This window comes from Synechococcus sp. BO 8801 (genome assembly GCF_002252675.1).
Taxonomy (GTDB): domain Bacteria; phylum Cyanobacteriota; class Cyanobacteriia; order PCC-6307; family Cyanobiaceae; genus Cyanobium.
The window spans coordinates 1-46,227 of sequence record NZ_NQKY01000008.1; the positions used below are offsets into that span (position 1 = coordinate 1).

Consider the following 46,227-nt stretch of genomic DNA (forward strand, 5'->3'; position numbering starts at 1 on the left):
ACCGCCAGGGGCGGTGAGGGCCCGGGCCATGGCCACCGCCACGGCGCCGTTGTGGCGCTGCAGGTCCCCCGCCAGGCCCAGGCGGGGCCCGCCGTCGGCCACGGCGGGCAGGGGTTCGAGCCACTGCAGGCTGGAGCCGCAACGCAGCGCTTCAGCCTCCAGTACCCGGCGGGCCTCGGGCTCCTGGGCGCAGCTGAAGGCCCGGCAGCCCGCGCCCATCACGGCGGCCTTCTCGGCGGCGATGGCGGCCAGGGTGTCGCCCAGGTGCTCGCGGTGGTCGAGGCCGATGGCCCCGAAGCCGATCACCGGCCGGCGCGGGTGGACGGTGGTGGCATCCAGCCGTCCCCCCAGGCCCACCTCCAGCACCGCCAGATCCACCCGCTCGCGGGCGAAGTGCTCGAAGGCCGCGGCCGTGATCAGCTCGAAGGGGGTGAGCCGGTGCTGGCGGGCCAGGGGCTGCCAGCGGGCCAGGTCGTCCCGCAGGGTGGTGGGCGTGATCCAGGCGTCATCCACCTGGATGCGCTCGCACCAGCTCACCAGGTGGGGGGAGCGGTAGGTGCCGACGTGCACGCCGGCGGCCCGCAGGATCGCGTGCAGGAAGGTGCAGATCGAGCCCTTGCCGTTGGTGCCGGCCACCTGGGCGGCGGCGAAGCGCCGCTCCGGGTGGCCCCCGCCGGCCAGGGCGCCGGCCAGCCGCTCCAGGCCCAGGTCGACGCCGCGGCGGGCGAAGGGTTCAAGCAGGTCGCCCAGGTCGACCGGGGGGGGCAGCGGGGACGGCACGGACAGGAACGGATCAGGGCAGGCTGTGGAGAGCCTTCTCCAGGCGCTTCACCGCCTTGCGCAGCTGGCGGGGCTTGACCACCAGCGGCGGCACGAACCGGACCACCCCGGGCCCGGCCGGCACCAGCAGCAGGCCTTCGGCCATGGCTGCCTTGACGATCTCCGCAGCCGTGGGCCCGCCCTCGCGCAGCACCAGGCCCCGCAGCAGACCCCAGCCGCGCTCGCCGGCCAGCCGCTCGGGGTGGCGGGTCACCAGCTCCTGGAGCAGGGACTGGAGCAGGGCTCCGTTGGCGCTCACCTTCTCCAGCAGTCCCCGGCGTTCGATCTCCTCGATCACCGTGAGGCCGGCGCGGCAGGCGAAGGGGTTGCCGCCGAAGGTGCTGGCGTGGTCGCCGGGGCGGAAGTGGTCGGCCGCGGCCTTCACCGCCAGGGCGCCAATGGGGATGCCGCCACCGAGGCCCTTGGCCATGGTCAGGGCATCGGGCTCGACCCCGAGCTGTTCGTAGCCCCACCAGCGGCCGCTGCGGCCGACACCGATCTGCACCTCGTCGAAGATGAGCAGGATGCGGTGGGCATCGCAGAGCTCCCGCACCCGCCGGAAGAAGGCCGGATCGCCGGGGTTGACGCCGCCCTCGCCCTGGATCGGTTCGAGCAGCACGGCCGCCACCCGGGGCCCCTCGGCTTCACAGGAGGCGAGCAGCGCTTCGAAGGCGGCCGTGTCGTTGTAGGGGAAGTAGCGGAAGCCCGACACCATGGGCTCGAAGCCCTGGTGGTACTTGGGCTGGCCCGTTGCGGTCACCGCCGCCAGGGTGCGGCCGTGGAAGCTGGCCTCGGCGGTAAGGATCAGCGGATCGGCGATGCCGCGCACCTGGTGGCCGTGCTTGCGGGCCAGCTTGATGGCAGCCTCGTTGGCCTCGGCGCCGGAATTGCAGAAGAAGACCCGGTCGGTGCAGCTGCGGGCGGTGATGGCCGCGGCCAGGGCCTCCTGCTCCGGAATCCGGTAGAGGTTGGAGATGTGCTGGAGACGGCCCAGCTGCCGGCAGAGCCGCCGCTGCAGCACCGGATCGCTGTGGCCCAGGGTGCAGACGGCGATGCCGGCCACCATGTCGAGATAGCGCCGTCCCTGGTCATCCCAGAGCCAGACGCCACGGCCCCGCGTCAGAGACAGGGGATAGCGCCCGTAGGTGTCCATCACCGGCTGGATGGGAGCGGTGGGACTCGAACCCACATGCCCGAAGGCGCTCGATTTTGAGTCGAGTCCGTCTACCAATTCCGGCACGCTCCCGAAGGGAGGACTCTAGGCGGCGGGGGTGGGCAGCCTGCGGATCGAGGCGCCGGCGGCGTTGAGCTTGCCCTCCAGATCGGCGTAGCCCCGGTCGAGGTATTCCAGGCCCCGCACGGTGGTGATGCCATCGGCGGCAAGGCCGGCGAGCACCATGGCGGCGGAGGCGCGCAGGTCGGTGCCGTGGACGGGGGCGCCACTGAGGCGGGCCACCCCCTCGACGCAGGCGGTGTTGCCCTGCATGCGGATCGAGGCGCCCATGCGCTGCAGCTCGGCCACGTGCTGGAGACGGTTCTCGAAGATGTTCTCGACCACCATGCTGGTGCCTTCGGCGGTGGCCAGCAGGGCCATGAACGGGGCCTGCAGGTCGGTGGGGAAGCCGGGGAAGGGCTGGGTGCGCAGATCCACGGCCCGCACCTTGCTGGCCGTGAGGATCAGGCCCTGGCCGTCGGCCTCGATGCGGCAGCCCGCCTCCTCGAGCTTGGTGATCACGGCACCGAGGTGCTCGGGCAGGGCGGGGAACACCCGCAGCCGGGAGCGGGTGATGGCGCCCGCCAGCAGGAAGGTGCCCGCCTCGATGCGGTCGGGGATGACGGCGTAGTCGGCCCCGTGCAGACGGTCCACCCCGACGATGGTGATGGTGGGGGTGCCGGCGCCGCGCACCTTGGCCCCCATGGCCAGCAGCAGCCGGGCCAGGTCGATCACCTCCGGCTCCTGGGCGGCGTTGTCGATGACCGTTTCGCCGTCGGCGAGGGCCGCCGCCATCATCAGGGTCTCGGTGGCGCCGACGCTGGGGCAGTCGAGGTGGATATGGCCGCCGGTGAGGCGGCGCTGGCGGCCCGGCACCACGGCGGTGACCACACCGTGCTCGATGGTGACCTGGGCGCCGAGGGCCTTGAGCCCCTTGACGTGCTCCACCACGGGCCGGGTGCCGATCTGGCAGCCGCCGGGCAGGGGCACCTGGGCCATCCCCATGCGGGCCAGGAGGGGGCCGATGCAGAAGAAGCTGGCCCGCAGGCTGTTGACCAGCTCATAGGGCGGGGCGGCGGTGGTGATGTGGTCGCCGTGGAGGACGATCGCGTCGCCACCGCGCTGCACCCGCACCCCGAGGGCGGAGAGGATCTCCCCCATGGCCGTGATGTCGGTCAGGGGAGGCACGTTGCTGAGCCGCAGCGCGTCCTCGGTGAGCAGGCAGGCGGCCATCAGCACCAGGGCTGAATTCTTGGCGCCGCTGACCCTGATTTCCCCTTCCAGACGCCGTCCACCACTGATCTCCAGCCTGGTGCCGGCGATGGCCTTGACAGGCATGGGGGATACGGTCATGGACAGGAGTCCTGGTATCAATTTCGGGGGCATCTTGACAACGAATGATCCCGTCGTCTAGGGGGTCGCCGCTCAAACTGTCTTGCCACCCGCTTGCCGCCAGGGTCCGGAGGGGTGGGTCGCCGGTGATGATTTATGCTCCGTTCAGCGCCGCGGCTTCCGTGGCGGCTAAACGCCCGCGGATGTGGCGGAATTGGTAGACGCGCTAGTTTCAGGTACTAGTGGCAGCAATGTCGTGGGAGTTCAAGTCTCCCCATCCGCATCATTATTTTATGATTGTCCTCAAGATCACCAACGCCTCCGACGTCGTCGCCGCGAACATCGGCCGGTTTCTGGAGCGTCTGACTCCGGACGAGTACGACCAGAACAAGGTGGAGGACATCGTGATCGATCGCCTCGTGGCGAACCTCAAGGCGGAGGGCATCCGTGGTGAGGTGGCGGCCTTCAAGGGGCTCGATCTCAGCGACGACGACCTGGTCATCCACGATCACCTCAAGCTCCGGCGCCGCAAGACGATCTGACATCCCCGGGTTCCTCCCCTGATCAGCGCGGGCTGCCGCCGGGCAGCGAGCCGATCCGCAGCGTCCGCAATCCCCTCGTCCAGGCCCTGCGGCGCCTGCACCGGCCCAGCGGCCGCAAGGAGCAGGGGCTGATCCTGCTGGAGGGGACCCATCTTCTGCAGGAGGCCCTGGGGCTGGGTCTGCGGCCTCGGCAGCTGCTGGCCACGACCGACTGGCTGGAGCGCCATGGTGCTCTGCTGGAGCGGTTGCCGGATCCGGGCCGGCTGCGGATCGCCAGCCCCGAGGTTCTGGCCGCCGCCGCCACCACCGGCCACCCCGACGGGGTGCTGCTGACCCTGGCGGCCGACGACCTGCCCGCCCCGGCGGCAACGCCGCCCGATTTCGTCCTGGTCCTCGACAGGCTCCAGGATCCGGGCAACCTGGGCACCCTGCTGCGCACGGCGCTGGCGGCGGGGGTCGAGCAGGTATGGCTGGCGGAGGGGGCCGACCCGATGCAGCCCAAGGTGCTGCGCGCCTCCAGCGGCGCGGCCCTGGCCCTGCCGATCGAGCGGATGGCGGCCACCGATCTTCCTGGCCGCCTGGCCGCGGCCCGGGAGCGGGGCATGCAGCTGGTGGCGGCGGTGGTGCCCGAGGCGGCTGTCGCCGCCCAGCCCTACTGGGAGCTGGACTGGGGCCGCCCCACGGCCCTGCTGCTGGGCAACGAGGGGGCGGGGCTGGCCCCGGAACTGGCCGAGCTGGCCGACCGGCGGGTGACGATCCCCCACAGCCCGGCGGTGGAGTCGCTGAATGTGGCGGCCGCGGCCGCTTTGCTGCTGCTGGAGCGCCCCCGCCAGGCCCACGGCCGGCCCGGGGCCTGACAGGGGAGAATGCCGCTACCCATGCAGCCCCGTCCGGTGACCGCAGCACCCGCCTCCCCTCCCTCCGGGTTCGATTTCGACGTGATCGTGATCGGTGCCGGTTATGGCGGTTTCGATGCGGCCAAGCACGGCGCCGACCACGGCCTGAAGGTGGCGATCGTGGAATCCCGTGACATGGGCGGCACCTGCGTCAACCGGGGCTGCGTTCCCTCCAAGGCCCTGCTGGCGGCCAGCGGCCGGGTGCGGGAGCTCGGCGACGCCGAGCACCTCAAGGGGTTCGGCATCCATGCGGCGCCGGTGCGCTTCGAGCGCCAGAAGATCGCCGACCACGCCGCCCAGCTGGTGGCCACGATCCGCACCAACCTCACCAAGACCCTGGAGCGGGCCGGCGCCACGATCCTGCGGGGCAAGGGGCGCCTCGACGGGCCCCAGCGGGTGGCGGTGCGCGAGGCCAGCGGCGTGGAGCGGGTGTATGCGGCCCGGGAGGTGATCATCGCCACCGGCTCCGATCCCTTCGTGCCGCCCGGCATCGAGACCGACGGCCGCACCGTGTTCACCAGCGATGAGGCCATCAACCTGGAGTGGCTGCCCCGCTGGATCACGATCATCGGCAGCGGCTACATCGGCCTGGAATTCGCCGACGTCTATACGGCCCTGGGCTGTGAGGTCACGATGATCGAGGCCCTCGACCGGGTGATGCCCACCTTTGATCCGGACATCGCCAAGATCGCCGCCCGCCATCTGATCGACGGCCGCGACATCGACGCCCGCTCCGGCGTGCTGGCCAGCAAGATCACCCCCGGCTGCCCCGTGAAGATCGAACTGGTGGACATGGCCACCCGCGAACCGGTGGAGACCCTGGAGGTGGATGCGGTGCTGGTGGCCACCGGCCGGGTGCCGGTGAGCAAGGACCTCAACCTGGCCAGCATGGGGGTGGAGACCAACCGGGGCTTCATCCCCGTCGACGATGGCCTGCGGGTGCTGGCGAGTGGCGCGCCGGTGCCCCACCTGTGGGCCGTCGGTGATGTGACCGGAAAAATGATGCTGGCCCACACGGCCGCCGCCCAGGGCACGGTGGCGATCGAGAACATCCTCGGCCACGCCCGCCGCATCGATTACCGCTCGATCCCCGCCGCCACCTTCACCCACCCGGAGATCAGTTCGGTGGGGCTCTCGGAAGCCGACGCCAAGGAGCTGGCCGCCGCCGAGGGCTTCGAGCTGGGAGCTGTGCGCAGCTATTTCAAGGCCAACTCCAAGGCCCTGGCCGAACTGGAGAGCGACGGCCTGCTGAAGCTGCTGTTCCGCAAGGACACCGGCGAGGTGCTGGGGGCCCACATCTACGGCCTCCATGCCGCCGACCTGATCCAGGAGATCGCCAACGCGGTGGCCCGGCGCCAGGGGGTGCGGCAGCTGGCCAGCGAGGTACACACCCACCCCACGCTGAGCGAGGTGGTGGAAGTGGCCTACAAGCAGGCCGCCGCCAGCCTGGCCACGGCGGTGGGTGCCTGAGATGGAGATCCGTCGCCGGCCCCCCAACCCCTCGGTGCGGGTGGCCCACCTGGAATTCGGCACCCCCCATCCCGAGGAGAGCCCCCGCCACATCCTCGAGGAGATCGTCTGGGAAAAGGACAGGGAAGTGACGGCCGCCCGGGAACGGGTGAGCCTGGAGTCCCTCAAGCAGCAGGTGGCCGACCTGCCCCCCACCCGGGATTTTCTGGCGGCCCTGCGGGCCAGCTGCCGCAAACCGGCGGTGATTGCCGAGATCAAGAAGGCCAGCCCCAGCAAGGGGGTGATCCGGGAGGACTTCGACCCCGTCGCCATCGCCCGGGGCTACCGGGACGGCGGGGCCAGCTGCCTCTCAGTGCTCACCGACAAGCGCTTCTTCCAGGGGGGCTTCGAGGTGCTGGTGGCGGTGCGGGAGGCGGTGGAACTGCCCCTGATCTGCAAGGACTTCATCCTCACGCCCTACCAGCTGTTCCAGGCCCGGGCCGCCGGGGCCGATGCGGCCCTGCTGATCGCGGCGATCCTCACCGACCAGGATCTGGCCTATCTGCTCAAGGTGGCCCGGGGCCTGGGGCTGGCGGTGCTGGTGGAGGTGCACGACGCGGCCGAGATGGAGCGGGTGCTGCAACTGGAGGGTGTGAACCTGATCGGCATCAACAACCGCGATCTGGCCAGCTTCACGGTGGATCTGGCCACTACCGAACAACTGATGGAACGCTTCGGCGAGCAGGTGCGTGCCCGCGGTGCCCTGCTGGTGAGCGAATCGGGCCTGTTCAACCGGGAGGATCTGGATCGGGCCGTCGGCGCCGGCGCCGACGCGGTGCTGGTGGGGGAGGCGCTGATGCGCCAGGACGACGTGACGGCGGCCCTGGAGACCCTGATCGGGGGCTGAGGTCCTCAGGGCCGCGGGTGGCGGGGGGCGCTCAGCCCTTCTCCAGGATGGCCCGGGCCGCATCCAGCTGGGCGCGGGCTTCCGGGCTCACCTCGGGATAACGCAGGTGCAGGGAATCGAGGGTTTCGATGATCGCGGCCGCCACGGCGATGCGGGTGAACCACTTGTTGTCGGCGGGCACCACATACCAGGGGGCGTGACGGCTGGCGGTATGCCGGATGGTTTCGTTGTAGGCGTCCATGTAGTCATCCCAGAAGGCCCGTTCCTTGATGTCGTTGGCGGAGAACTTCCAGTTCTTCTCGGGGCGGTCGAGGCGCTTGAGGAAGCGCTTGCGCTGCTCCTTCCTGGAGACGTTCAAGAAGAACTTCCGGACGATGATGCCATTGTTGCTGAGGTAGGTTTCGTAGTTCCTGATGTCCTGAAAACGCTCGTCCCAGATGCTCTTGGTGATGCGCTCCGCCGGAAGCGTCTGTCGGGCCAGCATCTCCGGATGCACCCGGACCACCAGCGTTTCTTCGTAATAGCTGCGGTTGAAGATGCCGATCCGGCCCCGTTCAGGCAGGGCATTGTTGGATCGCCACAGGAAATCATGATCCAGATCCACCGATGAAGGCGCCTTGAAGGAGGTCACCTGGCATCCCTGGGGATTGACCCCGCTCATCACATGCTTGATGGTGCCGTCTTTGCCCGCCGCATCCATCGCCTGGAAGATCAGCAGCAGGGCGTAGCGATCCTGGGCATAGAGAAGATCCTGGAAGTGTGCCAGCATCTGTACGCCCATGGAGAGTGCCTCCTGGGCGCGGGGTTTGTCTTCCTGATCCAGATGCAACGTATCGCCGGGATCAAAGTTCTTGAGATGGAAATCCTTCCCATCCTCAATCCGGAAGGGCCTGGCGAATGTTCTGGCGCGCTCGAGGAAGTCCTGTTTCTCCATTCCCTTCTCTCCTTGCCTCGTTTCCAGTGTTAAGTCGTCTGCATGCGGTCCCAGATCCGGTCGCCATCATTCGTAAACCATTCGCGGACCGTTCACATCCCATCCGCAAACAGACAGCGATCTGCCAGGTCCGATCCTTCACCCTAGCCACGGTGTGTGGGGTCGTCAGCCGTGAAGAACAAACCTTATCCCGATGGTTTTTCAGGGTCGCTGATTACACTGAAGGCGGAGAACAGACCGGCGTTCTGACGGCCCTTTCCCTGATTCTTCGGTCGATCGCCAATGCCCGCCTCCCTGGTCAGTTATTCGAAGATTCTGGAGATCGTCGGCGATATTCTCCGGGTCGAGGTGCCGGCCGACGCCACCCACCGCGAAGGGGCGCCCCGGTTCAACGATCTGGCCGTGGTGCAGAACCGCAATGGCACTTCCTCCCTGGCCCAGGTGATCGCCCTGAAGCAGGATTCCGTGTCGCTGCAGGTGTTCCGCGGCACCAAGGGGGTGGCCACCGACTCGGCGGTGCATTTCCTCGGCCATCCGATGCAGGCCACCTACTCCGGCAACATCCTCGGGCGGGTGTTTCGGGGCACCGGTGAGCCGATCGATGGGGGGCCTGGCCTTGAGGAGGATCCCAAGGTCCCGATCGGAGGTCCATCCGTCAACCCGATGTGCCGGATTCTGGCCTCCAAGATGATCCGCACCAACGTGCCGATGATCGACGTATTCAACTGTCTGGTGGAGAGCCAGAAGATTCCGATCTTTTCGGTGTCGGGGGAGCCTTTCAACGCCTTTCTGGCCCGCATCGGGATCCAGGCCGACGCCGATGTGGTCGTGTTCGGCGGCCTGGGGCTGATCTTCGACGATTACTACGCCTTCCGGAAAACCTTCGAGGATGCCGGCGTCTTCGCCCGTACGGTGATGTTCGTCAACCTGGCCTCCGATCCGATCGTTGAGCGTCTGCTGATTCCGGACATGGCCCTGGCGGTGGCCGAACGGTTCGCCGTGGAAGAGGGCAAGCGGGTCCTGGTGCTGCTCACCGACATGACCTCCTTCGCCGATGCCCTCAAGGAGATCAGCATCGCCATGGATCAGGTCCCGGCCAACCGGGGCTATCCGGGTGATCTCTATTCCCAACTGGCCCGCCGTTACGAGAAAGCGGCCGACTATGCCAAGGGCGGATCGGTGACCCTGCTCACGGTCACCACCATGCCCGGGGATGACATCACCCACCCCGTGCCCGACAACACGGGTTACATCACCGAAGGGCAGTTCTATCTGCATGACGGCGTCCTCGATCCTTTCGGCTCCCTGTCCCGGCTCAAGCAGAACGTGATCGGCAAGGTCACCCGCGAGGACCACAACCAGATCATGAACACCTGCATCCGCCTCTACTCGGGGGCACGGGATGCGGAGCAGAAGCAGGCCATGGCGTTCGAGCTGTCCGAGTACGACCAGCGGCTGATCCGATTCGGAGGGCTGTTCAAGGCCAGGTTCATGGACATCAACGTGGATATCCCCCTGGAGGAGGCCCTGGACCTGGCCTGGACCACCCTGGCCGAGTGCTTCCAGGCCAGTGAACTTTTGATGAAGCAGGACCTGCTGGACAAGTACTTCCCAGGCAACAGGCCGACGCCCCCTCCCACCGCGTAAGTCCCATGGCCAGGCTCTCGCTCACCAAGGCTTCGCTGACCAAGGAGAAGTCCCTGCTGCGGACCTTTCAGGACGTCCTGCCGTCCCTGGACATGAAGCGCCGCCAGATCGGCGCGGAACGGGAGAAGGCCCGCCGCCTGCTGGCCGAGGCCCTGGCGAAGGCGGCGGCGCTCGAGCCGGACGTGGCAGCCCGGCTGCCGATGGTCGCCAACACGGCGATCGATCTCTCCAATCTGGTGACCATCGCCGCGCTGGAGATCGGCGAAGAGAACCTGATGGGTACCCGGCTGCCGGTCCTCCAGAGCCTTTCGTTCAAGGTCAGCCCCTATGGCCTGCTCACCAAGCCGTTCTGGGTCGACGCGCTGGTGGTTGTTCTCCAGCAGGCCATGGAGCAGACGATTCGCATCCAGGTGGCCCATCGCCGCGTCGAACGTCTTGAGCGGGCCGAGCGGATCGTGACACAGCGCTATAACTTGTTTGACAAGGTGCTGATTCCAAGGGCCAAAAAGACGATTCGCAACATCTCAATTTATCTGGCGGATGCGGAACGGGCGGGTGTGGTCAATTCCAAGATTGCCAAACGCAAGAAGGAGCGCCAGACACCATGACGATCGTTGCCCTGGCCAAGGTTTCTGTCTTCGGTCTTGCGGCCCAGAAGCAGGTGGTGCTGGAAGGATTGCAGGCCCTTGGATGTCTGCATCTGATTGATCTGGGACCAACGGCGGCCCCGGCTGATTTCACCTCGTCCCAACCGGCCGTTGAGGCCCGCGAAGCCCTGCGCTACCTGATGGATGTGCGCCAGCGCCGCTACCCGTTGAAGGTGGATTCCACGTTCCGGCTCGATGCCGTGGTGGCGAAGGCACTGGAGAACCGCTCCCGCAAGCGGGCTGCCGAGGACAGAATTCTTGTCCTGCGCCACCATCTCGCCGAACTGGCCCCGTGGGGGAACTTCCGGCTGCCCGAACTGGCGGACCTCGGCGGCCAGCGGCTGTGGTTCTATCGGGTCCCCCATGGCAAGCTCGCGGCCTTCCAGCAGGCGCTCGATGGGCTGGCACTGCCGTGGCAGCGGGTCCACGCCAGCCCCCGGCACGGTTATGTCGTGCTCATCGCCGAACAGGAGCCCGACCAGAACCTCCTGCCGGTGAGGCGGGCCCATGTGGGTTCCGAGTCTCCCGAGGCGTTGAGGGCCGAACTGGACCAGGCCCATGTCGCTCTCGATGACATTGAAGCGGAGCATGTGGCCCTCAGCCGCTGGATCTTCCTGCTCTCCAGGCACCTGGTCCGGGCCGATGAACAGGTGGCCCTGGGTCAGGCCGGCCAGAAGACCGCTGATCTGGGCCATGTCTTTCAGGTGCAGGGCTGGATACCGCGCCAGGACCTTCCCCGGCTCACCTGCTTCGCCGAGGGGATGGGGCTGGCCACCTGGGCGGAAAGTCCGACCTCAGACGACTCCCCTCCCACCTTGATGACGAATCCGGATGTGCTGGCGGGCGGCGAAGATCTCGTCACGTTCTACGAAACACCGGGGTATCGCGACTGGGATCCGTCGGTGGTGGTGTTCTTCTCCTTCGCCATCTTCTTCGCCATGATTCTGGCGGATGCGGGCTATGCCCTGGTGCTGGGTGTGCTGCTTGCCGTTTTCTGGAAAGGCATGGGGTCCAGGCCATCCTCGCGTCGCTTCCGTGTCCTGGCGGCGGTCGGGCTGCTGTTCTCGTTGCTCTACGGAATGCTGGCCGGGAGTTATTTCGGAGCGGCTCCCCCGCCCGACTCTCTTCTGGCCCACCTCCATGTGCTGAACCTGGACGACTTCGACACGATGATGAAGGTCTCGCTCGTGGTGGGCGCTTTGCATCTGATCCTGGCCAATGGAATCGTGGCGGTCCGTGGTGGTTCCATCGCTGAGCGGGCCAAGCCCATCGGCTGGATCGCGATCATTCTTGCGGGCCTCAGTCTCTACCTGGGGGCGGGCACGCCTGTGGGCCGGGATCTGGGCCTGGGCCTCGGCAGCGGCGGGCTGCTCACCATTCTGTTGCTGAGCAGCGAGCGGCCCCTGGATTCCTTCGGTTCTGTGCTGCTGCGATTGTTTGATGGGCTGTCCTCACTGGCGGAACTCTCCAAACTTTTCGGCGACGTGATGAGTTACCTGCGGTTGTTTGCCCTAGGCTTGGCCAGTGCCTCTCTGGCCCTGACGTTCAATCAGCTGGCGGCTGAAGTTTATCGCTCTGATGTGCCCCTTGGGGTCGTCATTGCGCTGCTGATCCTGCTTCTGGGTCATGGCATCAATCTGTTGCTTGCCATCATCAGCGGCTTCGTCCACGGTCTGCGGCTCAACTTCATCGAGTTCTTCAACTGGAGCCTTGACGAGGAAGGCTACCCCTTCGCACCCTTCAGTAAAAAGGAGACGGCCTTATGAACAACGACACATCCATTCTGGTCCTTGGCTGGATCGGTATCTATGCGCCGGTTGCGTTGGCGGCGATCGGTGCCTCCATCGGTTGCACCACGGCAGGGCAGGCGGCGATCGGCGCCATGATGGAGGTCAGCAGCGGCTACGGACGTTTCGTCGGTCTGTCGGCGCTGCCTTCATCGATGTCGATCTACGGCATCGTCGTGATGTTCATCCTCAACCGACCGGTGACTCCGGCCAATTCCGGTGGCCTTTTCGGCATCGGCCTGCTGTCGGGTCTGGCGTTCCTGATGGCGGCGATCTACCAGGGACTGTGCTGCGCTTCCGCCATTTCCGGGTCCAAGGCCAAGCCCGAGATCTTCGGCCTGTCCCTGGCGCCGGCCGCCATCGTGGAGGGCTTCGCCGTCTTTGCCTTCGTCTTCGCCCTGGTGGCGGCCGGGGGCATTCCCAAATAGGGCCTCTGCGGCGCCTCTCTGGCGCTGGCGCCTGGGTTCCTTTCCTTTCTCCGCTCTCCTTTCCCTTCTCCGTTCTTCCTCCCCAGCCGGGCAGTTCCCATGGCCAACCCGAAGAAGCTCCGGCATGACACGCCCCTGGCGGTGGCCTCCGGCGTGGAAGACCTGATCACGCGCCTGCGGGACCAGGGCGTCGAGCAGGGCCGCACGGAGGCCGACGCCCTGTTGAAGGAGGCCCAGGCCAAGGCCGCAGCCCTGCTGGCCCAGGCGGAGGAGCAGGCCCGGCAGATCGTCGATCGGGCCAGGACCGAGGCCGCCTCCCTCCAGACCGCGGGGCAGCAGGCCCTGGAACTGGCTTTCCGCGACGCCAACCTGGCCCTCAAGGCCCAGCTCAGTGACCGCTTCACCGGTGAGGTGCGCCAGCTCGTCGGGGAGGAGCAGGAGAAGCAGGAGATCCTGGAGCGGATGATCCTGGAGATCGTCGGCACGCTCCGCCCGGAAGCCGACCAATCCCAGCAGGTGGAGGTGCTGCTGCCTCGGCGGATCGCCGGCCTGGCCGAACTCAGCCAGCATCCCGAGGAGCTGGAGCAGGGCATCCTCAGCCGCTTCGTGCGCCTCACCGCCCGGGGCCTGCTGCGGGAGGGGGTCAGCTTCGGCGTTTCGAAGGGCCCCCAGGCCGGACTGAAGCTGAAGCTGGTCGACCGGGATGTGGTGCTGGATCTGACCGATGCGGCGATCGCCCAGACCCTGCTGGCCCACCTGCAGCCCCGGTTCCGGGCCCTGCTGGAGGGGGTGGTGAAGTGAGCGCCCGATGAAGTACGTCGTCCTGATGGCCAGCCTGCCGCCCCTGGGGTCGCTGTTTGAAGCCGCGACGCCACCGATTTCCAGGCTCAAGCTGGAACACCGCCTGGGACTGCTGGAGTCCCCTGATCGCCACACCCTCGAGCAGATCGCCAATCTGATCGCCTGGTCGTCCCAGCCCCTGGAGCGCAGTGATGCGGCGTTCATCCAGGAGGCCCATGGCTTCCTGACCTCCAACCGCAACCCCACCCTGCGGAGCCTGGTGACGCAGCGCCTGGACATGCGCACGATCGTGGCGGCCCTGCGCCGCCGTCGCCACGGCGAAGCCCAGCCGCCCAGCGGTGAGATCTGGGGGTTCGGTGAATGGGTGGGAATGATCGAGCGCAACTGGAGTGCCCCGGCATTCCAAATGGAGGCGATCTTTCCCTGGCTCAGGCAGGCTCACGACCTGTTGGAGAAGGACGACCTGATCGGCTTTGAGAAGTTGCAGTTCTCCGTCGTCTGGGCGATGTTGAATCGCCTTGCCGCGGGCCATGAGTTTGATTTTGAAGCCTTGATCATCTATCTGGCGCGCTGGAGTCTGGTCAGCCGTTGGTCATGCTACAAAGGAGAAGCGGCCGTCGCCCGTTTTCGTGAGCTGGTGGATGCGGGGCTCGGAAATCACAAAGAACTCTTTTCAGGTGCATCTCAATGAACAGCAGCATTGAGTCTCTCCCTGACTACAACCCTGCCAGCGTTGTGGCCGTTCAGGATGATCTCGTCACGATCCAGATGGCCGAGGCCAAGCCACGGCCCCTGCTCAAGAATGAGGTGATCTATATCTGCCTGCAGAACCGTGGTGGCGAACGCCAGGAAAAGCTGAAGGCTGAGGTGCTGCGGGTGCGGGGCCGCCTGGCCGATGCCCAGGTGTTCGAGAGCACCAAGGGGGTCGGCATCGGCGATCCGGTCGAGCAGACGGGCGAGCAGCTCTCCGTCACCCTTGGCCCCGGTCTGCTGGGCCAAGTCTATGACGGGCTGCAGAATCCGCTGGCCCAGCTCGCCGCCGGCTACGGCACGTTTCTGCCCCGGGGGGCTGAAGTCTCGCCGCTGGACACCGAGAGGAAGTGGTCGTTCCAGCCGGCGGCCCGGATCGGGGACACCCTCCATGCCGGGGATGGGATCGGCACCGTCCAGGAAGGCCGGTTCACCCACAAGATCATGGTTCCCTTCGACCAGCAGGGGACCGTCACCCTGGACTGGATCCAACAGGGAAGTTTCACGATCGACACCGCCGTGGCCCGGATCACCGAGGCCTCCGGGGCGACGCGGTCGCTGACGCTGACGCAGCCGTGGCCGGTGCGCCGCCCCCTGCCCCAGGCGCTGCTGGAGGCCCACCGCTGCGAGCGGCTCTACCCCCAGGAGCCGATGATCACCACCCAGCGGATCATCGACACGTTTCTGCCCATCGCCCGGGGCGGCACCGGCTGCATTCCGGGGCCCTTCGGCGCCGGCAAGACCGTGCTCCAGAACCTGATTTCGCGCCACTCCGATGTGGACATCGTGCTGGTGGTGGCCTGCGGGGAGCGTGCTGGAGAAGTGGTGGAAACGATCACCGAATTCCCCAAACTTTCCGATCCAAAAACCGGCGGTTCGCTGATGGACCGCACCATCATCATCTGCAACACCTCCTCGATGCCGGTGGCGGCCAGGGAGGCCTCCATCTACACCGGACTCACCCTGGGTGAGTACTACCGCCAGATGGGCTACAACGTGCTGCTGATCGCCGATTCCACCTCCCGCTGGGCCCAGGCGATGCGGGAAACCTCCGGACGTCTGGAGGAGATTCCTGGTGAGGAGGCGTTTCCCGCCTATCTCGATTCCTCGATCAAGAGTGTCTACGAGCGGGCCGGCATCATCCGCACCAACGACGGCTCCGTCGGCAGCCTCACCATGATCGGAACGGTGTCGCCGGCGGGGGGCAACTTCGAGGAGCCGGTCACCCAGTGCACCCTGGGAACGGTGAAGGCCTTCCTGGGGCTGAGTGCGGAGCGGGCCTACAAGCGTTTCTATCCGGCCGTCGACATCCTGCTCTCCTGGTCGCGCTATTTCCAGCAGCTCGAGGGCTGGTTCTCCCAGCATCTCTCCCCGGACTGGGTGGGGCGCGTCGCCGCGATGAACGCCCTGCTCAAGGAGGGCGACCGGGTCAGCCAGATGATCCAGGTGACGGGGGAAGAGGGGGTGAGTCTGGAGGATTTCGTCGTCTTCCAGAAGGCCCAGTTCCTCGACATGGTGTACCTCCAGCAGGATGCCTTCGATGCCGTCGACTCCACCACGCCCCTGGAGCGCCAGAAGACCTCCTTCGACCTGGTCTTCGACCTGCTGCACCGTGACCGCGCCTTCCCCGACAAGACAGCCGCCCGGGACCACTACACCCGGCTCACGGGTCTGTACCGCAACCTGAACTACGCCGCCACCGGCTCCCCCACCTACGCCGGCTATCTGCAGCAGATCCAGGCCCTCGCCGCTCTGCCCGCAGTGGCGGCCGCTCAGCCCGGGGAGGCTGCCGTCCCGGCTGGTCCATCAGCCTGAGCCGGGCCCCGGCGTGAAGCCTTGAGGGTCAGGGGCCAGTGGATGCGCCGCCCCAGCGCCGTCTCCCCCCAGGCGGCCGCCAGGGCCGGACGTAACCGCTCCAGGGGATCGTGGCCCAGGGCGGCCCGATAGCGGGCGCTGGCCGACCAGCTGGAGCAGTAGCCGAGCAACTGCTCCAGGGTCCAGGTGGCTTCCATGGCGAAGGGCGGGGTCTCCAGGCTCTCGAAGGGCAGCACCAGGTCGCGGTAGCCGCTCTCCACCAGCGCCTTCTCGGGGGGCCAGTAGGGACCGACGATGTCGGCGTAGAAGTGCTGCAGGAGCGCATCGGGCCCTTCCCCCTCCAGCTCGGGGATGCCGTAGCTCCAGACGGCCAGCACGCCGCCGGGGCGCAGCACCCGCTCCACCTCACTGAAGAACCGGGGCCGATCGAACCAGTGCGCCGCCTGGGCCACGGTGACCAGATCGAGGCTGTCCGCCTCCAGGCCGGAGTTCTCCGCCTCCGCCAGCCGGTAGTGCACACCGGGATGGGGACGGGCGGCGGCCAGCTGGGAGGCGCTGGCATCGGTGGCCACCACCTCGGTGAAGTGGGCGGCCAGGCCGATGGCGGCCTGGCCCGTTCCGGTGGCGCAGTCCCAGGCCCGCTGGCGGGCGGGGGTCATCCCGGCCAGCCAGGCGAACAGGGGCGCCGGATAGGTGGGCCGGTAGTGGGCGTAGGCCCCGGCCACCGAGCCGAAGTGATCGGTGAAGCCCCCGCTCATGCCACCCCCCGGCGATGCCGCCTCGCCAGCAGCAGGCAGCCCACCAGGGCGGTGACGGTGCTGGCCGCCAGCAGGACCAGCACCCGTCCGGATCCGACCGGCCCGGCCGCGCCGAATCCCAGCCGCACGAGGCTGCCGGCGAGTCCGGTTCCCCCCAGCGCCAGCCCTGCCCCCAGCCCGCTCCGTCCCATCGGCAGGACCGTCAGGGAGGTGGCCGTCAGGCTGGTGACCACGAGGCTGTGGAGCACCCCGAGCAGGGCGAGCTGCGGCAGGCCGGGCCCCCGGGGCAGCAGGAGGCCCACCACCAGGACCCCGGCCAGCAGCAGGATCCCCCCCGCCAGGGAGGGCAGCCGCCCCCATCGGCCCACGGCCCGGGCGGTGAGCGGCGCGCCGATTGCCGAGCACAGCAGCAGCACCGATCCCGGGCCCCAGGTTTCCGGTCCGGGCGCAGCCGATCGGGCCAGGCGGGGGAGCAGGTCGAGCAGGATCTGGCCCAGGCCACCCACCGCCAGGGCGAGGCCCAGCAGCAGGGCGGCCTGGACCAGGTCGGCGGGGCCGAGGGGGGTGGCGAGCCGTTGGCGGCCGCCGGGGCCCTGGCCGTTGCGGAAGCTCAGGGAGGCAGATGACCGGCCCGACCGCAGCACCGTCAGGCCCAGGGCCAGCACCAGAGCGCCCAACAGGAAGGTGGCAGCGGGGCCCAGCCGCAGGGCCAGGCGGGCCAGGTCGCCGGAGAAGGCACCGATCAGCCCCTGGCTCACGGTCAGAACCGCCACGGCCAGCGGCAGGGAGCGCAGCGGAACCGCTTCGTTCAGCTGGGCCAGATTGGGACTGGAGGCCCACTGCACGGCCACCACCCAGAGCACCATCAGCCACGGCAGGCCTGGGCTGAACCAGGGGGATCCCTGCTGGAGCAGGCCCGCCGTGGTGAGGAAGATCAGGCCGGCCAAGGTCACCGCCACGGTGATCGGCAGCAGCCGGCCGCGGGCCTGGTCGCCGTGGCGATCGGAGAGGGCCCCGCTGAGCGGTTCGACCACCAGGCCGAGGAAGCCGCCCAGCAGGGCGAAGACCGCCAGCAGGTCGGTGAAGCCGAAGCGCTGCAGCAGCACGGGCTGGTAGGTGCTGTAGACGATCCACCCCAGCTGCAGGCAGGCCTGCAGGGCCACCACACCCCCGACGAGGCCCCAGGGGATCGGGGGAGCCTCAGGCCGGGCCGAAGCCCCGGGCTTGAATGGCTGCACAGGTGTCAACAGCAAGGCCGTCTGCGCCCATACCTAGCGGCAGTGGAGGCGGACGGCCGCGGGCGTCAACGCCTGCCTGATGCGACGCCCTGCTTGAGGCGACGGGCGACGGACTTCAGATCCTGCATCAGGCAGGAGATCCTGGTCTTCGTTGTCAAGGCGATGGGGTCGTCATAGCCCAGGGCCTCGCGCAATCTGTGCAGCGACTGTGACTGCGTGGCTTCCCGAAAGATCGCTGTGGTGAAGGGGTGGCGCTTCATGAGCCGTGGGCGTTCGGCTTTGCGGCCACTGGCCCCGGAGCCCATCTCAGCGCGTGAAATCTGGATCGGATGTTCCGCCGCTTCCAGGCGGGATGCGGCGGCGTCGCCAAGTACAGAGGAACGGATCCGATCCCTTTCGCGCTGCTCATGCAGGGCGAGGGTCTCGATGTGCAGGTTGATGAGGGGGTGGCTGTGGTTGCTCCACGCCAGCCAGCTGTTGAAGTAAAAGTCTGCGTAGTCATCGAGGCGCTCAAAGGCGTTCGCCATCGAAGAGAAGGAGCGGCGCATGGCGAGCCATGTGTCGAAAGGGTCGCGATGGGTGAAAAAGCAGGTATGGGGAATCTGGCGGTCGTCAAGCATCTCCACCAGGCTTGGTGCGGCTGAGCCATCAGGGAAATGCCGGAATCTCCAGCCCTCGCCAAAGGTGTGGTCGCGGATCATCAGGACGGAAGCCTCCTGATGGGCGAGGAAGCTGTCGACGAGCAGATCAAGCCGTCGTTTGTACTCCTGGAGGGCCTCTTCCCTGGTGAACAGCTCCAGGGCTCGAACCCGATGCAAGGGATCTTCTGGGAAATAGGTTGTCGGTGAGTTGTAGGAGTAAGGGTTGGTTTCGCCGGTGAGCCAGGCGTTCCCATCCAGGACTTTGGCGATGTAGTGAAAGAGGTAGGTGCCTGCGGAACAGGGAAGATTGGCGACCAGGACAATTCGTTTGTCCATGCTCTCTTTCTGATGGCTCGCGATCATAGGCCGCAAAAAGCCCCCGCTGGTGGGCGGGGGCTGGGAAGGGTTCGGATGGGGAAGCGGCTCAGACCTTGCGGCTGTAGAACTCCACCACCAGCAGTTCGTTGATTTCGAGGGCGACCCATTCGCGCTCGATGCGGCCGCCCACCTTGGCGGTCATCTTGGCCTTGTCGAACTCGAGGTGGGGCGGGATGTTGGCCAGGCCGGGGAAGGCCAGATTGGCTTCGGCCAGGGCCTTGCTGCACTTGCGCTCGCGGATGGCGACCACGTCGCCGGCCCTGCACTGGTAGCTGGGGATGTCCACCACACGGCCGTTCACGGTGACGTGGCCATGGTTCACCAGCTGGCGGGCACCGGGAACGGTGGGGCCGAGGCCGAGGCGGAAACAGATGTTGTCGAGTCGGTTCTCGAGCAGCTTGAGCAGGTTGGTTCCGGTGGAACCCTCCTGGGCACGGGCTTTCTTCACGTAGCGCACCAGCTGACGTTCGGAAATGCCGTAGTTGAAACGCAGTTTCTGCTTTTCTTCGAGACGGATCGCGTATTCGGAGCGCTTGCGACGGGCTTGGCCGTGCTGACCGGGGGGATAAGACCGTTTGGCGGCCTTACGGGTGAGACCGGGAAGGTCCCCCAAGCGCCGCGTGATCCTCAGGCGAGGGCCGCGGTAGCGAGACATAAGGGAAGGTGACGGAGGTGGATGGTGCGGCCCTGGGGCCGGACGGCGTGGTTCACGCTTGCGGCATGCTGGGGAAACCCGGATGCCCGCGCGTGCTGCGCCAACCACCCACCCTAGGCGGCGACGGTCCCGGCCTCCTCCAGGGCGCCCTACCGGCCCCTCCGGCCGCCCCCCTCTCCGCCGCCGTGGCCGCCGTGCTGCTGGCCCTGATCGGCGCCTACCGGCGCTGGATCTCGCCCCTGCTCGGCCCCCGCTGCCGCTTCATCCCCAGCTGCAGCGCCTACGGGCTGGAGGCGATCGGCCGCCACGGGCCCTGGCGCGGCGGCTGGCTGACCGTGAAGCGCGTCTGCCGCTGCCATCCCTTCACCCCCTGCGGCTGCGACCCGGTTCCGGACTGATGCAGGAGCTGCTGCTGTTCACGCGCCAGGGTTGCTGCCTGTGCGAAGGCCTCGAGGAGAAGCTGGGGGCCCTGGACCCCCCCCAGCCCCTGCAGCTGATCGACGTGGACACCGATCCGGCCCTGCAGGGGCGCTATGGGCTGGCGGTGCCCGTGCTGGCGGTGGCGGCCGGTGCCGACGGCCCCCTGCGGGAGCTTCCCCGGGTATCCCCCCGGCTGGCGGGAGCCCAGCTGCAGGCCTGGCTGATCAAGCAGGGGGTCCGCTGAGGGCCACGCTATGACAGGCGCCAGCTCCGTCCCGCCGGACGCCGCCGGCGCCGCCATGTCCCCGCTGCTTCAGCCGCTCCTGCATCAGGTGGGCCTGCCGCCGCTGCCCGACCCCACCGGCGCCCTGGCCCAGGCGGTGGTCAGCGGCGTCAGCTGCGATTCCCGCCGCGTCGGCCCCGGCACCCTGTTCGTGGGCCTGCCCGGCACGGCGGTGGATGGCGGCAGCTTCTGGCCCGAGGTGCTGGCCGCCGGTGCGGTGGCGGCGGTGATCGGGCCGGCGGCGGCCGCTGTCCAGCCCCCGGCCCCCGGCGATCCGGTGCTGGTGGTGGAGCCGCCTCTGGCCCTCTGGGCCGGTCGGCTGGCGGCGGAATTCTGGGGCCAGCCCAGCCGGCGTCTGGCCCTGATCGGTGTCACCGGCACGAACGGCAAGACCACCACCACCTACCTGATCGAGCATCTGGCGGCGGCGGCGGGCCACCCGTCCGCCCTGTTCGGCACCCTGCAGAACCGCTGGCCGGGCTACAGCGCCACAGCCACCCACACCACCGCCTTCGCCGATCTGCTGCAGGCCGATCTGGCCCAGGCCGTGGCGGCCGGCAGCAGCATCGCCGCCATGGAGGTGAGCTCCCACGCCCTCGATCAGCGGCGGGTGGCCGGCTGCCGCTTCGCCGGGGCGGTGTTCACCAACCTCACCCAGGACCACCTCGACTATCATCCGTCGATGGAGGCCTACTTCGAGGCCAAGGCGCAGCTGTTCGCCTCGGATCTGCTCGACGGGGGCGCCGTGGTCAACGTCGATGACCCCTGGGGGGCCCGCCTGGCCGAGCGGCTCGGGACGGCCGACCGGGGATCCGGCGCCGGCCCCTGCTGGCGCAGTTCCCTGGAGGATCCGGCGGTGGAACTGCACATCAGTGATCTGGTGATGGGCGCCGACGGGGTGAGCGGCCGCCTGCACAGCCCGCTGGGGGAGGGGACCTTCCGCTCGCCCCTGGTGGGACGCTTCAACCTGATGAACCTGCTGGAGGCGGTGGGGGCCCTGCTGCAGCAGGGTCTGGCCCTGCCGCCGCTGCTCGACGGCCTGGCCAGCTTCCGGGGTGTGCCGGGACGCATGGAGCGGGTCGGCGGGCCGGCGGGGGTGCCCCTGCCGTCGGTGCTGGTGGATTACGCCCACACCCCCGACGGCCTCGCCAATGCCCTGGCGGCCTGCCGGCCCTTCAGCCAGGGGCGACTGATCTGCGTGTTCGGCTGCGGCGGTGACCGGGACCGCACCAAGCGGCCCCTGATGGCGGCGATCGCCGCCCGCCTGGCCGACGCGGTGGTGGTGACCTCGGACAACCCCCGCACCGAGGACCCCCAGCGGATTCTCGATGACGTGGTGGCGGGGATCCCAGCCGGCACCGACCTGGTGGTGGAAGGGGACCGGGCCGCGGCGATCGCCGCCGCCATCGCCGCGGCGGCGCCGGAGGACCTGGTGCTGATCGCCGGCAAGGGCCATGAGGACTACCAGATCCTCGGCACCACCAAGGTGCATTTCGATGATCGGGAGGAGGCCGCCAGGGCCCTGATGGCCCGCGCCGGCGGCTGAGCCGGGGGGACGGCGGGGGATAGTGAGGCGTCCTCAGGCCATTCCCCGCCATGTCTGCTCCCGTTCCGATGCCGAAGCGGTTCCTGGCGGAACTGCTCGGCACCTTCTGGCTCGTGTTCGGCGGCTGCGGCAGTGCGGTCCTGGCGGCCGTGTTCCCCTACGGCCAGGGGGACACCAATCCGCTGGGTCTGGGATTCGTCGGGGTGGCGCTGGCCTTCGGCCTGACCCTGCTGACGATGGCCTACGCCATCGGCCATGTCTCTGGGTGCCATATCAATCCGGCGGTGAGCTTCGGCCTCTGGGCCAGCGGCCGCTTCCCCAGCTCGGCCCTGTTGCCCTATGTCGTCGCCCAGGTGCTCGGCGGTGTCCTGGCCGGCGGGCTCCTCTACGGCATCGCCAGCGGCCGCAAGGGGTTTGAGCTGATCGGCAGCAACCCCCTCGCCACCAACGGCTTCGGTGCCCATTCCCCGGGGGGCTACGGCTTCTGGGCGGCCCTGATCATCGAGGTGCTGCTGACCTTCTTCTTCCTGCTGGTGATCCTGGGCGCCACCCACCGGGACGCGATCAAGGACTTCGCCGGGGTCCCGATCGGCCTGTCACTGGTGCTCATCCACCTGATCAGCATTCCCGTCACCAACACGTCGGTGAATCCGGCCCGCAGCACCGGCGTGGCCCTCTGGGTGGGGGGTGAGGCCATCGGTCAGCTGTGGCTGTTCTGGGTCGCCCCGATCGTGGGCGCGCTCCTGGCGGGCTGGGTGCAGCGCCATCTGCTGGAGGCGGGGGAGCACTGATCGGCATCCGCTTCCCGGCGCCCTCGCCTCGGCGTCCTCCCCCCGGCCGTCGGCATGGACCCTGTCAGGAAAAGGGGATCGATGGTGTGGGGGGATGTCGGAAGATTTCCGGAGGAATCACTGCCGCTCTGCAACGGCGTTGATACCTTGATCCGGAATTGAGCGCCGTCTCTGGTCTGATGCCGACAAACCTGGCTCTGGTGGCGAGTGTCGTCATCCCCTTTCTGTTCAAGTTCGCCGGTGCCGTTGCCCTCTGGATTGCCGGTGGCTGGTGCATCAGGTTTGCCCTTCGCATCCTCAAGAGAGGGCTGTCCGCCGGCACCCTTGACCCCACGGTCATCGGCTATCTGATCAACATTCTGGGAGCGGTCCTCCGGGTCATCCTGGTGGTCGCGATCCTGGGCTTCTTCGGCATCCAGACCGCCAGTTTCGCCGCCCTTCTGGCCGGTGCCGGTGTGGCCATCGGCGCCGCCTGGAGCGGCATGCTGAGCAACTTCGCGGCAGGGGTGTTCCTGCAGGTCTTCCGTCCGTTCAGTGTCGGCGACTTCATCACCGCCGGCGGCGTGACAGGAACTGTGGAGGAGATCGGCATGTTCGTCACCACCATCCAGGCGTTGGATTGCGTACGCAACATTGTCCCCAACGGCAAGCTGTTCTCCGACACCATCCAGAACTTCTCCTCCCACCCCTACCGGAGGGTCGATCTGGTCGCCCAGCTCGACAACAGCGCCGACGTGGGCAAGGCCATCGCCTTGCTGAAGGAAGGGATCAAGGCCGTTCCCAACCAGGATCCCAACACCCCGGCCGACATCGAAGTGCTCGAGTTCAGCGAGCGGGGCCCCCGGCTGGCAGTGCGTCCCTACACCCACACCGACCACTACTGGCAGGTTTACTTCGATACCAACCGCATGATCGTGGAGGTCCTTGGCAAACATGGATTCCCGGTGCCGCGGATCCCTGTCGGCATGGCCCAGGGCGGGAACTGAGTTCCCACGCCCGGGACTCTCCAGAGCTGAACTTCCGTAGGGCCGCCTTTCAGCCCACCGAAAGCTGAGTCAGCTGGGCCAGCAGCCGCTCCACCTCGTCAGCGGTGCTGACCAGGTGGGTGCAGGCCCGCACGCAGCGGGGGGATTCCAGGGTTCGCAGCCAGGTACCCCGATCCCCCAGCCGCTTCACGACGGCGGCCGGATCCAGGGGTTCTCCCCCGGGTTCGGCCATCGTGAAGCTCACCAGCCCCGCCGGCGGGGGCACCGCCAGCAGGGTGCGGACCCCGCCAATCCGCTGCAGGCCTTCCCACAGCTGGCGGCTGCGCTCCCGGATTGCACCCAGTCGCACGTCGGCATCGCCTTCGGCCTCCAGCAGCTTCAACGAGCTGTCCAGCCCGGCGAACAGGGGGGTGCAGGAGGTGGCCACCTCGAAGCGGCGGGCGTCCCGGTGGTAGCCGCCGGCGCCGGGGCCGTCGTGCTCCAGGGTGCGCCAGCCGATGAGGGTGGGGCTGCTCGCCTCCAGCAGCCGCTCGGAGACCGCCACCGCCCCGAGCCCTTCCGGGCCGCAGCACCACTTGTGGCCGGTGCAGGCATAGATGTCGGCGGCGGCGGCCGCCTCAGCCACCGGAAGGCTCCCCAGGGACTGGGCCGCATCCACCAGCAGCCAGGGGTGGCGGGGATGGCCGGCCAGCTGGGCCGCCACCGCCGCGATCGGCATCGTCTGGCCGGTGTTCCAGAGCAGGTGGGAGAGCACCACCAGCCGCGTGCGGGGGGTGAGGGCCGCCTCCAGCCGCTCGCCCACCGCCGCGGCTGTGGCGGCGGCGTCACCGGTGAGATCGGCCACCGCCAGGGAGGTGATCCGCAGCCGGTGGCGCCGGGCCAGCTCCTCGAGGGCAGCCACCACCCCGTAGTGCTCGGCATCGCCGACCAGCAGCTCATCCCCCGGCTCCCAGGGCAGGCCCCAGAGGGGCAGCACGCACCCCGAGGTGACGTTCTCGGTGAAGGCCACCCGCTCCGGCACCACGCCGAACCAGGCCGCCAGCCGCTGCCGCAGCCCCGCCACCGTGCGGTTCACGTAGGGCCAGACGCTGTCGCTGAAGGGGCCCAGCTCCTGGATGGTGGCGAAGGCCTCGCTGATCGCCGCCAGCGATGGGGAGGGCAGGGGGCCCTGGCCGCCGTAGTTGAAGTAGGTCTTGTTGGCCAGTGCGGGCATCAGGGCCCGCAGGGGCATGGCGGTCTCGGCGGGCAAGGGCAGGGGTGGAGGCGCCGGTGAAGCATGGCAGTGGACGCTTCACGCTGGAAGCTCCAGCGAACCCATCGGAGGCTCACCCTTGGGCTGCTTGTCGGCCTTCCAACGCCCGGCGATCGACTTCTCAACGTTGAAAAATTCAACGCTGAATTGATTTACGCAGAAAGGTTCAACGCTGACAGCTCCAGAGGAAACAATCAGCGGAACGATTCAGCCCGGAGAGACTTCCGTTCTTCGTCTCAGTTGCTGGAGATCACCTGGCCCACCACCACGGCTGCCACGGCCGAGAACAGGGTGATGCCGAGGGCCGTCAGGGGGCTCTGGCCCTGGGCCACCGCCAGGGTGGTGATCACGCCGGCACCGAGGCTGGCCACGGCGAGCTGGGAGGTGAGTTCGCTGCCGGAGCGGGGGCTGGGGCTCGGGGTCACGGCGGCTTCGTCACGATTGATGGCCTGACGCTACGGGCGATGAATCGTTCATCACCGCCAGCACGGCGAAGCTGTTACCAGGCGTGGTTGTTCTTCATGAAGCCGTTACATCGGGCCCCATCGATGCATTGAAAGTCTTCCACTTTCGTGGTGATTCGCCTCAGGAAGCCCGCCCGGCCCCTGAGGCCGGCCGTGCCCGGCCGCTGCTGGCCCAGCTGCGCAGGGCCTCCAGCTGCTCCCGGGCCGTGCGCGAGAGGGGCACCACCTGGCTGGCCGCCGCGATCAGGTCGGCTTCCCCGAGCTCGCGGCCCTCGCCGAAGGCCAGGTGCATGGCCTCGATCACGGTCTGCTCCAGTTCGGCGCCGGAGAAGTCGGCGGTGCGGTCCACCAGCACCTCCAGGGGGATGGCATGGCGGGGCCGCCGCCGCCGCAGCTGAAGATCCAGGATCGCCCGGCGCTCCTCCGCATCGGGCAGCTCCAGCAGGAAGATCTCGTCGAAGCGGCCCTTGCGCAGCAGTTCCGCCGGCAGCCGCTCCACGGCGTTGGCGGTGGCCACCACGAACACGGCGCTGCTCTTCTCCGCCATCCAGGTGAGCAGGCTGGCCAGCACGCGCTGGCTGGTGCCGCCGTCGCTGCGGCCGTCGCCACCGCCGAAGCCCTTGTCGATCTCGTCGATCCAGAGCACACAGGGGGCCATGGCCTCGGCCCGCTGGATCATCTCCCGGGTGCGGGCCTCGCTGGCCCCCACCAGGCCGGCGAACAGGCGGCCCACGTCGAGCCGCAGCAGGGGCATGGCCCAGCTGTGGGCGATCGCCTTGGCGGTGAGCGACTTGCCGGTGCCCTGGGGGCCGATCAGCAGCACTCCCCGGGGCAGGGGCAGGCCGTAGCGCTGGGCCTCCTCGCTGAAGGCTCGGTGGCGCTGCTCCAGCCAGTGCTTCAGGGTTTCCAGTCCGCCGATGTCGGCCGGGGTGGCTTCGGTGGGGCAGTACTCCAGCAGTTCGCTGCGGGCGATGGCCTGGCGCTTCTCCTCCAGCACCTCCGCCAGGTCCTCGATGCCCAGCTGCCCCCGCCGGGCCAGGGCCCGGGCCGCCAGCTGGCGCACCCGCTGCTCGCTCAGCCCGTGGCAGGCGGCGGTGAGCTGCTCGAGCACCCCAGGCTCCAGCGGCTGGCCGCTGGCCTCGGCGATGGCCCGCAGCAGGCGGCCGATCTCCCCGGCCTCGGGCAGGGGCAGCTCCAGCAGGGTGACGCTGTCCTCCAGCTCCCGCGGCAGCTGCCATTCCGGGGCGCTGATCACCAGGGTGTGGGGCACCTGGCGCAGGCCCGCGGCCAGGTTGCGCAGGCGCCGGCAGACGCCGGGATCGTCGGCGTAGCGGTGGAAGTCCTTGAGCAGCAGGATCGCCCCCTGCTCGGCCGGCAGCCCGTCGAGGGCGCCGAGGGCCGCCATCGGCTGCCGCACCGCCTGCCCCTCCAGGCCCGGGGAACCGCTCAGCCCGCCGATGAAGTCCCAGCGCAGCAGGGTGCGGCCCCCCAGGCGCTGGGCGGCCCGCTCCAGCAGACCCTCCACCCGCTCCTCTTCGAGGCTGCGGATCCAGAGGATCGGCGTGCGGGAGCGGATCAGAAGATCCAGCTGATCGCCCAGGTCGTGGACCATGGCTCAGCGCAGGGAGCGGAGCGCCGCCCAGCGGGGGTCACCGTCCCCATCGCCGTCGGCGTCGGCGCTGGGCAGCGGCGGGCCGGGGCAGTCGGGGCCGCAGCGGTTCACCAGGGGCAGCTGCAGGCTGAGCTGCTCGAACAGCCAGCGCTCCGGATCGAAGCTGCTCCCCGGATCGAGGCACTCCACCGGATCCTCGGCCGCGAACACCACCTCCTCCTCTTCGGGGCCGGCCACGGCGATCTCCAGCAGCTCCCGGGCCGTGGCGGCCAGGGCGTGGTTGTAGGTCTGCAGGCAGCGGTCGCAGCAGAGGGTGACGATCGTCTCGGCCGTGCCCTCCACCTCCAGCACCGTGCCGTGGTGAAGGGCCCGCACCCGGCCGCGCACGGGGGTGAGGCTGGCCAGGCCAGCGATGGCCTGGTCGACCGGCCAGGTGCGGCCCTCGCCCAGCAGCCGCAACTCCTGCAGGGGCAGCGGCTGCAGCCGGGTCATTTCTTGGTCTTGGGTTCGAAGGGCAGGCGGCCGCCAGCGCTGCCGCCGCCGGCCGTGGCGGTGGCCGGCTGCTGGGCGAGCTGCTTGTCGAGGATCGCCTGCAGGTTGTCGGGCAGGGCCTCACGGGTGAGCAGGAAGGTCTGGACGCCCTGGAACACGTTGGCGACCACCATGTAGAGCAGCACCCCCGCGGGCAGCGGGAAGAACAGGAACATGGCCGTGATCATCACCGGCGTGATCTTGTTGGCCGTCGCCTGCTGGGGGTTGGCGGGCATGCCCATGCCCGAGAGCAGCTGGGAGGCGAACAGGGTGGCGCCGAAGGCCCCCACCAGGATGGCGATGTCCCAGTTGACGGCGCCATCGGTGTAGAAGCCCACCTGCCCCAGGGCCTTGATGAACAGGAAGCCGCTGCGGGCCGCCAGGCCGGGGATGCGGGCCTCGACGGTGGCGTCGCCGGGGGCCAGGGCCGTGATCCTGCCCTGGTCATCCACCTTCACCACGCTCTCGCCCTTGGTCACCACCCAGCTGGGGGTGAAGCTGTCACCATGTTCCACGGTGCCCAGCAGGGAGGCGAAGCTGGTGCCGTCCTTGCCGTGCAGCTCCACCTGGGTGCTGTCACCGACACCGAGCTTGGTGCCGCCCTCGAGGCTGGCGATCACCGGCACGTGCTCGGTTTCGCTGATGAAGATCGAGTGGCTGGCACTGTTGAAGGGCTTGGCCTCCACCGCGGCGATCTCCTCGGCAGGGAGCACCTTGAGGTTGATCGCGTAGGGGACGTCGGCGAAGGGGGACCCCCGCAGGGTGGCGAACAGGGCGAAGAGGATCGGCATCTGCACCAGCAGGGGCAGACAGCCCGAGAGGGGACTGCCGAACTCCTTCATCAGACCGCCCAGCTCCTCCTGCTGCTTCTGGGGGTTGTTGGCGTACTTGGCCTTGATCTCCGCCTGGCGCTGCTGCATCACGGGCTGGGCGATGCGCATGCGCCGGGCGCTGCGGATCGAGCCGGCGCTCAACGGGAACAGGGCGAGGCGGATGACCACGGTGAGGGCCACGATCGCGAGCCCATAGCTCGGAACCAATCCGTAGAAGAAATCGAGGATCGGGAGCAGCAGGTTGTCGGAGATGTAGCCGATCACGGCAGGGGTGCGCTGGGGTGGTGGATCTCGGCTGCCAGTGTGCCCGACCGGGGCGACCGGATGGGGGTCCGGTGGTCAGGCGCTTTCACGGGCCGGGGGGGCGAAGCCGGCGGCACCGGTGGCTCCGGAGCTGCGGGAGGCGGCCTTGCCGCGGCTCTCGCGCTGCTCCTCGATGAAGGCCTCGAGCTCCCGGAAGCGCGGCACCGCCCGCATTTCGAGCTTGGCGCCGTCGTTGAGCACCACCACCATGTCGCCCCAGGCGCCGAAGCCCCGTGGCACCGAGCGCACCTCGCGGATCTGGCTGTAGACCACCTGGGTGCGGTCACGGCCGAGCCAGCCGCCGCTGACGCTGATGCGCCGGCTGGTGATGCGGAAGCGCAGCCACAGGGCCCGGACGATGGCTCCCACGGCAAAGGGGATGCCGATCAGGGTGAGGCCGAACAGCAGGTTGATGATCAGGTCGCCCCTGGCGGGACCGCCCTCGTAGAAGACCGTCTCATTGATCTCGAGTTTGTTCTCCACCCTGTCCTCCGGGGTCATCGAGCAATCCTGCCTGGCGCAGCAGCTGGGCGCATTCTCCCAGCAGCTGGTCCTCGCTGCGCTCGAGGCAGCCGGGCTTGAGGGTGATCAGCAGCCACAGGGGCTGGCTCGGGGCCGGCGGGTGACGCCGCAGATGGTCGTGGAAGAGGCGCCGCAGGCGGTTGCGACGCACCGCCAGCTTGCTCACCTTGCTGCTGACCACGATCCCGCAGCGCCAGGGGCTGGCGGTGGGGGGCGTGCTGGAGGTCCCGGAGAGGGGCGTACCGGGGGGCAACAGGGACGGCTCCGCCGCCAGGACCCGGAGCAGCAGCCCCGGTCCCTGGTAGCGACGTCCCTGGCGGTACAGACGATCGAAGACCCGTCGGCCCTTCAGCCGGTGCTGCTGCGGCAGGGCCACGGACCTTCCCGGCCGGCCTCAGACCGCCAGGCGGGCTCGGCCGCGGCGACGGCGGGTGCGGATCACGCGACGGCCCGTGTGGGTGCGCATCCGCACCCGGAAGCCGGACACGCGCTTGCGCTTGCGGCTCGTTCCTTCAAGGGTGCGCTTCGTCATGCTGCTGCTTGCTCAGTGGGTCACCCTATCAGTTGGTGTTGTTGGGCACGATCTGGATCAGCCAGCTGCCCAGGTAGCCCGAGACCGGGATGTCGCCGGGGGCCTGGGCCAGGGCGTTGAACTGATACATGCCGGCGTTGAACGGGTTGAACACGTTCATGTAGACACCGATCGTGTCCTTGTCGGACACGGGGGTTTCCGGAAAGATCTCGATGGATCGCCCGTTCTCCGACACCTCGATCGTGGCGGGGATCGTTTCCAGGCAGCGGGTTCTCTTGAGCATCCCGCCCTCACTCATCCGGCACAGCTTCACCTGCTTCGGATCGATCTTGGTGTCGAAGTGGCTGGGAACACTGATGCTCAGCTTGAGGATGGCCGTCTTGCGATCCTTCGGCCGCAGCATCAGGTAGTACTCCGCCCGCTGCATGCGGACGGTGTCGGTGGTGAAGAAGTAGAGCTTGCGGTAGTCCTTGTTGTTCTCCCAGCGGAACTCCATCAGGCCGGGCGTGCCCTGGGCGATGGACGGGGTGGTGGCGACAGGGGAGAGGACGGTGGCGGTGGCGACGGCCAGCGCTCCGAGGCCGGCGGTGCCCAGATGGCCGATCAGGGCCAGGGGCTGGGACCGCTCGCGCGGGAAGGACGGCATGGCTGGGAGGAACTTCATGCTGAAAGTCTCAACACGCCCGTGCGTCTGCCGCGCCTTCAGTGGTCGGCGGGGGAGCTGGCTGGGGCCGAAGGCTGGCCCGCATCAGCCCGGTCGGGCCTCAGCCGCGCCGCCTCCCGCAGATAGGGGTGGACCTCCTCCCGGCCGGCATCCAGCCAGGCGTGGGCCAGGAGCCGGATACAGCGGGGCAGGTCTCCGGCCACCGCCATCTGCTGGCAATCCAGCAGGGCGACCCGGCCCCAGTCGGCCCGGCGCCGGGCGATGGCGGCCGGGAAGCAGGCGTCCAGATCGGCGGTGACGGAGAAGGTCACCGACAGCACCCGGTCCCCCGCCAGGTCGTTGCGCTGCAGCAACTCCTCGATCAGCTCCGCCACGGCCTCCGCGATCGCTTCGCCGGTGTTGGCGCTGGCGGTGGTGGCTCCCCGCAGGGCCCTCAGCTCGAGACCAGGCTTCATGACGTCAGGGGCGATGGAGCCAGAGGGGCTGGCCGCTCCAGGCCAGCTCCAGGCTCAGGGACTGGGAGAGCTGCTGCATCAGTGTGCTGCCCGGCAGCAGCCCGAGCAGCTTCCTGGGCGGTTTGCCGAAGCTGACCGTCCGGGCCTTCTCCGGATCCAGCCCCGCCAGCTCCGCCGCCAGGCGGCGGGCGCTCTCCTCGTCCCCCAGGACATCCACCAGGCCGAGTTCCAGGGCCTGGGCGCCGCTGAACACGCGCCCGTCGGCGAAGCCGCGCACCACGTCCGGCTCCAGGCCCCGGCCAGCGGCCACCGCGGCCACGAACTGGCCGTAGCTGGCGTCGATCAGCTCCTGCAGCAGCTGTCGTTCCGCCTCGGAGAGGGCGCGGTCGGGAGAAAGGATGTCCTTGTAGAGGCCGCTCTTGACGGTTTCGAAGCGGATGCCGATCCGCTTCAGCAGCCGCGACAGATCATTGCCCCGCAGGATCACGCCGATCGAGCCGGTGATGGTGCCGGGATTGGCGACGATCTTCTCCGCCGCCACACCCACATAGACGCCGCCGGAGGCGGAGATGTTGCCGAAGCTGGCCACCACCCGGCAGCCCTTCTCCCGCAGCCGCATCAGGGCCGCATGGATCTCCTGGCTGTCGCCGACGGTGCCGCCGGGAGTGTCGATGCGCAGCAGCAGGGCGGGGCACTCCCGCTGCTGCACCTGCTCGATGGCCTTCAACACCCGGACACGGGTGCCCCCGGCGATCGGCCCCTCGATGGCGATGCGCGCCAGGGTTCGTCGGGACTTGCGGCACCAGGGCCAGGGCATTGTGGAGATGCGCGGTGGCTGGATCTTAAAAAGAAGGCCTGGACGGGCCTGCTCGCCGCCCTCCGCCCCTCCACCGCCGCCCCAGGACTCACGCCCCATGCCCCGGACCCTGCGCTGGGTGTTGATGCTCCTGCCCTTCGCCCTCTGGGGCACCGCGATGGCGGCGATGAAGCCGCTGCTGGGTGGGGCGTCGCCGGCGATGCTGGCCAGTCTGCGGCTGCTGCCGGCCGGGGTGGTGCTGCTGCTGGCGGCCCGCCTGCTGGGGCGTTCCTGGCGGGTCGATCCCGTGGATTGGCCCTGGCTGCTGCTGTTCGCCGCCGTCGACGGCAGCCTGTTCCAGGGGCTCCTGGCCCGGGGGCTGGGCGAGACCGGGGCGGGCCTGGGTTCGGTGCTGATCGACTCCCAGCCCCTGCTGGTGGCCCTGCTGGCCCGCACCCTGTTCGGCGAGGCGATCAACCCGGTGGGCTGGCTGGGCCTGCTGATCGGCCTGCTGGGGATCCTCTGCCTGGGAGTGCCGGGGGAGGTGCTGCGCCACTGGTGGCTGCAGGGGCCCCCGGCCCTGCATGGGCAGGCCTGGAGCCACGGCGAGGCCTGGATGCTGGCGGCGGCGGCGGCGATGGCGCTGGGCACCGTGCTCTGCCGCTTTGCCACCCGCCGCAGCGATCCGGTCGCCGTCACCGGCTGGCACATGCTCCTGGGCGGTGTGCCCCTGCTGCTGGTGGCCGGCGGGGAGGCGCTGCTCCGCCCGGAGACGGTGAGCTTCTGGCCCCACTGGAGCCCGCTGGAGTGGGGCCTGATGGCCTACGCGGCCCTGCTCGGCAGTGCCCTGGCCTATGGCCTGTTTTTCTGGTTCGCCAGCAGCGGCGACCTCACCGGCTTCACCGCCCTCACCTTCCTGACGCCGGTGTTCGCGGTGCTCTGCGGGGTGCTGCTGCTGGACGAGCGGCTGGGGCCGCTGCAGTGGCTGGGGGCGTCCCTGGCCCTGCTTTCGGTGCTGCTGATCAACCAGCGCGGCCGGCTCTGGCAGCCGGGCGGGCGGACGGAGCCGGTGCCGCCATGACCCGCACGGTTCTCTTCGTTCACCAGAACTTCCCCGGCCAGTACCGGCACCTGGCGCCGGCCCTGCAGGCCCGCGGCGACCGGGTGGTGGCCATCGGCGGCCCCAGCAGCCAGCCCCTGCCCGCCATCCCCCTGCACCGCTACGACCCCCTGCCCGCCGGGGGGGTGCCGCCCTGCCATCCCTGGGCGGCCGATTTCCAGACCAAGATCCTGCGGGCCGAGGCGGTGGCCCGTTGCCTGGAGGCGCTGCTGAAGGACGGTCTGCGGCCCGATCTGGTGGTGGGCCATCCGGGCTGGGGGGAGCTGCTGGTGGTGAAGGACCTGCTGCCGGCCGTGCCGGTCCTGCACCAGGTGGAGTTCATCTATCAGCTGGCGGGCGGCGATGTGGGATTCGACCCGGAGTTCGCCGACGCCGACTGGCGCCCCCGGGCCCGCCTGCGCCTGCGGCGGGCCACCCAGCTCCTGGCCCTCCAGGACCTGGACTGGGGTCTGGCTCCGACCCCCTGGCAGGCCAGCACCGTGCCGGCCCCGTACCGCCAGCGGCTGAGCGTGATCCATGAGGGCATCGACACCGCCGCGATCGCCCCCCAGGGCCCCGCCCGCCTGCAGCTGCAGCGCGCCGGCCTGAGCTTCGGGCCCGGCGATGAGGTGGTGAGCTTCGTGGCCCGCAATCTGGAGCCCTACCGGGGCTTCCACACCTTCATGCGCATGCTGCCCCGGCTCCAGCAACTCAGGCCCGGGGCCCATGTGGTGATCGTGGGCGGCGATGGGGTGAGCTACGGCGCCGCGCCCCCCGGCGGCGGCAGCTGGAAGGAGGCGATGCTGCGGGAGCTGGGCGATGCCCTCGACCGGCGCCGGGTCCATTTCGTCGGCCGCGTGCCCCACCCGGTGCTGCACGAGCTGTTCCGGGTCACGGCCTGCCACGTCTATCTCACCGTTCCCTTCGTGCTCAGCTGGAGCCTGCTGGAGGCGATGAGCTGTGGTGCCCTGGTGATCGGCTCGGCCACCGCCCCGGTGCAGGACGTGATCGAGGACGGCCGCAACGGTCTGCTGGTGGATTTCTTCGATCACCGGGCCCTGGCCGAGCGGCTGGCGGCGGTGCTGGCCGACCCCGCCGGCCACGCCGGGCTGCGCAGGGAGGCCCGGCGGACGGTGGTGGAAGGGTTCGATCTGCGCCGGGTCTGTCTGCCCCGGCAGCTGGAGCTCGTGGATCGGCTGATGGCCGGATCGGCGACACAGGACGGAACGGCTGGGGAGCGATAGGTTCCCTCCGATTCGCCCAGCCGGTTTGCCCGCCCTGCCCCGTCGCCAGCGCCGCCGGTTGCTGCTGATCACCCTGGTCCTTGGCCTGGCGCTGTTCGCCTGGCAGCTGGGGACGACGGGGCTGGTGGATGAGACGCCGCCCCTGTTCGCGGCCTCGGCGCGGGCGATGGCGGAGACGGGCGACTGGCTGATTCCCCGGGTCAACGGCCTGCCCCGCTACGACAAGCCGCCGCTGGTGTACTGGCTGATGGGGCTCGTCTATGCCCTGCCCGGCCAGGAGCAGTGGAACCCCCTCGGGACCTGGGCCGCCCGTTTCCCCTCCGCCCTGGCCGCCATCGGCGTGATGCTGGCCCTGGCGGACACCCTGCTGCGCTGGTCCCAGCCACCGTTCCAGGCCGCCTCCACTGCCGCCCCGGCCGCCGCCCCCGCCGACGCCTCCCCTCCGGCGACGGAGCGTCCGGGCCTGACGGCCCTCACCGCCGCCCTGGCCTTCGGCCTCTCGCCCCTGGCGCTCGCCTGGGGGCGCACGGCGGTGAGCGATTCCCTGTTCAGCGGCCTGGTGGCCCTGGCCCTGCTGCTCTGCTGGCAGGCCTACGCCGACCCCGGACGGCCCTGGTGGCTGCCGTGGCCCGTGCTCGGGCTGGCCGTGCTGGCCAAGGGGCCGGTGGCGGTGGTGCTCCTGGGCCTCACCCTGCTGCTGTTCGGCTGGCTTCAGGCCGATATCGCCGGGCTGTGGCGGCGGCTGCGGCCGCTGCGGGGCCTGGCGCTCACGGCCTTGGTGGCGGCCCCCTGGTACCTGCTGGCGCTGTACAGCGAAGGGCAGCCCTTCTGGGACAGCTTCTTCGGTTACCACAACCTGCAGCGCTTCACCGAGGTGGTGAACCGCCACCTGCAGCCCTGGTGGTTCTTCGTGCCGGTGATGCTGGTGGCCAGCCTGCCCGTCTCGCCGCTGCTGCTCGTCGGCCTGGCCCGGGCCATCGGACCGCTGCGCCGCTCCTGGTGCCCCACCTGGCCCCAGCCCCCGGCGGCCTCCCTGGCCCGCTTCGCCGCCTGCTGGCTTCTGGCGGTGCTGCTGTTCTTCACCGCCGCCGCCACCAAGCTGCCCAGCTACTGGCTGCCGGCGACGCCCGCCGCTGCCCTGCTGATCGCCCTGGCGGCCCAGACGGGCTGGTCCGTCGATGGCGGAGAGGCTGGCGGCCGGCCCTGGGAGCGCTGGGCCTGGGGCCTCAGCCTGCTGCTGGTGAGCGGCTTGGGGCTGGCGTTCCTGGCGGCTCCCCTGTGGTTGCCGCTGATCCAGGATCCGGAGATGCCGACGCTGGCGACGGAGCTCCGGGGCAGTCCCCTGGTGCCCGTGGTGGCCGCCTGCTGGCTGCTGGCCGCCCTGCTGGGCTGGACCACCCGCCGCCGCCGCCCACCCCTGCGCCTGCTGGCCCTGCAGCTGCCCCTGGTGCTGTTCGTGCCCGCGGCCCTGCTGCCGCTGTGGAGCGTGGGCGATCGCCTGCGGGGTGAGCCCGTGCGCCGCATGGCGGCGGCCCTGCAGCGCGAGGGCCGTCCGGGGGAACCCGTGGCGATGGTGGGCGTGCTCAAGCCCTCCCTGCATTACTACAGCCGGCGGGTGGTGATCTACGAGGGCATCGGCGTGGAGGGTCCCCTCAACCTGGCGGACCGGCTGCGCCGCGAGCGCCGGGTGGGCCAGCGGCCCAGCACGCCGGAGGACCAGCCCACCGTGCTGGTGGTGATCGATCAGACCACCGCCCGTGCCCCCTTCTGGCGCCATCTCGGCGCCAGCGAACTCGACAGCGCCGGCGTCTACCGGCTGTGGCGTCTCGATCGACGCCGCCTGGAGGACTCCGTCGCCATGCTGCGCCTGAAGGGGTTCGCCCCCGACTGGCAGGACCCCCGGCCGGAGCGTTACTGAGCCGCCGGCAGGTGGATGTGGAAACGGCTCCCCACCGCGATCTCGCTGTCGACAGCGATGGAGCCCCCCATCGCCTCCACCAGCAGCTTCACCACCGACAGCCCAAGGCCCGAGCCCCGTTCATGCTCGATGGCGTTGCGGCCGCGGTGGAAGCGATCGAACACCTTGGGGATGTCCTCCGGGGGGATGCCGATGCCCTGGTCCCGGACGCTGATGCACAGTTCCGCGTCGTTCCTCGTGAGCTCCAGGCAGATCGGTCGACCCGGCGGGGAGTACTTGTCGGCGTTCTCGATCAGGTTGAGCAGCACCTGCTGGAGGCGATCGGTCTCGGCCACCGCCCGGATCGGCCCCTCGGCGGCCTCCTCGGGAAGGGTGAGCAGCAGCGGGCGTGACAGCTGGCTGCGGGCGAGGTCGCAGGCGGTGGTGAGCACCTCATCCACCGCCACCGGGGTCAGCACCATCTGCAGCTGGCCGGACTCGCTGCGGGAGAGATCCAGCAGGTCGTTGAGCATGCGGGTGATGCGATGGGTCTCGGCCTCGGTGGTGGCGAGGGCGCGCATCTGCTCCGGATCCAGGTTCTGGCCGCGGCGCTGCAGGCGGCGCAGGTAGCCGCCGATGATCATCAGGGGGTTGCGCAGCTCATGGGAGACGAGTCCCACGAAGTGCCGCTGCTGGCTCCAGGCCAGGGCCAGCCGGTCGAGGAGCCCATTGAAGGACTGGGCCAGCTCCTCCACCTCCAGGGGAGCCTTCTCGAGCTTGAGATGGCTGCTGGCCAGGCTTTCGGTGGTGACACCGGCCGCCATGCGGTTGAGATCCCGCAGCGGCTGGAGCAGCCGGCGGGTGAGCACGGAGATCGCCACCAGGGTCAGCACCAGGCACAGGATCCACACCACGGCCAGCCCCAGCAGCATGTTGCGCAGGCTGGACACGTTGTCGCTGATGTCCTCGGCGACCCAGAGCTGGCTGCCGCCGGGGGACTGGTGCAGGGTGTAGGTGAGAAAACTGTTGCCCTCCGGATCCTTCACCAGGCGGCGATCCGTGCCGACCAGCAGGGGCGTGAACGATCGGACCGACCAGGTGCCGCCCTGCGCCGCCATCGCCTGCCCGACCAGGCCGGGCAGGGCCACCAGTTCACCGGCGAGCGGCCTGGGCAGCAGCAGGGAGCCATCCCCGTGCCGCACCCAGAAGAAACGCTCCGGCGAACTGCGGCGCTCCAGCTCCCCGCCCAGGAGGGCGGAGTGGCTGGCGGACGGATCGGCGACGAGCCGGTCGAGCGCGTCGGCCAGGGAACCCGCCTCCTGCCGTTGGTCATGGTGCTGGTGATGCAGCAGACAGTCCCGGTTGATCAGGAGGGTGAAGGCGGAGGCGGCGCTGAAGCCCAGGAAGACGGACGTGAAGGCCGCCAGCCGGAGCTGGCCCAGCAGGCTTCCGAACATCCGGTGACGCCAGCCACGGGGAGGGGCCCCGGTCGGGGGGGCCATCGGTGGGTTGCTCGTCACAGGTGGCGGTTCTCGCTCCTCCTGGGCAGGAGCCGTTCCAGCAGGGCGGGCAGCCTGTCGAGAAGTTCGTGCTTGAGCACGTAGTCGTCGGCTCCGGCCTCCTGGGCCTGGCGGCGCCGTTCCGGGTCATTCAGGGAGGTGAAGATCACCACCGGTACGGTGCAGCCACGGCTGCGCAGGTCCCCCAGGCATTCGATGCCGTCGCAGTCGTGCATCTGCACGTCGAGGAAGACGAGATCGATCCCCCCCTCGGTCAGCCTTTTCTCCAGGTCATGGCCGTTGGTCAGTGCCACCACCTCGCAGCCGGAGTCCGCCAGCTCCTCGGCCACCATGGCCCGGATGTTTGGGTCATCGTCGACGATCGAGACGGTGGGCCGAGCGGCGACTGCCCCGTCGGAGGCTGTCCCGACCTGGGTGGCGATCGGGACGATCGCCTGCTGTACCGAACGTCCCTGGAGGGGGAGGGGGGAGTTCATCGCACCTGGAACCTCGCCTCATCTTGCCGCGATCCGGGCCGATCGGCAGCGCCGGGACCGGGCCGGAGCCTGCGGTCAGACCGCCACCGGCTGGGGACAGAGTTCGCCGTAGAGCCGCTCCAGTGCGTCGATGTTGCCGGTGAGGGTGTAGCGCTCCAGGGCCCTCTGGCGGGCCCGGCGCCCCAGCTCCGCCGTGAGCACGGGTTGGTCGCGCAGCACCGGCAGCAGGGTGCGCAGCTGGGTGGTGACGCCCTGGGTGCTGATCACGATGCCGGCCCCCCCCTCCAGCACCTCTCCGTCGGCTCCGGCATCGGTGGCCACGCAGGCGGTGCCGCAGGCCATGGCCTCCAGCAGGGCCAGGGAGAGCCCCTCCACCAGGGAGGGCAGCAGGAACACCTCGGCGAGCTGCAGGAGCGCCACCCGGCGGGCCCGGCTGGCCTCGTAGCCCCACCAGATCACATCAGGCTCCGTGCCGCTCTGCAGCGAGGAGCGCAGCGGCCCGTCCCCCACGATCACCAGCACGCATCCCTGGGGGCGCACCAGCCGCCAGGCCTTCAGCAGCGCCTCGACGTTCTTCTCGGTGGCCACCCGCCCCATGTAGAGGAAGACGCGGCGGCCGCCCACCCTGAGCCGCAGCTGGGCCAGGTCGGATTCGCCGCCTGGGGCGGCCGGCGCCCAGGTGTCGGTGTCGACCCCGTTGGGGATCACCGCCAGCCGCTCGCGCCGCACCCCCAGGCGCACCAGCACCTCGGCCTGCAGCTCGGAGAACACGATCACCCGGTCGAACTTCGCCAGGGAGGGGGCGTAGAGCTGGTAGGTGAGCTGCTGGGTGCCGGCGGTGAGGTTGCGCAGGCCGGCGTCGAAGGGGGGATGGAAGGTGGCGACCAGGGGCAGACCCAGCTGCTGGCAGAGGTCGGGCAGGCGGAAGTCGAGGGGGGAGAGGGTGAGGCTGGCGTGCACCAGATCGGGTCGCAGCCGCTCCAGGGACTCCCGCAACTCCCGCTGGGCCCCCGGGGAGGGGATCGTGTACATCTGCGACTTCACCAGGTAGGGCAGGGCCACCTCGGGGTTGGCCTCCGGCCCGTCCGGGGGATCGAGCTCGCCTGCCCCCGCTTCCGGCCGTCCCAGGGAGGGGGTGGGGGTGTCGAAGTGAATGAAGCTCACCGCGTGGCCCCGCTGCCGCAGGGCTTCGGTGGTGCTGAGGCCGTAGGTGACGTTGCCGCAGAACGGAGACTTCTTGCCCAGCCAGGCAATGTGCATCACCTGTATGGCCCCACGCAACAGCGGAATTTAGCAGCGCTGCGAAGGCCCTCAGCTGCTGCGACAGGGGCGGGCGCTCAGCTGCTGCGCCAGGGGCGTTCGCTCAGGGCGGCGACGGCGGCGATGGCCGCCAGCCCCCAGAGCACAGGCAGCAGCCCGTAGCGGCTGACCACGGTGCCCGCCAGCACCAGGGGCAGGCTGAGGGCGATGTTGATCAGGTTGTTCTGCAGGCCGAACACCCGGCCGCGCTGGTTTTCCGGGGTGTCCTCCTGGATCGTGGTCTGGGCGGGGATCGCCAGCAGGGCCGCACCCACCCCCAGCAGGCCGCAGAGCAGCAGGGTGAAGACGAGGTTGCCCCGCAGCTGGCCCAGCAGCACCAGGCACCAGGCGATGGTCCCGAGCCCCGCACTGGCCAGCCCCCGGCGGCTGAAGCGTTCGCCCAGCTGGGCCATGGCCAGGGCCCCCAGGGCCAGTCCCACCCCGCTCATCGCCAGCAGCACGCCGAAGCGGGTGGGACCCAGCCCGCCGATCGCCGCCGCCAGGCTGATCGCCAGCACATAGAGGGCCGCCAGCAGGCTGTAGAGCAGCACCAGCTGGATCATGGCGCTGCGCACCTTGGGCCGCTCCCGCAGCACCTGCACCCCTTCGCCGATCTCCTCCCAGACGGAGATGGAGCGAGGCTCCCGCGGCGGTTCCTGGATCTCGATCCCGGCGATGGCCAAGGCCGCGGCGCCGTAGCAGAGCGGCAGCAAGACGAATTCTCCGCCCGGGATGCCCACCTGGGCCAGCAGGGTGCGCAGCAGCCGCAGGATCGGGTCGCCGAGGGCGAAACCGACGATGGTGGCGGCCATGCTGGTGGCCTGGTACACCGAATTCGCGGCGAGCAGCTGGGGATAGCTCACCAGCAGGGGAATGGCCGCCTGCTCGGCCGGCGCGAAGAACTGGGTGAGCACCGACTCGAAGAAGGTCATGGCCACCAGGGCCCAGTAGCCCCAGCTCAGCCCCAGCCACATCGGCCCCGGCAGCAGGCACAGGGGGGCCAGCATCACCAGGCCGGCCCGCAGGCCGTTGGAGGCCACCATCACGGTGCGCTTCGGCCAGCGGTCGGCCCAGACGCCCGCCACCGTCCCCAGCAGCATCGCCGGCACGGTGTTGGCCACGTAGATGCCGGTGGCCAGCAGGGTGATCATCTGGGCCCGGGTCTCGAAGCTCATCCGGAAGGCGGCGGCCGCCTCGGCGAGGGCCGCGTTGTTCTGCGGCGTGTCCGTCACCCAGTACTGGGCGATCAGGAACACCATCAGCACGATGTAGAACTTGTCCGCCAGCTGGGAGAACACCTGGCCGATCCAGAGGCGCCGGAATCCCGGCAGGGCCAGGACGGCGGCCAGTCCCCTCTCGGTCTTGCCGCTCGGGCTCATGCTGGCTCGGACGGATGGGAGGGCATGGGGTCGCAGGCGGTCCGCAGCAGTCTGAAGGCTCGCGGTCGCTGACCGAGATGCTCGCCGCACCAGGCCTCCACCAGATCCAGCAGGTGCAGCCACACCGCTTCCGGTCCCATCAGCTGGCCGTCACGGCGGCGCGGTGGGGCGGGGCGTGTCAGCCGCTGCAGCAGGGCCAGTTCGGAAGGGTTGAGCATCACCCTGGCCCCCGGGATCGCTCCGATCGCCAGCCCCTCGCTGGGCAGCAGGCTGCAGCGCCAGGACCAGTCCCCGATCGGCGGCACCAGCGCGGCGCCGCTGCGGACGCAGTGCTGCAGGGGCAGGGCGAAGCCCCCCAGGGCCAGCAGGTGGATGCTGCCCTGCACGGCCACCGCCAGGGCCTCCACCCGCTCGGACCGTTCCGTCACCACCGCCTCCAGGCGCCCCAGCTGGAGCAGCAGGTCGGCGAGCACCCCCGGGGCGGGCGTCTCGGCGGGCACGAGCTTGAGGCAGAGCTCGGCCAGGGCCTGGGCCGTGGCCAGGGTCTCCAGGCGCTGGGCCAGGCCGCTGTAGTTGCGAAGCACCCGCAGCTGCCGGACCCGCCGCAGGCCGCCGCGGCCCCCCACCTGCAGGACCAGATGGGCCAGGGGCACCGCCGCCGCCAGGCTGCTCTTCGGCCGTCGCGCCCCCGGCACCGCCAGCCGGGTGAGCCCTTCGGCCTCGCTCAGCAGGGTGAGCAGCCGGTCGTGCTCCCCCAGGGGACGGCAGGTGAGGGCGAGGCCCTCCAGGTGCTGTTCAGGCACCGGCGCGCAGGGCCTGCATCAGGGCCACGCCCCGGCTCGTGCCCAGCCGGCCGGCACCGGCCGCCACCAGGGCGAGGGCCTGGTCGAGATCGGCGATGCCACCGGCGGCCTTCACCGCCGCCCGGCCCCTGGCCAGGGCCACCAGCCGGGCCACCTGCTCCGGGGTCACCGCTGGGCCGAAGCCGCTGCCGGTCTTGAGATGGCGCACCCCGGCATCGATGCTGATCTCCACCAGCAGCTCCAGGGCCTCGGGGTCGAGGCGGCCCATCTCCAGGATCACCTTGACCGGCAGGCCCAGGTCGGTGATGGCCGCCAGGTCGTCGAGCACGGCGGTGCCATCGCCATCGGCAAGGGCCCCGAAATCGGGCACCACGTCCAGCTCGTCGGCACCGGCGGCGGCGGCCCACTCCGCCTCGGCCCGCTTGATCGCCGCCGGGATGGCCCCGAAGGGGAAACCCACCACGGCGACCAGCTTCACCGCCCCGTCGACCGGCAGCCGCTCACGGGCCACCGGCAGCCAGCGGGAGGCCAGGCACACCCCGGCGAAGCCGAAGTGGCGGGCCTCATCGCAGCAGCGGAGGATGGCCTCCCGGCCCCGGTGGGGGTCCAGGAGGGCGTGGTCGATCAGGGGGGCGAGGTCGGGCCGTTCGGGCTCCCGCTCAGGTGTCACGGGCCTGGATGACGCCGAATCCGCCATGGTTGCGGCGGTAGACCACCTGGATCTGGCCCGTGGCCGCGTCCCGGAACACGTAGAAATCGTGATCGATCACATCCAGCTGATGCAGGGCCTCCTCCAGGTCCATCGCCGGCATGGCGAAGTACTTGCGGCGTACGCCGCGGTGGGGCACGGCGGGCTCGAGGCCATCGGTGAGGGAGCCCCCGGGGTCGGGCAGCGTGGCAGCCCCGGCTTCCTCGGCCGCGGCGGAGCGGTGCACCGGACCCTGGGTGCGCTCCTGGAGACGGTCCTTGTAGCGGGTCAGCTGGCGGCTCAGCTTGGTGGCCACCAGATCGATGCTGGCGTAGAGGTTCTCGCTGCGTTCCTGGGCCCGGATCACCACCCCGTTGGCGAAGACCGTGACTTCCGCCGTCTGCTGCGGCACACGGGGATTGCGGGCCACCGACAGATGCACGTCGGCTTCCTTGACGATGCCATCGAAGTGGCTGATGGCGCGATTGAGCTTGGCTTCGGTGTACTCCCTGATCGCCGGTGTGACGTCGAGATTGCGGCCGTGGATCAGCAGTTTCATTCGGGTGCCTGCCTCCAGAGGAATTCTGGCTCTGGGACAACCTCAAGCTAGGAACGCTGTTGCATGGCCCCCAACACTCCCGCAATTCTTTTTGAAGCCCCGGCTCCGGTGCCCTTCCCGCTGGCCTGGGAGTGGCAGCGCCAACTGCAGCGGCGCCGGCTCGACGATCCCGCCGTGCCCGACGCCCTTCTGCTGCTGCAGCACACCCCCTGCTACACCCTGGGCCGGGGGGCCAGCCTGGAGCACCTCGGCTTCGATCCGGCCGATCCGCCCCTGCCGCTGCACCGCATCGACCGCGGCGGCGAGGTGACCCACCACCTGCCCGGCCAGCTGGTGCTCTACCCGGTGCTCGATCTCCAGCGCCACGGCGGCGACCTGCACCTCTATCTGCGGGCCCTCGAGGACGTGGTGCTGGCGGTGCTGCAGGAGCTGGGGCTGGAGGGGGAGCGCATCGAGGGCCTCACCGGGGTCTGGCTGGAGGGCCGCAAGCTGGCGGCGATCGGGGTCGGCGCCCGCCGCTGGATCAGCCAGCACGGCCTGGCGCTGAATGTCGACTGCTCCCTGGAGGGCTTCGGCGCGATCGTCCCCTGCGGGCTCAGCGACCGGCCGGTGGGACGGCTGGTGGACTGGCGGCCCTGCCTCACCCCCGAGCAGGTGGCGCCGCTGCTGCTGGCGGCCTTCGCCCGCCGTTTCGGACTGACCCTGCGGCCGCCGGGGCCACAGGAGGGACTGGCTGGCCTGGGGGAGGGGGGAGACCGGTCGGGACTGGGAGAATCCTGATTTCCCGTTGCTCCACACCGGCCGCCCATGAACGCCAGAGCCGAGATCCACTGGGGCGGCAGCCCACGGGACCGCCGTGCCCTTGAAGGTCGCGCTGACTGGAGCTGGCTCGAGGGGCTCGAGGGCCTCTGGCCGGAACTGGAGCGGCTGCATGGCCCCCGGGTGGCCCTGGAAGCCCCCCACGGCCGCCATCCGGAGATGCTCCGCTACGACGAGCTGCGCCAGGCGATCGACCGGGCGGCGGCGGCCTTTGCCGATCTGGGGGTGGGGCCCGGCGATGTGGTGGCCCTGTTCGCGGAGAACGGTCCCCGCTGGCTGGTGGCCGACCAGGGGCTGATGCGGGCCGGGGCGGCCGATGCCGTGCGCGGCAGCGCGGCGCCGGCCGAGGAGCTGCGCTACATCCTCGAGGACGCCGGCGCGGTGGGGGCGGTGCTGGAGTCGGCCGCCCTGCTCGAGCGGCTGGCCCTCGACGGGCCGGCCCTGCAGCGGCTGAGCTTCATCGTGCTGCTGGAGGGGGAGGCCCCGGCCGTTCCCCTGTCGCTGCCCTGCCTCACCTGGGAGGCCCTGCTGGAGCGCGGCGCCGCCAGCCCCCTGCCGCCCGTCCCCACGGGAGGGCCCGGGCGGCTGGCCACGCTTCTGTACACCTCCGGCACCACCGGCCAGCCCAAGGGCGTGCCCCTCAGCCACGCCAACTTCCTGCACCAGCTGGGCACCCTGGGGGTGGCGGTGTCGCCGAGCCCCGGCGATCACGTGCTGTCCGTGCTGCCGATCTGGCATGCCTACGAGCGCACCGCCGAGTACTTCCTGCTCAGCTGCGGCTGCCGCCAGACCTACACCACCCTCAAGCAGCTGCGTTCCGACCTGCAGAAGGTCCGGCCCCAGTACCTGATCAGCGTGCCGCGGCTGTGGGAGGCCCTGCTCTCGGGCTTCGAGGACGCCCTGGCCGCCATGCCCGCCTCCCGCCAGCGCCTGCTGCGCCGGGCCCTCGCCGTCAGCCGGGCCTTCCACCGGCGGCGGCGGGTGGCCCTCGATCTCACCCTGAAGCAGGAAACAGCGGCCGACCGGCTTCTGGCCGCCGGCGGCGCCCTGCTGCTCTGGCCGCTGCATGGGGCGGCCGGCGCCCTGCTGTGGCCGAAGGTGCGCGGCCAGCTGGTGGGCGGTCGGCTGCGCACCGCCATCAGCGGCGGCGGGGCCCTGGCCATCCACGTGGACGGCTTCTTTGAGGCCGTCGGCATCGAGCTGCTGGTGGGCTACGGCCTCACCGAGACCAGCCCGGTTCTCGCCTGCCGCCGGCCCTGGAGCAACCGCCGTGGCAGCGCCGGCCAGCCCCTGCCGGACACCGCCCTGAAGGTGGTGGATCCCGTCACCAGGGCCTCGCTCCCGGTGGGCGAGCGGGGGCTGGTGCTGGCCAGGGGGCCCCAGGTGATGGGGGGCTACCACAACAAGCCCGAGGCCACGGCGAAGGTGCTGGATGGCGAGGGTTGGTTCGACACCGGCGACCTGGGCCTGCTGCTGGCCGATGGAACCCTGGTGCTGACCGGCCGCGCCAAGGACACGATCGTGCTCAGCAGTGGCGAGAACATCGAGCCCGGCCCCCTGGAGGAGGCCCTGGTGGCCTCGCCGCTGGTGGAGCAGGTGATGCTGGTGGGCCAGGACCGCAAGCAGCTCGGGGGCCTGGTGGTGCCGAAGGCGGAGGTGCTGCAGGCGTTCGCCGCCGAGGCCAATCTCCCCTGCCCTGAGCCCGGGGAGCCTGGTGCCGGCGCCGATCCGGCCCTGCTGCGGGCCCTCTGCCGCGAGTGCAACCGCCTGCTGGCGGCCCGGCCGGGCTCCCGGGCCGACGAGCGCCTCGGCGGCGTGTCCCTGGTGGAGCCCTTCAGCATCGACAACGGCCTGCTCACCCAGACCCTCAAGCAACGCCGCGATCGGATCGCCGAGCGGGACCGCGGCGCCATCGCCGCGCTCTACGGCGAGAGCTGACCCCATGGTTGACCGGATCCCCCGTCGCCTGACAGCCTGAGCCCTGCACCTGAAGTCCCATGGCCGACGGCAACAGCCTCAACATCAAGCGATCGATCACGGTGCGCGCCGTGGTGACGCCGCGCTGGAAGGAGGATGCCGAGCGGGAGCTCAGCAATGCGCTCACCAATTTCGACCAGCAGCTGGCCCAGCTGGAGCAGGAGGGGCAGCGGCTGGTCGATGAGATCCGTCGTCAGAGCGCCAATCCCCTCGATCCCCGCGTGCAGGAACAGGTGGGTTCGGTGCAGCAGCAGGTGGCGGCCAAGCGCGCCGAGTTCGAGGAACAGAAGCGCCAGGTGCTCGACCAGCAGCGCCAGGTGCGGGAGCTGGAGATGGAGCAGGTGGTGGAGCAGGGCCAGATCGAGAGCTTCTGCGACGTCCAGGTGGGCGACAACCTGGTGCAGAAGCTGCAGGTGGCGGTGCTGGTGCGGGATGGGGTGATTGAGGCGATCGAGGGGGGCTGATCCTTCCGCCACCTAAAATCCCCCCCATCACAGAGGCAGTCCCCCGTTGGCCACCCACGAAATCTTCATGCCGGCCCTCAGCTCCACCATGACGGAGGGCAAGATCGTGGAGTGGCTCAAGAAACCCGGTGAGCGGGTCGAGCGGGGCGAGTCGGTGCTCGTGGTCGAGTCCGACAAGGCGGACATGGATGTGGAGGCCTTCCAGGAGGGGTTCCTGGCGGCCGTGCTGATGGAGGCGGGCAGCACCGCGCCGGTGGGCGAAACGATCGGCCTGATCGTGGAAACCGAAGCGGAGATCGCGGCGGCCAGGGCCGCGGCCCCGGCCCCTGCCGCGGCGGCCCCCGCAGCGGTGGCGCCCGCAGCCGCCCCACCGGCC

At 69.7% G+C, this 46,227-nt stretch carries 50 protein-coding genes and 2 tRNA genes; 24 read left to right on the forward strand and 28 right to left on the reverse strand.

The genetic code is table 11. The features are described 5' to 3' along the window. From CJZ86_RS07760 to murA, 4 genes are all read right to left on the reverse strand, one after another. Positions 1 to 780: bifunctional folylpolyglutamate synthase/dihydrofolate synthase (locus tag CJZ86_RS07760; protein ID WP_286145706.1), on the reverse strand; the 780-nt coding region annotated here is incomplete at its 3' end. Positions 781 to 793: 13 nt separating this feature from the next. Continuing rightward, on the reverse strand, positions 794 to 2,008 hold the full coding sequence (locus tag CJZ86_RS07765) for an aspartate aminotransferase family protein (RefSeq protein ID WP_502690424.1): 1,215 nt from the start codon (positions 2,006 to 2,008) through the stop codon (positions 794 to 796). After that, positions 1,984 to 2,065: transfer RNA gene (locus CJZ86_RS07770), tRNA-Leu, on the reverse strand. Before CJZ86_RS07770 ends, CJZ86_RS07765 begins: the two co-directional genes overlap by 25 nt. A gap of 12 nt (positions 2,066 to 2,077) precedes the next feature. Continuing rightward, a complete protein-coding gene (murA, locus tag CJZ86_RS07775; RefSeq protein WP_198960101.1) occupies positions 2,078 to 3,385 on the reverse strand; it encodes a UDP-N-acetylglucosamine 1-carboxyvinyltransferase in 1,308 nt (435 codons plus the stop codon). Between the two features lie 178 nt (positions 3,386 to 3,563). Between murA and CJZ86_RS07780 the strand changes: the two genes are divergently transcribed. The 5 genes from CJZ86_RS07780 to trpC all read left to right on the forward strand — a co-directional run bounded on the left by CJZ86_RS07780 (position 3,564) and on the right by trpC (position 7,158). Next, a tRNA-Leu gene (locus CJZ86_RS07780) sits at positions 3,564 to 3,647 on the forward strand. Beyond that, the gene (locus CJZ86_RS07785; protein WP_502690426.1) at positions 3,616 to 3,906 is read left to right on the forward strand and encodes a DUF8653 family protein; all 291 of its coding nucleotides are present in this window, start codon (positions 3,616 to 3,618) and stop codon (positions 3,904 to 3,906) included. The genes CJZ86_RS07780 and CJZ86_RS07785 overlap by 32 nt, the downstream gene beginning before the upstream one ends. 32 nt (positions 3,907 to 3,938) lie before the next feature. Continuing rightward, positions 3,939 to 4,763: a TrmH family RNA methyltransferase gene (locus CJZ86_RS07790; RefSeq protein WP_094585387.1), complete on the forward strand. Its 825-nt coding sequence runs from the start codon at positions 3,939 to 3,941 to the stop codon at positions 4,761 to 4,763. A 21-nt stretch (positions 4,764 to 4,784) separates the two neighbouring features. After that, positions 4,785 to 6,272 carry a dihydrolipoyl dehydrogenase gene (locus CJZ86_RS07795; protein WP_094585388.1) on the forward strand — a complete coding sequence of 496 codons (1,488 nt, stop codon included), beginning with the start codon at positions 4,785 to 4,787 and terminating at the stop codon, positions 6,270 to 6,272. 1 nt (position 6,273) lies between these two features. Then, complete coding sequence (trpC, locus tag CJZ86_RS07800; RefSeq protein ID WP_094585389.1) at positions 6,274 to 7,158, forward strand: indole-3-glycerol phosphate synthase TrpC; 885 nt, start codon at positions 6,274 to 6,276, stop codon at positions 7,156 to 7,158. A gap of 31 nt (positions 7,159 to 7,189) precedes the next feature. Here trpC and CJZ86_RS07805 read toward each other — a convergent pair whose 3' ends face one another. Continuing rightward, the gene (locus tag CJZ86_RS07805; protein ID WP_094585390.1) at positions 7,190 to 8,092 is read right to left on the reverse strand and encodes a polyphosphate kinase 2 family protein; all 903 of its coding nucleotides are present in this window, start codon (positions 8,090 to 8,092) and stop codon (positions 7,190 to 7,192) included. Positions 8,093 to 8,374: 282 nt separating this feature from the next. Here CJZ86_RS07805 and CJZ86_RS07810 point away from each other — a divergent pair, with 282 nt between their 5' ends. Continuing rightward, positions 8,375 to 9,739, forward strand: coding sequence for a V-type ATP synthase subunit B (locus CJZ86_RS07810; protein ID WP_094585391.1), 1,365 nt, complete (start codon positions 8,375 to 8,377; stop codon positions 9,737 to 9,739). A 5-nt stretch (positions 9,740 to 9,744) separates the two neighbouring features. After that, a complete protein-coding gene (locus tag CJZ86_RS07815; protein WP_094585392.1) occupies positions 9,745 to 10,347 on the forward strand; it encodes a V-type ATP synthase subunit D in 603 nt (200 codons plus the stop codon). Here CJZ86_RS07815 and CJZ86_RS17310 read toward each other — a convergent pair. Further along, positions 10,269 to 11,081: a hypothetical protein gene (locus CJZ86_RS17310; protein ID WP_233133910.1), complete on the reverse strand. Its 813-nt coding sequence runs from the start codon at positions 11,079 to 11,081 to the stop codon at positions 10,269 to 10,271. The genes CJZ86_RS07815 and CJZ86_RS17310 overlap by 79 nt on opposite strands. On the opposite strand from CJZ86_RS17310, the gene CJZ86_RS17315 reads away from it, so the two are divergent. The 5 genes from CJZ86_RS17315 (at position 11,037) to CJZ86_RS07840 (ending at position 15,967) form a co-directional block, all read left to right on the forward strand. After that, the gene (locus tag CJZ86_RS17315) at positions 11,037 to 12,152 is read left to right on the forward strand and encodes a V-type ATPase 116kDa subunit family protein (RefSeq protein ID WP_233133911.1); all 1,116 of its coding nucleotides are present in this window, start codon (positions 11,037 to 11,039) and stop codon (positions 12,150 to 12,152) included. The genes CJZ86_RS17310 and CJZ86_RS17315 overlap by 45 nt on opposite strands. Further along, positions 12,149 to 12,601, forward strand: a complete 453-nt coding sequence (locus CJZ86_RS07825) for an ATP synthase subunit C (protein WP_094585394.1) — start codon at positions 12,149 to 12,151, stop codon at positions 12,599 to 12,601. Before CJZ86_RS17315 ends, CJZ86_RS07825 begins: the two co-directional genes overlap by 4 nt. 99 nt (positions 12,602 to 12,700) lie before the next feature. Further along, positions 12,701 to 13,402, forward strand: a complete 702-nt coding sequence (locus tag CJZ86_RS07830; protein ID WP_190610985.1) for a hypothetical protein — start codon at positions 12,701 to 12,703, stop codon at positions 13,400 to 13,402. 25 nt (positions 13,403 to 13,427) lie between these two features. Further along, positions 13,428 to 14,093, forward strand: coding sequence for a DUF2764 family protein (locus CJZ86_RS07835; protein ID WP_233133912.1), 666 nt, complete (start codon positions 13,428 to 13,430; stop codon positions 14,091 to 14,093). Continuing rightward, entirely contained in the window at positions 14,090 to 15,967 is a 1,878-nt protein-coding gene (locus CJZ86_RS07840; protein WP_094585396.1) for a V-type ATP synthase subunit A, read from the forward strand. Before CJZ86_RS07835 ends, CJZ86_RS07840 begins: the two co-directional genes overlap by 4 nt. On the opposite strand, the gene CJZ86_RS07845 is transcribed toward CJZ86_RS07840, so the two are convergent. From CJZ86_RS07845 to rpsD, 4 genes are all read right to left on the reverse strand, one after another. Continuing rightward, entirely contained in the window at positions 15,925 to 16,725 is an 801-nt protein-coding gene (locus CJZ86_RS07845; RefSeq protein ID WP_094585397.1) for a class I SAM-dependent methyltransferase, read from the reverse strand. The two genes, CJZ86_RS07840 and CJZ86_RS07845, sit on opposite strands and share 43 nt — an antisense overlap. Then, a complete protein-coding gene (locus CJZ86_RS07850; protein ID WP_143594096.1) occupies positions 16,722 to 17,963 on the reverse strand; it encodes a hypothetical protein in 1,242 nt (413 codons plus the stop codon). Before CJZ86_RS07850 ends, CJZ86_RS07845 begins: the two co-directional genes overlap by 4 nt. A gap of 65 nt (positions 17,964 to 18,028) precedes the next feature. Continuing rightward, positions 18,029 to 18,967 carry a hypothetical protein gene (locus CJZ86_RS07855; RefSeq protein WP_094585399.1) on the reverse strand — a complete coding sequence of 313 codons (939 nt, stop codon included), beginning with the start codon at positions 18,965 to 18,967 and terminating at the stop codon, positions 18,029 to 18,031. 61 nt (positions 18,968 to 19,028) lie between these two features. After that, positions 19,029 to 19,637 carry a 30S ribosomal protein S4 gene (gene rpsD, locus CJZ86_RS07860; RefSeq protein WP_094585400.1) on the reverse strand — a complete coding sequence of 203 codons (609 nt, stop codon included), beginning with the start codon at positions 19,635 to 19,637 and terminating at the stop codon, positions 19,029 to 19,031. A 65-nt stretch (positions 19,638 to 19,702) separates the two neighbouring features. Between rpsD and yidD the strand changes: the two genes are divergently transcribed. The 5 genes from yidD (at position 19,703) to CJZ86_RS07885 (ending at position 23,663) form a co-directional block, all read left to right on the forward strand. After that, complete coding sequence (yidD, locus tag CJZ86_RS17320) at positions 19,703 to 20,035, forward strand: membrane protein insertion efficiency factor YidD (protein WP_199297070.1); 333 nt, start codon at positions 19,703 to 19,705, stop codon at positions 20,033 to 20,035. After that, positions 20,035 to 20,301 carry a glutaredoxin family protein gene (locus CJZ86_RS07870; RefSeq protein ID WP_094585401.1) on the forward strand — a complete coding sequence of 89 codons (267 nt, stop codon included), beginning with the start codon at positions 20,035 to 20,037 and terminating at the stop codon, positions 20,299 to 20,301. Before yidD ends, CJZ86_RS07870 begins: the two co-directional genes overlap by 1 nt. Before the next feature lie 55 nt (positions 20,302 to 20,356). Continuing rightward, positions 20,357 to 21,886: a UDP-N-acetylmuramoyl-L-alanyl-D-glutamate--2,6-diaminopimelate ligase gene (locus CJZ86_RS07875; RefSeq protein ID WP_094585511.1), complete on the forward strand. Its 1,530-nt coding sequence runs from the start codon at positions 20,357 to 20,359 to the stop codon at positions 21,884 to 21,886. 68 nt (positions 21,887 to 21,954) lie between these two features. Continuing rightward, the gene (gene aqpZ, locus CJZ86_RS07880; protein WP_094585402.1) at positions 21,955 to 22,677 is read left to right on the forward strand and encodes an aquaporin Z; all 723 of its coding nucleotides are present in this window, start codon (positions 21,955 to 21,957) and stop codon (positions 22,675 to 22,677) included. A 179-nt stretch (positions 22,678 to 22,856) separates the two neighbouring features. Further along, the gene (locus CJZ86_RS07885; RefSeq protein WP_094585403.1) at positions 22,857 to 23,663 is read left to right on the forward strand and encodes a mechanosensitive ion channel family protein; all 807 of its coding nucleotides are present in this window, start codon (positions 22,857 to 22,859) and stop codon (positions 23,661 to 23,663) included. 49 nt (positions 23,664 to 23,712) lie between these two features. Here the strand turns inward: CJZ86_RS07885 and CJZ86_RS07890 are convergent, their stop codons facing one another. From CJZ86_RS07890 to sppA, 11 genes are all read right to left on the reverse strand, one after another. After that, complete coding sequence (locus tag CJZ86_RS07890; protein ID WP_094585512.1) at positions 23,713 to 24,876, reverse strand: aminotransferase class V-fold PLP-dependent enzyme; 1,164 nt, start codon at positions 24,874 to 24,876, stop codon at positions 23,713 to 23,715. Positions 24,877 to 25,151: 275 nt separating this feature from the next. Continuing rightward, positions 25,152 to 25,340 carry a hypothetical protein gene (locus CJZ86_RS07895; protein ID WP_094585404.1) on the reverse strand — a complete coding sequence of 63 codons (189 nt, stop codon included), beginning with the start codon at positions 25,338 to 25,340 and terminating at the stop codon, positions 25,152 to 25,154. 160 nt (positions 25,341 to 25,500) lie between these two features. Continuing rightward, a complete protein-coding gene (locus tag CJZ86_RS07900; RefSeq protein WP_094585405.1) occupies positions 25,501 to 26,991 on the reverse strand; it encodes a Ycf46 family AAA ATPase in 1,491 nt (496 codons plus the stop codon). A 3-nt stretch (positions 26,992 to 26,994) separates the two neighbouring features. Further along, entirely contained in the window at positions 26,995 to 27,483 is a 489-nt protein-coding gene (locus CJZ86_RS07905; RefSeq protein ID WP_094585406.1) for a YceD family protein, read from the reverse strand. After that, a complete protein-coding gene (gene yidC / locus CJZ86_RS07910) occupies positions 27,480 to 28,619 on the reverse strand; it encodes a membrane protein insertase YidC (protein ID WP_094585407.1) in 1,140 nt (379 codons plus the stop codon). Before yidC ends, CJZ86_RS07905 begins: the two co-directional genes overlap by 4 nt. Positions 28,620 to 28,694: 75 nt before the next feature. Next, positions 28,695 to 29,159, reverse strand: a complete 465-nt coding sequence (locus tag CJZ86_RS07915; RefSeq protein WP_094585408.1) for a PH domain-containing protein — start codon at positions 29,157 to 29,159, stop codon at positions 28,695 to 28,697. After that, entirely contained in the window at positions 29,116 to 29,556 is a 441-nt protein-coding gene (rnpA, locus tag CJZ86_RS07920; RefSeq protein ID WP_094585409.1) for a ribonuclease P protein component, read from the reverse strand. Before rnpA ends, CJZ86_RS07915 begins: the two co-directional genes overlap by 44 nt. An 18-nt stretch (positions 29,557 to 29,574) precedes the next feature. Then, positions 29,575 to 29,712 (reverse strand): 50S ribosomal protein L34, encoded by a 138-nt coding sequence (gene rpmH, locus CJZ86_RS07925; RefSeq protein ID WP_015108935.1) that lies wholly within the window; start codon positions 29,710 to 29,712, stop codon positions 29,575 to 29,577. Between the two features lie 28 nt (positions 29,713 to 29,740). Next, complete coding sequence (locus tag CJZ86_RS07930; RefSeq protein WP_094585410.1) at positions 29,741 to 30,358, reverse strand: DUF2808 domain-containing protein; 618 nt, start codon at positions 30,356 to 30,358, stop codon at positions 29,741 to 29,743. 56 nt (positions 30,359 to 30,414) lie between these two features. Beyond that, positions 30,415 to 30,831: a chorismate mutase gene (aroH, locus tag CJZ86_RS07935; RefSeq protein ID WP_094585411.1), complete on the reverse strand. Its 417-nt coding sequence runs from the start codon at positions 30,829 to 30,831 to the stop codon at positions 30,415 to 30,417. Positions 30,832 to 30,835: 4 nt separating this feature from the next. Next, positions 30,836 to 31,648, reverse strand: coding sequence for a signal peptide peptidase SppA (gene sppA / locus CJZ86_RS07940; protein WP_094585412.1), 813 nt, complete (start codon positions 31,646 to 31,648; stop codon positions 30,836 to 30,838). A gap of 97 nt (positions 31,649 to 31,745) precedes the next feature. On the opposite strand from sppA, the gene CJZ86_RS07945 reads away from it, so the two are divergent. Genes CJZ86_RS07945 through CJZ86_RS07955 form a run of 3 tightly spaced genes read left to right on the forward strand, consistent with a single transcriptional unit; the run spans position 31,746 to position 35,888 of the window. Continuing rightward, on the forward strand, positions 31,746 to 32,708 hold the full coding sequence (locus CJZ86_RS07945) for a DMT family transporter (RefSeq protein ID WP_094585413.1): 963 nt from the start codon (positions 31,746 to 31,748) through the stop codon (positions 32,706 to 32,708). Then, positions 32,705 to 33,970 (forward strand): glycosyltransferase, encoded by a 1,266-nt coding sequence (locus CJZ86_RS07950; RefSeq protein WP_094585414.1) that lies wholly within the window; start codon positions 32,705 to 32,707, stop codon positions 33,968 to 33,970. Before CJZ86_RS07945 ends, CJZ86_RS07950 begins: the two co-directional genes overlap by 4 nt. A gap of 25 nt (positions 33,971 to 33,995) precedes the next feature. Further along, positions 33,996 to 35,888, forward strand: coding sequence for an ArnT family glycosyltransferase (locus CJZ86_RS07955; RefSeq protein WP_094585415.1), 1,893 nt, complete (start codon positions 33,996 to 33,998; stop codon positions 35,886 to 35,888). On the opposite strand, the gene CJZ86_RS07960 is transcribed toward CJZ86_RS07955, so the two are convergent. The 7 genes from CJZ86_RS07960 to hpf form a co-directional block, all read right to left on the reverse strand. Then, entirely contained in the window at positions 35,882 to 37,369 is a 1,488-nt protein-coding gene (locus tag CJZ86_RS07960; protein ID WP_094585416.1) for a sensor histidine kinase, read from the reverse strand. The two genes, CJZ86_RS07955 and CJZ86_RS07960, sit on opposite strands and share 7 nt — an antisense overlap. Before the next feature lie 14 nt (positions 37,370 to 37,383). Then, complete coding sequence (locus tag CJZ86_RS07965) at positions 37,384 to 37,863, reverse strand: response regulator transcription factor (RefSeq protein ID WP_094585417.1); 480 nt, start codon at positions 37,861 to 37,863, stop codon at positions 37,384 to 37,386. A gap of 75 nt (positions 37,864 to 37,938) precedes the next feature. Further along, positions 37,939 to 39,126 carry a glycosyltransferase family 4 protein gene (locus CJZ86_RS07970; protein WP_094585418.1) on the reverse strand — a complete coding sequence of 396 codons (1,188 nt, stop codon included), beginning with the start codon at positions 39,124 to 39,126 and terminating at the stop codon, positions 37,939 to 37,941. Positions 39,127 to 39,200: 74 nt separating this feature from the next. Further along, positions 39,201 to 40,541 (reverse strand): MFS transporter, encoded by a 1,341-nt coding sequence (locus CJZ86_RS07975; RefSeq protein WP_094585419.1) that lies wholly within the window; start codon positions 40,539 to 40,541, stop codon positions 39,201 to 39,203. Further along, a complete protein-coding gene (gene recO, locus CJZ86_RS07980; protein WP_094585420.1) occupies positions 40,538 to 41,344 on the reverse strand; it encodes a DNA repair protein RecO in 807 nt (268 codons plus the stop codon). Before recO ends, CJZ86_RS07975 begins: the two co-directional genes overlap by 4 nt. Beyond that, complete coding sequence (deoC, locus tag CJZ86_RS07985) at positions 41,337 to 42,041, reverse strand: deoxyribose-phosphate aldolase (protein WP_094585421.1); 705 nt, start codon at positions 42,039 to 42,041, stop codon at positions 41,337 to 41,339. The genes recO and deoC overlap by 8 nt, the downstream gene beginning before the upstream one ends. After that, positions 42,004 to 42,591: a ribosome hibernation-promoting factor, HPF/YfiA family gene (gene hpf / locus CJZ86_RS07990; RefSeq protein WP_094585422.1), complete on the reverse strand. Its 588-nt coding sequence runs from the start codon at positions 42,589 to 42,591 to the stop codon at positions 42,004 to 42,006. Before hpf ends, deoC begins: the two co-directional genes overlap by 38 nt. A gap of 63 nt (positions 42,592 to 42,654) precedes the next feature. On the opposite strand from hpf, the gene lipB reads away from it, so the two are divergent. From lipB to CJZ86_RS17325, 4 genes are all read left to right on the forward strand, one after another. Continuing rightward, positions 42,655 to 43,371, forward strand: a complete 717-nt coding sequence (gene lipB, locus CJZ86_RS07995; protein WP_094585423.1) for a lipoyl(octanoyl) transferase LipB — start codon at positions 42,655 to 42,657, stop codon at positions 43,369 to 43,371. 27 nt (positions 43,372 to 43,398) lie between these two features. Further along, positions 43,399 to 45,348: an AMP-binding protein gene (locus tag CJZ86_RS08000; RefSeq protein ID WP_094585424.1), complete on the forward strand. Its 1,950-nt coding sequence runs from the start codon at positions 43,399 to 43,401 to the stop codon at positions 45,346 to 45,348. Between the two features lie 59 nt (positions 45,349 to 45,407). Beyond that, positions 45,408 to 45,851, forward strand: coding sequence for a YlqD family protein (locus tag CJZ86_RS08005; RefSeq protein ID WP_094585425.1), 444 nt, complete (start codon positions 45,408 to 45,410; stop codon positions 45,849 to 45,851). Between the two features lie 46 nt (positions 45,852 to 45,897). After that, positions 45,898 to 46,227: biotin/lipoyl-containing protein (locus CJZ86_RS17325; protein ID WP_286145707.1), on the forward strand; the 330-nt coding region annotated here is incomplete at its 3' end.

Coding starts and splice junctions, on each gene's coding strand:
- rpsD (WP_094585400.1), bottom strand. CDS start 19,637: ATGTCTCGCTACCGCGGCCCTCGCCTGAGGATCACGCGGCGCTTGGGG.
- sppA (WP_094585412.1), bottom strand. CDS start 31,648: ATGCCCTGGCCCTGGTGCCGCAAGTCCCGACGAACCCTGGCGCGCATC.
- CJZ86_RS07960 (WP_094585416.1), bottom strand. CDS start 37,369: ATGGCCCCCCCGACCGGGGCCCCTCCCCGTGGCTGGCGTCACCGGATG.
- rpmH (WP_015108935.1), bottom strand. CDS start 29,712: ATGACGAAGCGCACCCTTGAAGGAACGAGCCGCAAGCGCAAGCGCGTG.
- yidD (WP_199297070.1), top strand. CDS start 19,703: ATGCTGGGGAAACCCGGATGCCCGCGCGTGCTGCGCCAACCACCCACC.
- CJZ86_RS07835 (WP_233133912.1), top strand. CDS start 13,428: ATGGCCAGCCTGCCGCCCCTGGGGTCGCTGTTTGAAGCCGCGACGCCA.
- CJZ86_RS07965 (WP_094585417.1), bottom strand. CDS start 37,863: ATGAACTCCCCCCTCCCCCTCCAGGGACGTTCGGTACAGCAGGCGATC.
- CJZ86_RS07855 (WP_094585399.1), bottom strand. CDS start 18,967: ATGATCGCGAGCCATCAGAAAGAGAGCATGGACAAACGAATTGTCCTG.
- CJZ86_RS07885 (WP_094585403.1), top strand. CDS start 22,857: ATGCCGACAAACCTGGCTCTGGTGGCGAGTGTCGTCATCCCCTTTCTG.
- hpf (WP_094585422.1), bottom strand. CDS start 42,591: ATGAAACTGCTGATCCACGGCCGCAATCTCGACGTCACACCGGCGATC.
- deoC (WP_094585421.1), bottom strand. CDS start 42,041: ATGGCGGATTCGGCGTCATCCAGGCCCGTGACACCTGAGCGGGAGCCC.
- CJZ86_RS07945 (WP_094585413.1), top strand. CDS start 31,746: ATGCCCCGGACCCTGCGCTGGGTGTTGATGCTCCTGCCCTTCGCCCTC.
- CJZ86_RS07825 (WP_094585394.1), top strand. CDS start 12,149: ATGAACAACGACACATCCATTCTGGTCCTTGGCTGGATCGGTATCTAT.
- aroH (WP_094585411.1), bottom strand. CDS start 30,831: ATGAAGCCTGGTCTCGAGCTGAGGGCCCTGCGGGGAGCCACCACCGCC.
- CJZ86_RS07870 (WP_094585401.1), top strand. CDS start 20,035: ATGCAGGAGCTGCTGCTGTTCACGCGCCAGGGTTGCTGCCTGTGCGAA.
- CJZ86_RS17310 (WP_233133910.1), bottom strand. CDS start 11,081: ATGGCCCAGATCAGCGGTCTTCTGGCCGGCCTGACCCAGGGCCACCTG.
- CJZ86_RS07840 (WP_094585396.1), top strand. CDS start 14,090: ATGAACAGCAGCATTGAGTCTCTCCCTGACTACAACCCTGCCAGCGTT.
- CJZ86_RS07905 (WP_094585406.1), bottom strand. CDS start 27,483: ATGACCCGGCTGCAGCCGCTGCCCCTGCAGGAGTTGCGGCTGCTGGGC.
- trpC (WP_094585389.1), top strand. CDS start 6,274: ATGGAGATCCGTCGCCGGCCCCCCAACCCCTCGGTGCGGGTGGCCCAC.
- CJZ86_RS07795 (WP_094585388.1), top strand. CDS start 4,785: ATGCAGCCCCGTCCGGTGACCGCAGCACCCGCCTCCCCTCCCTCCGGG.
- CJZ86_RS07830 (WP_190610985.1), top strand. CDS start 12,701: ATGGCCAACCCGAAGAAGCTCCGGCATGACACGCCCCTGGCGGTGGCC.
- CJZ86_RS07875 (WP_094585511.1), top strand. CDS start 20,357: ATGTCCCCGCTGCTTCAGCCGCTCCTGCATCAGGTGGGCCTGCCGCCG.
- CJZ86_RS07900 (WP_094585405.1), bottom strand. CDS start 26,991: ATGGTCCACGACCTGGGCGATCAGCTGGATCTTCTGATCCGCTCCCGC.
- CJZ86_RS07815 (WP_094585392.1), top strand. CDS start 9,745: ATGGCCAGGCTCTCGCTCACCAAGGCTTCGCTGACCAAGGAGAAGTCC.
- CJZ86_RS07785 (WP_502690426.1), top strand. CDS start 3,616: ATGTCGTGGGAGTTCAAGTCTCCCCATCCGCATCATTATTTTATGATT.
- CJZ86_RS07950 (WP_094585414.1), top strand. CDS start 32,705: ATGACCCGCACGGTTCTCTTCGTTCACCAGAACTTCCCCGGCCAGTAC.
- aqpZ (WP_094585402.1), top strand. CDS start 21,955: ATGCCGAAGCGGTTCCTGGCGGAACTGCTCGGCACCTTCTGGCTCGTG.
- CJZ86_RS07845 (WP_094585397.1), bottom strand. CDS start 16,725: ATGAGCGGGGGCTTCACCGATCACTTCGGCTCGGTGGCCGGGGCCTAC.
- CJZ86_RS07890 (WP_094585512.1), bottom strand. CDS start 24,876: ATGCCCGCACTGGCCAACAAGACCTACTTCAACTACGGCGGCCAGGGC.
- lipB (WP_094585423.1), top strand. CDS start 42,655: ATGGCCCCCAACACTCCCGCAATTCTTTTTGAAGCCCCGGCTCCGGTG.
- CJZ86_RS07975 (WP_094585419.1), bottom strand. CDS start 40,541: ATGAGCCCGAGCGGCAAGACCGAGAGGGGACTGGCCGCCGTCCTGGCC.
- CJZ86_RS07805 (WP_094585390.1), bottom strand. CDS start 8,092: ATGGAGAAACAGGACTTCCTCGAGCGCGCCAGAACATTCGCCAGGCCC.
- CJZ86_RS08005 (WP_094585425.1), top strand. CDS start 45,408: ATGGCCGACGGCAACAGCCTCAACATCAAGCGATCGATCACGGTGCGC.
- CJZ86_RS07915 (WP_094585408.1), bottom strand. CDS start 29,159: ATGACCCCGGAGGACAGGGTGGAGAACAAACTCGAGATCAATGAGACG.
- murA (WP_198960101.1), bottom strand. CDS start 3,385: ATGACCGTATCCCCCATGCCTGTCAAGGCCATCGCCGGCACCAGGCTG.
- CJZ86_RS08000 (WP_094585424.1), top strand. CDS start 43,399: ATGAACGCCAGAGCCGAGATCCACTGGGGCGGCAGCCCACGGGACCGC.
- CJZ86_RS07810 (WP_094585391.1), top strand. CDS start 8,375: ATGCCCGCCTCCCTGGTCAGTTATTCGAAGATTCTGGAGATCGTCGGC.
- CJZ86_RS07930 (WP_094585410.1), bottom strand. CDS start 30,358: ATGCCGTCCTTCCCGCGCGAGCGGTCCCAGCCCCTGGCCCTGATCGGC.